Origin of the sequence: Lederbergia citrea, from assembly GCF_018343525.1 — a bacterium.
Classification (GTDB): domain Bacteria; phylum Bacillota; class Bacilli; order Bacillales; family Bacillaceae_C; genus Lederbergia; species Lederbergia citrea.
In genome coordinates, this window is record NZ_JAGYPH010000002.1 from 807,401 (window position 1) to 865,071 (window position 57,671).

The following is a 57,671-nucleotide window of genomic DNA, read 5'->3' on the forward strand; positions in this document are numbered from 1 at the left end:
AGCATTAAATGCCTATAGAAACTTATCCCAAACGATGGCAAGCACGTCTAAAAGCCTTGAAAAACTATCATCAGGCCTACGCATCAACCGTGCGGCTGACGACGCTGCGGGACTCGCAATCTCAGAAAAAATGCGTTCGCAAATCCGTGGGCTAGGGATGGCAGAGCGTAATGCGCTTGATGCCGTCTCTTTGATCCAAACGGCGGAGGGAGCATTGAACGAGACTCACTCCATCTTACAGCGAATGAGGGAGCTGAGCGTTCAAGCAGCGAATGGGACGTTGGAGGATACAGATCGGAAATCCGTCCAACTGGAGATTGACGAGCTGATTAAAGAAGTTGATAGAATTGCTAAAGAGACACAGTTTAATAAGAAAATCTTACTAGATAGTACAAATACCACAGGATTTAAGTTTCAAATAGGAGCAAATAATGGTGAAACATTAGACGTAATAATTGCAGATATGACGGCAAGTACTCTAGGTATTAAACCATTGGATGTATCCACAAATCAAACGGCAGCGGGAAATGCTATAGTTACTCTTGACAAGGCGATTGCTAAAGTTTCCGACCAACGTGCTATACTAGGTGCCTACCAAAACCGCCTTGAGCACACAGTCACAAACCTCCAGACAGCGAACGAGAACCTAACTGCAGCAGAATCACGGATCAGAGATCTAGACATGGCGTTAGAAATGACAAACTTTACGAGAAATAACATCTTGAATCAAGCTGGACAAGCGATGCTTGCACAAGCGAATCAATTACCGCAAGGAATCTTGCAATTGCTACAATAATGGTCTGGCGCTTTTGGGGGCGCCGGACATTTTTTCATGGTGGTATTTAGATGATCGGTAGTAATCGCTCCGTAATCGGTAGTAAAAGACCTATAATCGGTAGTAAATCATAAAACATCGGTAGTAACGATGGCATAATCGGTAGTAAAATATAAACAATCGGTAGTAATATGCGGGAGTGATCTTCATGGATGTGCGCAGAATCGAAAAAACGGGAGTCCATAGTGTTAATAAGAAAGTGCAACAAGCAGCAGGGTCCGTCCAATTTTCCGAAGTGATGGGGAAACGTCGTGAAGAAGTTGTGTTTGAGCGGATGGCACAGCTAAGGGATGATATCGAACAGCAAGGACAGAAACTTGCCAAATCGCAGACGATTGAGGATTTTAAAAAATATAAGCAGCTTGTGAAATCCTTTATGGAAGATGCGGTGAACAATGGCTTAAAACTAGAAGAACAGCGGGGGCTTGATTGGCGCGGTCGTACGAAGGTGTACAAAATCGTCAAAGAAGTCGACAGAAAGCTGATAGATTTGGCAAATACTGTCCTTGACAAGGAAGAAAAAGGCTTGGAAATACTCGGTCTTGTTGGAGAAATCCAAGGAATGCTCATTAATATTTACACTTAATCTATAAAAGTAAACGGCTATGCCGATATAAAAGTGGAGGGAGGGCCCGAACCAATGTCGGCCCAATCACTCATTGAATCAATGGAAAAATTACTGGCTTTACATAATCAGCTGCACGAAACGGCAGTAGAAAAAACGAAAGCCATTCACAATAACGATGTACAGGAGCTCAACAGGATATTCCGTGAAGAACAAAAATATGTCGCGGCCATTCAAGTTGCTGATAAAAAGCGGCAACAGGCAGTGGCACTTTTATCGAATGGAAATGTGGAAGTAACTATTTCCGATATTATTGACATGCTTGAAGGCTCGGATCGTGAACAACTAACGGAATTACAGGTGAAATTGTTAGGGGTTTTGACTGAATTGAAAGAAGTAAATGCGCTGAATCAGCAGTTGCTCACCTATTCATTACAATTCGTCAACATGAATCTTGATTTGCTTGCGCCTGAACCTGAACTTCCGAACTATTCAAAAACACAAAGCGAAAATAACGATCACCCAAATACAGGCAGATCGATTTTCGATTCGAAAGCATAATTAGGAGGAAAAACGATGCGTTCCACTTTTATGGGGCTGGAAACGGCCAAGCGTGGTATGTACACACAACAGAGTGCCATTTACGTGACTGGTCATAATATCGCCAATGCAAATACACCTGGCTATACTCGCCAACGTGTAAATTTTGAACAAACAACGCCTTATCCAGCTGCATCGATGAATCGTCCACAAATTCCCGGGCAACTGGGAACAGGTGTGAAAGACGGTACAATCCAGCGAATTCGCGATACATTCGTCGATGAACAGTTCCGTGGCGAAAACAATAAATTTGGCTATTATGAATCACTTGCCGAATCGATCAGTAAGATGGAAGACATTATGAACGAACCGAGCGATTTCGGGTTATCAAAAGCAATGGCCCAATTTTGGCAGTCGTTACAGGATTTAAGCACAAATCCGGAAAATGAAGGTGCGCGGAGAGTTGTGCTCCAACGTGGAACATCTGTTGCTGAAACTTTTCAATACTTGCATTCGTCATTGACAACCGTTCGTAATGACATCAAAAAAGAAATCGACGCAACAGTGATCGAAATCAATTCACTCGCCAAACAAATCTCCTCAATCAACCAACAAATTAGCGAAGTGGAACCTCATGGCTATTTGCCGAATGATTTGTATGACGAGCGCGATCGGCTTGTCGATCGATTATCTAAACTCGTCCCTATTGAAACCAATACTGTAAACTACGGTGGAAATTCCCTTTCAGTAGCAGAGGGTGGTAGGACCATTTCCATCATTATGGCAGACGGAACAAAAAGGCCATTAATTGAAGCCGACAACAGAGACCGGCCTATAGCAGCTGGCGAAATGCTCAATCTCGCAGAAGGAAAAGGAAGATTGGCCGCTCTCATTTATGCATATGGTGATGATGCCGATGGTTCTGGATTATATCCAGGAATTTTAGATAGCCTTGATAAATTTGCCTTTACATATGCGCAAGTTTTTAACGAAATCCATAATGGCGGTTATGATTTAAATGGCCAACCGGGAAAGCCATTTTTTGACGGTATGGGCGCTGACTATAAAGGCGCGGCAGGCAAAATAAAAGTAGCCAACCTGGCTCCATCTGAAGTCGCTGCTTCCTTAATTCCAAATGAAAATGGAAACGGACAAAATGCACTAAGACTTGGAAACATTAAAGACTTAGTCATTACAAATTCTACATTGACGATTGGTAACAAAGTACTGAATCTTGAGATTGAATCAGGTACACTTCAATCTTTTTATGAAGGCGTGATCGGAGAAATGGCGGTAAAAGGCCAGCAGGCAAACCGTCTTCGCCATAATACGGAAGTGCTGCTCAATTCTGTGGACAATAACCGAAGATCAATCAGCGAGGTATCGCTCGACGAGGAATTTTCCAATTTAATTCAATTCCAGCATGCCTACTCTGCATCCGCTAGAATGATTAACGTCGTTGATGAAATGCTTGATAAAATAATTAACGGCATGGGACATGTCGGTAGATAAGAGGTGTAATAAATGCGCGTGACAAATGGCATGATTTCAAGCAGCGTGATGTTTAACATCAATCAAAGCTATTCACGGCTTGATAAATTATTTGAACAAGCCCAGACACAGAAAAAAATCTCACGTCCATCCGATGATCCCGTCATCGCGATGAAGGGAATGTTTTACCGGACGAATGTTATTGAAGTGGAACAGTTCAAACGGAACTTTTCTGAAGCCCGCAACTGGGTGGAAACGACGGATTCCGCGATTGGTGAAGCAAGTAAAGTGATGGAGCGGATTCGCGAGCTGACTGTCCAAGCAAGCAATGAAACCTATGATGAAGGGCAATTACAGGCGGTTGCTGAAGAAATTGGCCAGTTAAAAGAACATATTAAGTCCATTGCGAACGCACGAGTAGGAGACAAGTATATTTTTAATGGCACAGATACACAGACAGCTCCTGTAGCAACTAATGGAAATATTAATTTTACTGGTGGCAATGTCAATTTTGAACTAGCTAAAGGTATCTTTGTACCCGTGAATATGAACGGTTCGAATGTTTTTGAAGCTAACGGTGAGAGCGTATTTAGCATGCTAGCTGACCTCGAAACTGAACTGCGTAGTGGAAACACACAAGCGGTCGGTGGCTTTTTAGATAAAATTGATGCAAGTGCAGGTAAAATGCTGTCAGCACGAGCGGAACTAGGTGCCAGAACAAACCGCCTTGATTTCATGGAAGAGCGGATCGACAACCAGGAAATCATTGCAAAACGGATCATGTCTGACAACGAAGACATCGATTTCGAGAAAGTTATCATGGAATTCAAAGCACAAGAAGCTGTGCATAATGCCGCGATGGCTGTCGGTGCTCGGATCATTCAGCCGACTTTGATGGATTTTTTGAGATAAGAAAATAAAAAAGCTATTCCGCGAGAATAGCTTTTTTTGTAGAGTTTTTAGGGAAGGAGCGAAATCTGGTGCAAATTCCACAAATTAGAATGCAGTCTCAATCAGCTCAAATTGCGATGGAAACAAGGCAAGCAAGGCAGTCGATTCAGCAGCCGAATGCTGATCTTCGCATCGAACAACCCCAAGCGGTGATGAAAATCCGTACGACTCCCAGCCGTTTGACGATTGACCAATCGCAAGCATGGGAAGACATGAATATAAAGAGTGTTTTTAGAAGTATTGAAGAAAACACGCAAAGAGCGAGTCAGGATTTACTGGACGGAATTGCCCGGGTATCGAGGGAAGGCGACGAAATGATAGAAATTCATAGCGGAAGAAATGTCATCGTCGAGCAGGCAAAGCGAAAGGCAAATCCGCCTCCCGCTGATGTTAATATTACATGGGTACCGTCACCTTTTTCGGTGAAAATTCATTACACACCAGGGAAAACGGATATTCAGTTCGATATGAATAAACCGGTAATCAACGCGAATACACAAAAGCCAATCATTTCTTACCAGCCGGGTGATGTACAAATTTCTTTAAAACAACACAACAGCCTTAACATTGATTTTGTAAAATAAAACGGAGTGTGAACACATGAACATACAAACGAAGTACCACGGAGAAGTCGAAATTGCAGAGGATATGATTTTAACTTTTGAAAAAGGCATCCCAGGTTTTCCCGATGAAAAGAAATTTACATTGCTGCCGTTGCCAGACCAGACCTTCATTTCAGTCTTGCAGTCCGTCGAAACATCAGCTTTGGCATTCGTCGTTGCCGATCCGTATAGTTTTTATGAAAAATATGATTTTAAATTGGATGGAAATACGGTGGAACTACTAGATATTAAGGGTGCGGAAGATGTCAGTGCCTTCGTAATTTTAACAGTGCAGGATCCGTTCGAAGCAAGCACAGCAAACCTACAGGCGCCAGTCATCGTCAACGTCAAAACGAACAACGCCAAACAAGTCATCCTAAACGAAGAAAACTACAAAACCAAGCACCCGCTCTTCGGGCAGCCGGCAAAGGGGTGACGAGATGCTCGTACTAACAAGAAAAAAAGGCGAATCCATCCAAATCGGTGAGGACATTGAAATCACTATAACATCTATTAAGGGTGACCAGGTTAAGATTGGTATTAATGCACCCAAGAATGTGGAAATACATCGGAAAGAAGTTTGGCTGGATATTCAAAGTGAGAATGCGGCAGCGTCTGAAGAGGTCACAGACCTATTCACAATCCTGGCAAAAGCAAAAAAAGATTAAACATTTTATCGAAAACTATTAAACAATCCCGAACCATGACGATATAACTAGTGTAAGCGAAGGCAAGGGGCGGCCGACCTCAGCATCCGCTAAAAAATCACCAACCATTCACAAGGAAGTGGATGACATATTCAAGGAGGAAAAATAAATGATTATCAATCATAACATTGCGGCGCTTAATACGCACCGTCAACTAGGTGCTGCTTCTGGAGCACAAGCTAAATCTATGGAGAAATTGGCTTCAGGACTTCGTATTAACCGTGCTGGTGATGATGCAGCTGGACTTGCAATTTCTGAGAAAATGCGTGGGCAAGTACGTGGCCTAGACATGGCTTCTAAAAATTCACAAGATGCGATTTCAATGATTCAAACTGGTGAAGGTGCGTTAAATGAAACTCACAGCATCCTTCAACGTATGCGCGAATTAGCTGTACAAGCTGGTAATGACACAAATACAGCAGATGACCGTGCTCAACTTCAAAAAGAAGTGGCAGATCTAATTGATGAAATTGACCGTATTGCAACCACCACTCAATTCAATACACAAAATCTTTTGGATAAAACTGCTAATACTAACACAGGTAAATTCACTTTTCAAATTGGTGCTAATAAAGATCAGAAGTTGGCGGTTACATTTGCTGATATGCAATCTACTGCACTAGGCGTTAAGACTCTAACTGTGGCTACAGATCATGCTACTGCCTCAGGTGCTATTGACACAATTGATAAAGCAATAGGAAAAGTATCTGATGAGCGTGCCCAACTTGGTGCAAAACAAAATCGATTAGAACACACTATTAATAACTTGAACACATCTTCTGAAAACTTAACTGCGGCAGAATCACGTATTCGTGACGTGGATATGGCGAAAGAAATGATGGAACAAACAAAGAATTCAATTCTTGCACAAGCGTCACAAGCTATGCTTGCTCAAGCAAATCAAGCTCCTCAAGGTGTATTACAGCTGTTACGTTAATTTAAAAAATGTTTTATGCAGAGATTTCTTGGTTTGTGGGGTTTCAATTTAAAATTTTTCTAATGATATTAAAAACACCTAGCACTTCCCAATTATTATGAGGAAGTTAGGAAGTCGATTCTTTCATTCGTTAACAAATCAACAACTATCCACAAGGAAGTGGATAGTACATTCAAGGAGGAAAAACAAATGATTATTAATCACAACATTGCGGCACTTAATACTCACCGTCAACTAGGTGCTGCTTCTGCAGGACAAGCGAAATCAATGGAGAAATTGGCTTCAGGTCTTCGAATCAACCGTGCAGGTGACGATGCAGCAGGTCTTGCAATTTCTGAAAAAATGCGTGGGCAAGTTCGTGGTTTAGATATGGCTTCTAAAAACTCTCAAGATGCGATCTCTTTGATTCAAACTGGTGAAGGAGCCCTAAATGAAACTCATGCAATCCTTCAACGTATGCGTGAATTGGCTGTACAAGCTGGTAACGATACAAATACAGCAGATGACCGTGGGCAACTTCAAAAAGAAGTAAAAGATTTAATCGACGAAATTGACCGGATTGCTACTACGACGCAGTTTAATACACAAAACCTTTTAGATCAAACGGGTGGAGCAACAGGTAAGTTTACATTCCAAATTGGTGCTAATAAAGACCAAAAATTAGAAGTTGAATTTGCTGACATGCAAGCAGCTGCTCTAAAAGTGGATGATGTAGATATTTCTGCTGATCACACGGATGCTACAACTGCAATTAAAACAATTGATGATGCTATAGCTTTAGTTTCCGATGAACGTGCCCAGTTAGGTGCAAAACAAAACCGCTTAGAGCATACAATTAACAACTTGAATACATCCTCTGAGAACTTAACGGCGGCAGAATCACGTATCAGAGATGTTGATATGGCGAAAGAAATGATGAACCAAACTAAAAATTCAATTCTTTCTCAAGCAGCTCAAGCTATGCTTGCACAAGCTAACCAAGCTCCTCAAGGAGTATTACAATTACTACGCTAACGAAGAAAAAATAACAGCTCCGGAATTTTCCGGGGCTGTTATTTTGCACGTAGTTCAGAAAAGGTCTCTCAGAGTATTTTAGATATAACTTCCGTATTATATATTAAATAGAGAACTATGGAAATGGTAGTATATTTCTATTCATCCCGGTAAGTATCTACACAAGGTTGTTTATACAATGCAAACTATTAATAAATCAATAAGCCGTTATGTCGGTTTATAAAGGAGATTCCTCTATGAAAGAAAAAATCCAGAGTGTGTTAGTTCCCCAATATTATAAAGTATTTTCATGCATTGGTTCGGCTTGTGAGGATACGTGCTGTGCAGGTTGGAGAGTCGATATCGATAAAGCCACGTATAAAAAGTATAAAAATGCGAAAAATCAAGTTATTAAACCCGCAATACAAGCAAATGTAAAGCGTAATAAAAATGCGGATAATGATCGACAATATGCATTGATGAGGATGGATGAATCTGGTGCTTGCACATTTCTTGATGAACAAAAGCTTTGCTCTATTCAGAGGATTTTAGGAGAAGAGTTTTTATCACATACATGTTCAGTATATCCACGCAAGGTAAATGCGGTCAACGATATCATAGAAAAGTCAGCTGTTATGTCTTGTCCTGAAATAGCTCGCCTTGTTTTATTAAACCCAAATCCAATGGAATTTGATGAAATAGAAGAGCCAGCAAAGCTTCGAAATCGCATACAGATAAATATCGATACAAAACAGCCAAACGCTCAAAATGAACCTACTAAATTTTTTTGGGAACTGAGAATATTTACAATAGGGCTACTTCAAAATCGAAAGTATTCCTTTTCAGAGAGATTAATATTTTTAGGATTATTTTTTCAAAAAATACAGAATCAAATCGATAACAAAAAAATCGATGCTATACCTACCATTATTGCGGAATACACCAAAATATTAAACGGAAGTGATATGAAAGATATAATAAATAATTTGCCTAAGAAGCTTCAAATACAGTTTGATTTTTGCAAAGCTTTAGTAGAAGCTCGTGTCAAAACCTCAGAAAACCTAAATAAAAGATATCTCGAGTGTGTGAATGAAATGATGGAAGGGTTTAATTTTTCTGATTTATCATCATTACGTGAGATGACTGAGAAATATGAATATGCATATGTAAAGCATTATGCGCCATTTTTTGAAAAGCACGAATATATGTTGGAGAATTATTTAGTAAACTATGTATTTATAAATTTGTTTCCAATCGGAGACAAATCTATATTTGATGAATATGTAATGATGATAGTTCACTATTCACTTATTAAACTTCATTTAATTGGTTTGGCAGGTTATCACAAAGGGTTAAATGAAGAATTAGTTGTAAAGCTTATTCAATCATTTGCTAAAACAGTAGAACATAACCGAACTTATCTAGAAGGTATCTATAAGTTACTGGAAGAAAATAAATATAATTCGATGGGGTATATGTCAGTATTAATAATGAACTAAGATACATAGATCAGGAATACTAAACGAAAAAAACTAATCTCCCACAAAAATCTATAAACTTTGTATACCACATTCTTCGTAGCTGGGGGAAAGATGATAAACGGAAATTAAAGGTATTGGATTTAGTAAATTGGAAGAGAAACTGAGTAGAGTTGGTATTGATATATTAAAGAATGGTGAGAAGTTTCAAGTTTTAAAATTATTTAATATCAAAATGCGGGTGTCCAGCTTAATCGCTACCCGTATTTGTCCCCTAAAAGCAAAAGTTTCTTCGAATAAATATAAATTCTCCTTTTACATCTACAAAAGGCTCATCTTTTCTAAAACTGCTATTTCTTGCCTAATCCCCAATTGACTCGAATACTATTACAATATCTATAAAATACAATGAGAGTTTTTAAGAATGATAAAAAAGCCAGAAATACCTAAAATGATGACACCTACATATGATCCTTGGGAAACCTATTTAGACATAGACGAGCATGGGAAATTGACATTATCTAATATTGAGTTTACAACAACATACTTGTGCAATATGCGCTGCGAACATTGTGCTGTAGGATATACGCTTCATCATAAAGATCCTGATACATTGCCGATTGAACTATTGATCCGTCGACTTGAAGAAATTCCTCATATACGCAGCTTAAGTATCACGGGCGGGGAGCCGATGTTTTCGAAAAAGTCGGTGGATCAATATGTATTGCCATTACTCCAATATGCACATGAACGCGGTGTTCGAACGCAAATGAATTCAAATTTGACGATGCCTTTGGAGCGATATTTATTAATTCTCCTTATTTGGATGTACTTCATATTTCGCATAACTAGGGTACAGTGGATGATTTTATTGATGGCGATTTTGCGAATATGGAGAGGAAGCGGTCAAGAGAGCGGCGTGCTCAGCAATTTGAACGTATGATTGAGAATAGTCGAGCGTTGGCTGAAGCAGGGGTCATGGTTTCTGCAGAAACGATGCTAAATAAACGCACTCTACCACATTTAGAACATATTCATCAGCAAATTATTGAAGAGATTAAATGTGCTAGACATGAAATTCATCCGATGTATCCAAGTGATTTTGCATCAACATTAGAAGTCCTTTCCCTTGATGAAACGAGAGAGGCGATTCACCGTATACTAGACATTCGAAATGAAGATATTTGGATGCTATTTGGGACTCTACCATTTTATTCATGAAGTGCTAAGCAAGAAGATTTAGAGCTACTTCAACGAATTTATAAAAGTAAAAATGTCTCGGTGCGAAATGATCCGGATGGACGCTCGCGTTTAAACGTCAACATTTTTTCAGGTGAAGTAATCGTGACTGATTTTGGTGATACACCGCCGCTTGGAAATATTCAAACGGAATCACTTCAGCCGATGTTTGACCGTTGGCTAGACCAACCTTTAGCCAAATCTCTAAATTGTCACTGCCCAGCAGTCCGATGCCTTGGGGCCAATATTTTAGTGAAAAATGCTTATTATCCTGAACAGGATTTTCAACAGGGGAAAACAAATATTGTTTTGTAGCAAGCCGAAGTAAAAAACCTCATTTACTTAACCTCCTTACCTTCTAACCGATAATATAAATAGATATTAAAAGATAATTTGAAGGTGACTTACGTGCGAATTAATCATAACATCATGGCCCTTAATGCATATAATCAACTTAGTAAAAATGTGACTCGCTCCTCTAAGACTATGGAAAAACTAGTTTCTGGCCTACGGATTAACAGAGCTGCTGATGATGCGGCAGGTTTAACTATCTCTCAAAAGATGGAATCTCAAGTCCGAGGATTAGACCAAGCTGATCGAAATATATTAGATGGAGTTTCTTTAGTTCAAACAGCAGAGGGAGGGTTAAGTAGTATTCAAGAAATGCTCCAACGAGCTAGGGAACTTACGGTACAAGCAGCAAATGGCACGTTGACACAGCAAGACAGAGTGGCAATCCAAAACGAGATAGAACAGATCAAGCAAGAAGTCAACGAAGTTGCTAATCAGACGAAATTTAATGGAATATATTTATTGAATGTCGATGATAAACCAAAAACAATTACTAAAACAGAGACAATTACTAAAACGGAAACTATTATTGAATCGAATCCATCAACAACAAAGATTATAAGTGTCGATCCGCAAGATAGGGTCACCGCTGGATATATAGAAGTGCCAAATCCTCCTCCCGCTACACTTGAAATCACTGCGTTTTTTGGTACGGTGTCAGGTGCGGAATGGCCAGATATGAATATCAAAAGTCCAAATGGAGAGCAATTTGGATATAATACGCCTATTATGCCTGGAAGTAGTTATCAAGAAAATACAACTAATACATCGTCAACAAAAGCTACGTACTCGGGGTTTGCAGCTAGTAATGAAAAAATGACATTTGAGAATCCTATAAGTGGTAAATGGTATATCGAAATTAGGCACGACGGTGGCTCCTCAGCATCTACCTTTAATTTAACGTCAAATTATTTAATCCATGATTCAGCGACAACTGAAGAAACAGTCACTAAAACGATCACTAAAACAGAAGTAATTACTGTGACAGAAGAGGTTTATCCCGAACCAATCATTTTGCAAGTAGGTCCTAATTCAAATGATTTATTTCATATTAACCAAACAGACGCAAGAACAACTGCATTAGGAATTGACAACACTGAGGTTGATCCAATTGACAAGGCATCTGAAGCAATTGATAAATTCGATAAAGCGATAAAAATAGTATCGGCAGAACGCTCAAAGTGGGGTTCCTACCAAAATGCTCTCGAACATATTTATAGTAATGTGACGAATACAAACGAAAATCTTACATCAGCTCTCTCACGAATTTCAGATGCCGATATGGCGTTAGAAATGACCGAGTATACGAAAAGGAATATTTTAATTCAATCAGCCCAAGCGATGGTGGCTCAGTCAAATCAATTGCCGCAAGGGATTTTGCAGTTGTTGAAAGATTAGTTGGTCATGCCGTTCTTCCTCGATTCGGAAAGGAAGAACGGCTTTTTTATGTATAACTGAAGTTCTGTTCGATAAGAAGCAGTGACGGAGGAACGGTCAAACGCCATTCTATTATCAGTTTTCTGAATAGGAATTTCGCAAGTTTGCCTTTCCAATGATACGATAAAAACAATCAACTTTTATCAAGGAGGACAATTAAAATGTCCAATCCATTTTTAGAAAAAATCGAACCCCATCTTATCTCAGAAGAATTAATTATCCAGGAATTTGTTCTTCATGCTTTGAATGAGTATCCCAATACCCCAGCCGAATGGACAAATCGGGTGCTTGAAAAAGCCATTCAATCAGAGAAAGATCGTTCCTCTCTGTTAATATGGGCAAAAAAAGATGCACTAAATGAGGATTCGGTGCCTCTTTTATTGAAATTGCTTGAGGTTATTGAGCCGGCTAGAAAGCATTTAGTCATGCATCTTATAAATGAGTTAAAACCCGAAATTATAGTAGCGTTTGAAAAAGAACTCTCTCCTTATTTGGAAAAAGAGTTTTTTACGTTCAATTGTTTTTTACTTGAGGGAGAGGAAGAGAATTTATGGGAGGAATACGGTTCTGTACTGGCTTCTCTTGAGGAAAAGCAATTTTTTGATCAAGATTTATTTTTACGGGCAAAAAAAATTCTACATATACTCGTACTGCAAGGATCTTATGATGAAGTAGAAATCGACGCCATCATGCAAGAAGAATTGAAAGCGCCATGGTTTTCGTTTAATGGAATTCTTGCGGTACGTGCCATTGGGCTTTTGAAATTAGAAAAATATATTCCTGTTTTGGCCGGTTTGCTTGAAAGAGATGAAGATACTTTGTTGGAAGAGGTGGCTGACGCCTTATATCAATTTCAATCAGATAAAGTGGTTGATGCGGTTGCACCTTATGCCATTAAGGATAACTCCGAAATTTTTGCGATTTCCGTTTTAGCAAATACGAAAACAGACAGCGCTGTTGATGCTCTTTTTAAAAGCTATTCAGTAATAGATGAGGACGGAAAAGGGTTAGTCATTGAAGCTTTATCTCATCAATTCTCTAATAAAACATTTTCATTAATTGATGATTATTTGAAACATGAATATGATGATAACGGCTTGATCGATATGGAGCAAATTTTTTACAGCTTTTATAAAATATTTGGCAAGGAACATCCAGACATGCATTTATGGAAAAGTGAATTTGATGAAAGGGAAAGACTCATTGAAGAATCAGAAAACTTATCCCAACCTATTAGTAATGATACAAAAGTGGGAAGAAATGAAAAGTGTCCGTGCGGAAGTGGAAAAAAGTATAAAAAATGTTGTGGGAATTGATGTTAGAAATGCCTATTAAAAATAAATCCCTGTTGAAAAAAACAGGGATTTTTGTCGTTTAATGATTGTGATATCTTGTCTTACAAAATCAATATTCATCTTCAAAACGGGAAAAATGAAGTTCTAATGTCCTATATTTCATCACTTTTCAACAATAACTGGATAACAATTCCAAAATTATCTGGTACAATTTAACTATAAGTATTTTAATCTTGAGGTGAAATGAATAGGAGGACACACAATGAAGAAAAGGAAAAATGTTTATGAAGAAATTATTCTACCGTCATTTATTTTGTTAGCAATTTGGAGATTCTTAAAGACTGGGAGTATTAAGCAGGGGTTAGTTACCTTATTTGGACTACTTTTTTTGTATATTATTATTAGTATAATTAAGTCGCTGATGTATAAAAGAAAAATGTTGAAATCAGGAATTGATAAGATTGATCAAATGTCTGGCCAACAATTTGAGTATTACTTATCGCAAATGTTAGGAAAACAGGGATATAAAGTGAGATTGACTAAGGTTACTGGAGATTTTGGTGCTGATTTGGTTTTGACATCTCCCTCAGGAAAAATCATCGTCGTTCAGGCTAAAAGGTATAAAAAGAATGTAGGTATTAAAGCTGTCCAGGAAGTTGGGACCTCCATGTCTCACTACAATGCAATGGAAGCATGGGTGATAACAAATAGTTATTATACGAAAGCGGCCCAAACTTTGGCAAAATCAAATGGAATCCATTTGTACAACCGTGATGATTTGATCAACTGGATTATTAAAGCCAAACAACCTAAAGTAAGTTAATTGAATATTAGGTAAGCTAGGAGGCAATGGTCACTATCTATGAAAGTTGCACAGATAATGTTAACTAAAACGCCTTCATCCACCTTTAATTGTGATTTCTATCACAGAAAATTTCCTCCCTATAGTTTATAATAATAGTGTAGAAGCCATCAAGGGGAATGAATAGTGACTAAGCCTCGTTTACAAACGTTATTTGACCAAATTGGCGCAAATACGATAGATGAGCTAGTGAAAGCATTTTATCCTAAAGTATATGCTGATCAGAGTTTAAGTCCACTTTTCGAAGAGAATATGAACGAAATTATGCGGAAACAAAGAATGTTTTTGACGCAGTTTCTTGGTGGTCCGCCAGCAATGAGACATCGTCATCTTCCGTTTGAAATTACACCGGATCGTGCGCACAGTTGGCTTCGTTGTATGAAAGAGGCCTTTGAAGAAGTCGGATTAAACGACCATCCAGCAGAGGACATGTTTTTTAGCAGATTAACACAAGTCGCTGCAAACATGGTCAATACTGAAAAAAATGATTAACTTTGTAATAGTTGAACGGAGGACAGTAGTTGGTAATATTTTATAAAATTCTTGTTTTTATCCATATCTTTTCTGCTATCCTTGGCATGGGCCCAGGATTTATTTTAGGTGAAGTTGCAAAAAAGGCAAAAACGATGACAGAATTGAGGCATGCCTATGCGATCAAGCATCGTTTACATATATTTGTCATGATTGGTGGAACGCTTCTTCTCGTCACTGGTTTGTTAATGGGGGCAATCAATCCAAGATTATTTCAGATGGGTTGGTATGTCACGAGCCTCATTTTATTTTTAATCGCGCTTGCAATGGGGCCATTTGTTTTTAAACCTTTAGCAAAGCCAATCAATGATTTAATAAAGTCCCATCAAGGGGATGAGATTCCAAATGAGTATTATCGTTTATCTAAAATTCTTGTGCGCTATGAGCATGTAGGTAGTTTGATTTTTTTAGTCATTATTGCCTTAATGATTTTAAAACCTTTATAAAAAATAAGGAGAGCTATCGGCATTTTATCCGAAGCTCTCCTTTTCCCTTTTATCATTATAGTTGTTCCAAATAATCTTCAATTGCTTTTCGATGACTTCCAACCATATTTTCAGGGAGTTGATTAAAAGGATAATATTGTAGTTTCAGTGATTCTTCATCGTGATCTTTAACCTGGCCACCCAAAATATCTTTGGTTGCATACACAATCGTCACAACGTAAAACTCATCGCCATTTTGTGCTTTTACAAAGTTTTGAGGTCCCGAGGATACGTTGATCAATTGCAATTTTCCAATCTTTAATCCAGTTTCCTCAAAGACTTCCCTCCTGGCACAATCTTCAGTGGATTCGGCTAGTTCCATTAATCCTCCTGGTAATCCCCATACACCGTAAGGAAATACGCGCTGTTGCAACAACACTTCGTTTTCTTCATTCATCACAATCACTACCGAACCTACAAGGATTAACGCTCTATGCCCGACAATCTTACGTAACTCTTCCACATAACCCAAAAATATGTTTCATTCCTTCCCGCTCAACTTATCTACCTACAAGTATGCACCTTTATAAGTGACGTGTCAGGCAATTTCATTCGACAAGTGACAGGCACCACCAGGACCGGATAATTTTGTTTTTCATTGTAAGTATTTATCAATAAATAGTCATTCGGTCTCTTTCTGATAGAAGGCCAATTGGGCTATGATGGTGGGAAATGAAGCGATGAGAGTCGTATAACATGGAGGAGAATCCAGCTGTGAAAAAGGTTTTGTACGGAATTGTCATCTTGTCATTATTATTATTATTAACGGCTTGTTCGTCCAAAGAAAACAAACAGGCTGAATCCAAACCAGTTGAATCGCAACCTGTTGAATCCGAACAAGCTGATGAAACTGAGGATGCAACAGAAGATAAATACATACCAAAAGAAATAAAGTATTATGAAATTGAAAATCCTGGTCGCGAGCTGACTTCACTAGAAAAAGAAATGTTGCGGTACCCAGGTATTTATAGCGGCGATCAATACGATGAAGCTAAGGTGAATGAGGCGCTCGATCAATTACCTGATAACTTAACAAAGGAACAATATATGGATGAACTGCTTTATTTGCTTAATGAGGATTACCATGAAGACATGGAAACATTAGTAAACTTTGATTCTACAGTTGAGGTAGATATTGCCAGGCCTGACGAAACAGTGAATGAGCCAACATTAAAAACCGCGCACTATGCTATTTTAATCGACGCAAGTGGTAGCATGAACGCGAGTGTAGGCAATAAAACGAGAATGGAAGCAGCGAAAGCAGCTGTTATGGAATTTGCTAAACAGGTGCCAGAAAATGCAACCATTTCAATGCGCGTTTATGGTCATAAAGGGTCAGGTAGCGATGCAGATAAAAAATTGTCGTGCAGCAGTACAGAGAATTTTTATAATGGGAATTTTGATGATCAAAAATTTCAAAAATCGCTGGATAAAGTAAAGCCAGCTGGTTGGACTCCGATCGGTCTGGCTTTGGAAAGTGTAAAAGAAGATATACCGGAAAATACCGATGATGTCATCGTATATGTTGTAAGTGATGGGATTGAAACGTGCGGTGGGGATCCAGTGAAGGCAGCGGAAGATTTAGTTGCTGCCGACATTGAAACGGTTGTTAATATTATTGGATTTGATGTCGATGATAATGAAGGACAAAAACTGTTAAAAGAGGTTGCTACTGCAGGTAAGGGAGAATTTACATATGTAAATTCTGAGCGTGACATGAAAAGATATATGAGAGCACAGTACGAAGAAATACAAAGAAAATGGCGCGAATGGAAAGAAGAAGGAAAGTCGAAAGCGCGGGAAATGAAAGAAGAAAAGAAAGCATTGGCAAGGAATACGAAGGAAAGCATGAAAGAAAAGAGCAGGCAGGAGAAAGAACGACTGAAAAGCGCTCAAAACTACTTAAAGGAAAGATTTAAGGATTATGGCCACCCCGTATATGAAATGTTCTCCATGATTGTAGATTATTCGAATGCAAAGTGGACTTACGCTGTAGATGTTGGTAATCAGGCGTGGAGTGACAGTGTAGACAATGGCAACAAAGAGTGGTCAAACTATGTTGATGAAGGAAACAAGAAAATTAACGAAACAATCGAGAAGAAGAACAAATAGGGCCAGAGACAGAAGATTTTCATTCGACAAGTGACAGGCACCACTCGGATTTTGTCGAATGCACCTCAAAGGCAAAAGGTCAGTTTCTATGTAAATAGAAGCTGGCCTTTTCAATGCTTTGATGATTAAAGTAATTACATAATCCTACGCACAATTGAGAAAAATAAGCGCAACACCAAAGCGGGAGATGACGAAATGCAAAGAAATATTATATTGATCATGCTTATTGCACTTTTTTCTCTTTTTCCCAATTCTGTTTTAGGAGCTGGAACCGCTGAAACGCTACTGGAATACCATAATGATGTGACAGGTGATGGCAAACCGGAAAAAATAACTTTGTTTGGTATTCCGTTTGAGAGTAACACTGCTTTTTATAAAGATGTGTGGGTGGTAATTGAAATGAAAGGAGGCAAAGCAATTAGGATTAATTATGAAGGCGGCTATGAACCCAAACTTGATTTTGCCGACCTAAATCATGATGGAGTAGATGATATCCTTTATTCTAGCGCTACAGGCGGAAGCGGTGGATTGTATAACTATGCTTTGCATACCGTGAAAAATTCAAAGTTGCTTGAAATCCCACTGCCAACTCCGCTGCAAATCGAAGGCGTATTTCAAAATGGTTTTAAAGCTGTCATTGATATCCCGGGGATAAATAAGCCGATAACACTGGATCTTAGCGGCCGAAAAGCAGACTATCTTCGATTAGGATTATATCAAAAAAATGGTATATTGAACGAGCCTACAGAGCTAATGATCGATCCCATTGCCTTCTTCGAAATCGTTAAAATGAAAAATAATAAAGGCTTTGGACTAAAGGGCTATCGGCAAATTAGCGGAGCCTACCATGCGGACGGGCTTGGAACCGTTGAAGTACTCTGGTACTACCAAAACGGAAAATGGAATCCTGTGAATGTCCAATGGAAAATCGGGCGGTGACAGGCACCGCCCGAATTTTGTCGAATAGAAAAACCCGTTGGGAAAGAATTTCTCAACGGGTGCTTCCGCTTTTCTTATTTTGTGCGAAGGTCAAGCCATTTGATTTCTTCTTCAGATAGGACGATGTTTGCAGCTTCTCGGCAAGATACCATTTCTTTATGGTTTTGTGGTCCGATGATTGCTGCAGCTGGGAATGATTGGTTTAGCACGTAGGCTAAGCTGATTTGGATTGTTTCAACGCCTTTTTCTTTTGCCAATTGCTCAGCTCTGCGGTAGCGCTCCCAGTTATCGTCATTATAGAATACGCGTACCAAGTCCTCGTTAGAGCGGTCTTCAGGAGTGAAACGACCTGTGAAGAATCCGCGAGCTTGTGAAGACCATGAGAATAGCGGCATATTATTTTTTTCATGCCAAGCTAGCATCGGGTCGTCTACTGATACACATCCTGCCCAGTAAGGCTCTTGTGCTTTTGCCAAGCTTAAGTTCGGGCTGCTGAAAGAAAATCCGATTAAGCCGTTTTTCGCAGCATAATCATTGGCTTCTTGAAGTCGCTCAATTGACCAGTTAGAACCTCCAAATGCACCGATGCGTCCTGCTTCTACATGTGCATTTAAGATTTCCAGGATTTCTCCTACTGGAACATTTGGATCGTCACGGTGAAGCGCGTACAATTCAACATAGTCTGTACGAAGTCTTTCTAAGCTGATATTCAGCTCTTCATCGATCGCAGCTTTGCTTACGCGTGACCCGTGCTGATTAGGATGCGCTCCTTTTGTTAAAAGAATAACGTCGTCGCGGCGGTTGTTTTCTTCCATCCAGATGCCGATCGCCTCTTCACTTTTTCCACCAGCATAGATGAATGCGGTGTCAATTGTATTACCGCCAATTTCGATAAAATTGTTTAGCACATCTGTTACTTTATCGATTATTTCTGGTGTAAAGTAATCGGATCCCATGACTAGGCTTGAAATGGATTTTTCTACGTTATTAACGCGAATGCTTTTCATATTTCCCCAACTCCCTTAATTAATAGTAACTCTTTCTCTTTTCTCAGCAGAATCAAGTGTTGCTTTTACCGCTTTCATATTTTTAATGATGTCTTCAAACGGGAATCTAATCGGCTTGCCGTCGAGAACGCTTTCTGCAAAACTATCAGCTTGTAATGCGTATTGATTAATATTTTCCTCTTTAATTGTTTCCGTTTGTCCGCCTTTAATGATGTCGTAGGATTGATCGCCAAGGAATGCGTTTTCCAAAACAATTCTACCGTCTGAACCGAGAACCTCTAGTGTATTGCGGAATTCAGCCCACATCGCACAGTCAAACGTTAATGCTACACCATTTGAAAATTCCATCAGTCCAGAAGCCATCATATCAACATCACCATGCTCTGGAGAGAAGAAGGCATGAGCTGTAACGGCAGTCGGCTCTTCATCTAGTAATAATCTTGCCGCGCTGATCGGATAAACACCTACATCATATATGGAACCGCCGCCCCATTCCTTTGTATAGCGGATGTTACCGTGATTGGCAGCACCATTGAAAGTAAATACGCTGTGAATCCCGCGCACTTCGCCAATTTCCCCATTTTTAATGCGATTTCTAATATCTTCATATCTTTGTTGATGGCGATACATGAAAGCCTCAGCAAGAACTACGCCTGCTTTATCGCATGCATCTACCATTTCTTTTGCTTCTTCTTCATCAAGTGCGATTGGTTTTTCACATAAAATATGCTTTCCTGCTTCAGCAGCTTTAATTGTCCATTCCTTATGTAAGTGGTTCGGAAGGGGAATGTAAACGGCGTCAATTTCAGGGTCGTTTAATAACTCTTCATAGCTTCCATATGCCTTTGGAATCCCTAATTCATCTGCAAATTTCTGTGCATTTTCTAAAGAACGGCTTGCTACAGCAGCAACGACATTGCGCTTCGACTCCTGAATTCCAGGAATAGTAGAGCGCTTACCAATGCTTGCTGTACTCATAATCCCCCAGCGAACTTTTTTCTCTGTCATCTTTAATCTCCTCCTCATACTAAAATAGTATAGCATCAGACTCGAAAAAAAACAGTTTATAATATTCAGGATTAATACACTAATTTTGTCGAAAAATCTGCTGACTATTTTCCAAAAGTATGCGCAAAACCCAAATTGTGGCAGTTTGGTGAAACAACGGAAAAGCGGTTGCACTTGGATGATAATCGTAGTATATTAATAGTGAAAAGAGAATGTGAAATGATTCACAACCGATACAGCAAATTGACTAAGAAATTATCAATTAAATTTTTTTACAAAATCATGTGAATAATTTCACAAACTCCCAAAAATAAAGGAGTGAGAAAGATGAGACAGTTATTTGAAGGAAAAATCGCAGCAGGCATTTGGGCAGTGTTAAGGATATGGCTGGGGGTACAGTGGCTACAGGCGGGTTGGCATAAAGTTATAGGGGAATTTGATGCAACCGGATTTTTACACGGAGCAATTGCAAAAGCTGGTGGAGAAGCACCAATGGTCCAAGGATGGTATGCCGCATTTCTAGAAAACGTTGCATTGCCAAATGCAAAACTCTTTAACATTTTGATTCCATGGGGTGAGTTACTCGTTGGAATTGGCTTGATCGTTGGAGCACTCACAATTCCTGCACTCATTGCAGGTGGAGTAATGAATCTAAACTTCCTCTGGGCAGGAACAATCAGCACTAACCCAACACTTCTACTAGCAGCAGTTGTCTTATTATTCGCTTGGAAAGGTGCAACGTACTGGGGAGCTGATCGCTTCTTAACACCTGCAATAAAAAGAATGTACATCAATCGCAAAAACAATAAAAAAATAGGACCTACAGCAGTAGAACAGCACGCATAAGTTTAAAGTATAAGAAGGAGCCATCCTCAGCGCATTTCAAGTGCGGGGATGGTGTTTTTGATGTTGCGAACTGTATTTTAAAAAGGCACTAAAAATACCGATGTTTTTGTCGATAAAAAGAGTAATACGACACAAGGATGTGGGTAAATGGAACAGGGGCATGCATCATGTATATTGCTCTATAACAAGGATAATCAGGCATTTGCTCCGATCAGTGATCGCTGCGGAATGCTCAAAACGCACCAGCATGCTATAGCCGCTCACTTGAAAAATAGACAACTTGAAAGTGAAGAGGCATTTCAAATAATGATTGATGATAGCCGTTTTAATGTAACAGTGGCTCCTTTTCGAAGTGGGGAAATTCTATGTGTCATTTTTCCTGCCCTAATTGAACAGCTTGATCGTATCGAGGTTGAAGAGAAAATTCGACAGCTTGCCTATGTTGACACCTTAACAGGGCTCTCTAATCAGCATTCTTTTCTTGAACAGGTAAACAAGAAGATGACAGAAATGAAATCTGGGGAAAAGAGCTTAATGGTCTATTTAAAGCTCGATCAATTTAATAGTATTCAAGATGTTCTTGGATACTGCAGTGGGGATGAAGTGATCGCGATTACGGCTAAACGCCTAAATAAATTATTTCTAGATAGCGGTATTGTAGCGCGGATTGGCTTTGATCATTTTGCGTTTTTCCTACCAGCAAACTCGGATGGTAAGCCTTCATTCGTGAATATGGATGAAATATCCAGAAGTCTCCATTCCCCTATGATTATTCAAGACCAAGATGTATATATCACATGCAGCTATGGTGTAAGTGTGTATCCCGACCATGCTAATGATGCGAAGAAATGCATCCAGATGGCACAAATTGCTTTAAATGCCGGCAGGAAACATAATGCAAGGAATGTAAAAGCCTACTTTACAAAAGATATGTTTCATGTAATGGAAGATGACTTACTTGGCGAAATGAATTTGCGCAAAGGACTGGATTTAAAAGAATTCGAGCTGTATTATCAGCCAAAAGTAGACTGTTCTTCTGGAAAAATTATCGGTTTTGAAGCGTTAATTAGATGGAATCATCCGGAACGGGGCATAATTCCTCCGATAGAATTTATTAATTTGGCCGAATCAACAGGGCTGATTTTGCCGATTGGAGAATGGGTAATTCAGCAAGCGTTTATATTGCTGGAAAAATGGCGGCGTATTGAAGAGAGCGATTTAACACTTTCAATTAATATTTCACCTAGACATTTTCTGCATCCAAAGTTAATAAAATATTTAAAGGAATGTTTGGCGAAATATGAGATCAATCCAAACCAACTCGTTATTGAAATTACCGAAAATGTAGCAATGGAAGATTTTGATTCTGTAAAGAAGCGAATTTTCGAATTGAAGGAGCTTGGATTTTCTGTAAGTATTGACGATTTTGGAACTGGCTTTTCTGCTTTTCTTTATTTGCAGCATTTTCCTATCCAGGAAATTAAAATCGACCGCAGATTTATCCGTGATATCACAAATAACGATAAAAGCTTTGGCATTGCAAAAACGATTATCGACCTTGCGAAAATGCTCAAGCTAAATGTTGTTAGTGAAGGTGTTGAAACAGCTGAGCAGTGGGAAGTATTGAAAAAACTTGGGTGTCCTCAGTTGCAAGGCTTTTATTTTTCCAAGCCGATGCCGCGTGGAAATATTCAAGGTTGGCTTAGTAAATATCAGGAAGAAATCGAGTCTTAACGATAAACTGCTGAAAAAAGTGGCGTACATAAGAAAAACCGCCTATCACGAAATTACCGTGTAAGGCGGTTTTATTTTTATTTATTTCTTTTCGAGCCCAACTCTTTAAATTGATCCATGAGCTTATTTCGAGATTTTTCGTTTCTTAGAAGGTAAGCTGCGCCAAGGGCAAGGGACGTTAATAAAGCTTTATTTTTCATGTTGGTACTCTCCTTTTTGATTGAATTTCTTCTATCTACTTATTCCCTAATTACAAATAGAATAAACGGAGGGGAATTTATGTAAGCTTTTAAATCGTTCTGGTTTTGTTGTAGGAAGGTCTGAAACCTGCATTCGACAACCTGAGGAATTTCCCGGGAAATTTCGATAAAAATAGACCAGACAAAAAACTCTGTCTGGTCTATTTTTATTAATAATACGGATAATACGGGTAATACGGATATGGAGGATACGGGTACGGATAACCATATCCATATCCAAAGCCAGGCCCTGCGAGCAGAGCACCTGCAGCAAGCCCACCTAAGAATGGTAGACCAAAGCCGAATCCGAATGGTCTTCCAAATCCAAACCCGAATGGTCTTCCAAATCCAAATCCAAACGGTCTCCCAAACCCAAACGGCCGGCCAAACCCAAACGGTCTTCCAAATCCAAACGGGCGCCCGAATATTCTTTCGTCTTGCTGTTCCATTGGAACATGCTGGCCAAAGTCATGCATTGTATATTGATCCACGTGACATCCCCCTCATATATTTCTTGCTGTGCTTCACTCCATCATATGCACTATATATGGGATTTGAGCGCTTGGGACAGCTATTTGGGCGGATGTCCAATGCATAGAAAAGAGACTGGCTTAACATTCCTTAAGTCAGTCTCATTAGTACTCCACAAACACCACTTCGTCCTATGAGCAAACCACTTCTCGATGATTAAGTGTTTAATGGAGTTATAATATTCCTATACCCGTTTTAACAATTGGTAAACATATTGACGAATGAGAGGAATTGTATGAAAAGAACTTTTATTATTTCACTTATTATCGCAATACCACTGATGATCTTATTATCAAAGTTAAATATTCCTATGCCAGCTGTATTGGGGATCAGCTTTATTTGCATTTTTTTTCTCATAATTACTCCACAGCTTTATTTTATGTATTTCTCAAATAATGTGGAAAATATTGAGCGTTTTATGAAGCGCAATCTAAATCAACCGCTCATTGCCTTATATTATGCGATGGCAAATAAAAATGATGAACTCATAGATAAAACAATGGAGAAAATATTGAAGAAATATCGAAAAGCGAATCATCAAGCCATTTTTAAGACGATTTTTGCTCTTTATTATGGCGATGTTCAGGAAATGAAAAAATTCTTACACGAGATCAAGCCTATTCAGTATCAATATTATTATAAGGCAATCGTTTCGATTAACGAGGGCTATATAAAAGAAGCAGAAGAATATATTGAAAAAACTAAAATTGAATGGATGAAGTCAGCGCTTAAGGCCGAACTTTATCTAAAAAGCGGAATGCTAGATGAAGCTGAAAATTTTTCGCAGAAGGCAGTGAGCCAAGCGAAGGGATTGCAAAAATATATACTTGCTAAAAATTATGAGCAGGAATTTTCTGTGAAATAACGGATGTCATCCTCATTATACTGTTAAACAATTGGAAATGGTTGCCGATATTAGGATTAAGCATATACATACTTTTGGGCGAAGGGGAGAAAGAGTATGGTTAGTCAGGTTGGTGGAAGCTTTTCTACTGCTTCCGTAATGATAGGAACGACTGCAGGGAACATAGAGGGAAATAGTATCCCAAACATGCAAGGTCAGGAAGAAAAAAAACAAGTAATCACTCAAGCTTATCCAAAAGAACAAGTTGAAAAAATTGTCAGTAGTATGAATGACTTTTTAAAAGCATCTCCGAACACCAATTTGAAATTTGAATTTCATGACAAGTTGAATGAATATTACGTCACGATTATAGATGAAGTAACGAAAGAAATTGTGAGAGAGATCCCACCGAAAAAGATGTTGGACATGTTTGCGGCGATGACTGAATTTCTCGGCTTAATGGTGGATAAAAAGATTTAAAGTGGTAAAGGAGTGAGAAACGATGAGAATAGCCGGTTTGGCAAGCGGCATGGATATTGATTCGATAGTGAAAAATTTGATGATGGCTGAACGCATGCCATTAGAAAAACTCAAGCAAAAAAAGCAAATACTCGAATGGCAGCGCGATGATTTTCGTGCATTGAATACGCAATTGCTCACTTTTCGCGATAAACTTGCACAATTAAAATTGACACCAAATTATCGGGCAAGAACTGTAGTTTCTTCTAATGATGCGAGAGTATCAGCAACCGTAACGAGCGGGGCTTCACAGGCTTCGTATTCAATTTCGGAAGTGACACAGTTAGCGAGCGCGGCCGTGCGGAAGAATGCTGGTAAAATCTCAAAGATTGGGTCAGATAAAATTGATCCAAATACAAGCCTTTTTAACCAAAAAGGAGCTTTTGACGGAACCATCAAACCAAATCAAACTTGGGACGAAGCTTGGGGAGAAACTTGGCAGCAGGGTGTTGTTGAAACTAAGACGTTTAATTATAAAAAAGGGGATCCAGCCATTAAACTTGATCTTTCGACAGGGGCTTTGAAAGATGGAGTAAATCCGACTATTAAAGTGAACGGACAAACAATTAAGGTAGTCACCGGTACCCCGAATTCGGGCGAAGTATCAATTGAAGTTGATGGCACGCTTAAATTTGGAACTGAATTGACCAAAGATAGTGTTGTCAAAGTGGATTATATCCTTGCAAATAAAACACAATCGATTACGACTGAGAAAGATGTTCCACTGAAATCGTGGAATCTTGGAAAAGGATCTATTGCTGACTTGAAGGTTACAATTGGTGGAACAGTATACGAGATGGATAGTGAATCTGATAATTTGATAGGTGTTAATGGCGAACCTAGTATCGGTAAAGTAGATACAACTACGGGAATCATCACTTTTAATGGAGATGGAATTCCAGGAGAGACGACTGTCGATGTCAATTTCCAACAAAATTACTCTTCCTTTGGCATCACTACACATACATCAAAAGGAGTAATAGAGGAACAATTTTTTATTACTGGCAATGACTCGTTAAATAGCGTCATCCGTAAAGTAAATGAATCTAATGCGGGCGTCACGATGTTTTATGATTCATTCTCCGACCAAATGACTCTTACTAGAAAAGAAACTGGTGATTTTAACAAGGATAGTGGGACAGCCGATGCACCACTTCGAAATGGGGAGATTCAGGTTTCAGGCAACTTTATGACGAGCATTTTAAAATTTGATAATGATATTAAATATGAAACTGGTGGTCAAAACGCCAAATTTACCATCAATGGCCTCGTTACGGAACGTAATTCCAATACATTTGACATGAACGGGGTTACTTTTACATTGAAACAAGTGTTTAAGGATATACCTGGTGAATCCGAACCTGTTTCGATTTCCATTGGAAACGACACAAATCAAGTCTTTCAAAATATAAAAAACTTCGTTGACCAATACAATGAATTAATTGCAGAAATTGGTAAAAAGCTCAATGAAGAGCGCCATCGGAGTTATAAGCCACTTACGGATGACGAACGTGAGGAGCTATCAGAAAAGCAGCAAGAAAAATGGGAAGAAATGGCGAGAAGCGGTCTTTTAAAGGGAGATCCGATATTATCTAGCGTACTATCAGCCATGCGTTTTGATATGTCCAGCACTGTTGAAACAAATGGTCTTTTTAAGCAGCTGGCCAGCATAGGTATTAAAACAACCGCCAATTATATGGAAGGTGGGAAGCTGGAAATAGATGAAACGAAGTTAAAAGCAGCGCTTGAACAGGATCCGGAAGCGGTAGAAAATTTATTCCGTGGAAGTGGCACTGGAAGTGACCGGGGGATTATCCACAAGCTGTACGATACGGTTGATGCTTCTATGAAGAAGCTTCAGGAAAAGGCTGGTAGGGCTACGTCGACGAATCAGCAATTTGCACTTGGACGTGAGTTATTAAGTGTAGGCAAAGGGATAGACCGCTTTGAAGACAAAATGAAAATAGTGGAAAATCGCTACTGGCGCCAGTTTACGGCAATGGAAAAAGCTATCCAGCGAGCAAACGAACAGTCGATGTTCTTAATGCAACAATTTAGCAATTTTTAATTCACATAGCTTATGCCCTTGGAACTAAACCTTGAGTTTTTAAAAATGGAGTGAAAAAAATGGCAAGTTCAAATCCATATCAAGCATATCGGACAAATGCTGTGACTACGGCATCTCCAGGTGAGTTGACACTAATGCTTTATAATGGCTGTTTAAAGTTTATCAATCTAGCAAAAAATGCAATTGAAACTAAGAATATAGAAGCGAAAAATACGAATATCCAAAAAGCCCAAAACATCGTTTCCGAATTGATGGTGACACTAAATATGGATATGGAAATTTCCAAAAATATGATGACTTTATATGATTACGCGAATCGACGATTGATCGAAGCGAATATTCGCGGGGACATCACCATTCTTGAAGAAGTAGAAGAGCTGATAACTGAATTTCGTGATACGTGGAAGCAAGCGATCCAAATGAATCGGCAGCTGCAACATGCAGCTGGAAACGGCGGGGCTTAATGAGTGCAGTTGAAAAATGCATTCAAGTAACCGAAAGTTTGCTTGAACTGGCAAGAATTTCCCATAAAAATGATCGTGATGAAACCATTGAAAAAATAAATGATTTGTTGAATCAGCGGGAAACTTTGCTTCCGTTAATAAAAGGTCCATTTTCAACTGAAGAGAAGTCAGCGGGTAAAAGGCTCATTCAATTAAACGAGGAATTGAATCTTCATCTCGGAAAAATGCGTATGCATATTCAAAGAGATATCAATGAGCTTGAACATAAAAAGACAACAGCGGAAAGATATTCAAATCCGTATGCAGCAGCTGAGCAACTTGATGGTATGTTTTACGATAAGCGGAAATGATTGTATAGAAGGCTTGAACGTCCTGTTTGCAAAATCTTCATCAATTCGACAAAAAATTTATCATGATTAGGCAGGATTCCTACGTGGTATGTAGAAGTATATATACATAGCCTTTATTATAAGGAGGAGTTAATATGCTAAATTACCAAATCCGTGGAGAAAATATCGAGGTTACAGAGGCCATTCGTGACCATGTCGAGAAAAAAGTGGATAAACTAGAGCGTTATTTTAATGAAACTCCTGAAGCGAATGTTCACGTAAACCTGAAAGTAAATCCTAATAAAAAAGCAAAAGTTGAAATAACCATCCCTCTTCCTCAGCTTGTGTTAAGGGCTGAAGAAGAGAATGATGATATGTACGCAGCAGTTGATTTGATTGTCGATAAGCTGGAACGACAAATTAGAAAACATAAAACAAAAGTAAACCGTAAGTTCCGTGAACAAGGTAGCGCAAAAGAGTTTTTCAATACGAGTACGAATGGGGTCGCAGCTGCAGTTGAAGAAGACGATGATGAATTAAACATTGTTCGTACAAAACGATTTGATTTGAAACCGATGGACAGCGAAGAAGCGGTTCTCCAAATGAATATGCTAGGACATAGCTTCTTTATCTATACAGATGCCGAAACAGATGGCACACACATCGTCTATCGCAGAAGAGACGGTAAATACGGATTAATTGAGACAAACTAATTTTAAAGAAGATGCACGCAGCTTACATGGCTGCGTGTTTTTTTATAATGGTAGAAAAAATGACAATATTTAAAGAATGTATAGATATAAGTGATCTCCTCATTTAAAATCATTAAGTAAGCGCCTACATATGAAAGTATATTTATTAAGAGGGGATTAAAAAATATGAAAACAGATCATCTTTATTATCCATACGCCTCCCAACGTATGACGGTCCATGCCCAGAAGGGAATGGTCTCTACTACTCAACCGTTAGCGGCACAAGCGGGCTTGCGCATTATGCAAAAAGGTGGAAATGCCATTGATGCAGCAATTGCCGCTTCTGCATGTTTAACGGTTGTTGAACCGAATTCTACCAGTATCGGTGGAGATTCCTTTGCATTAGTTTGGGTAAAAGGGGAATTGCATGGATTAAATGCAAGCGGGCCAGCACCACAAAGTATTTCAATAGATAAGGTGAAAGAGTTGGGACATGATCATATGCCGTCTCAAGGTGTACTTCCGATTACCGTTCCTGGGACACCGGCATCTTGGGCTGCCTTATCAAAGCGTTTCGGTAAACTTCCATTAACAGAAGTACTACAACCAGCGATTGAATATGCTCGTGACGGCTTTCCAGTATCACCGGAAATCGGCCGGTTTTGGGATATTCGGTATCATGAAAATAAAAACCAGTTTAAAGGCGAAGAATTCAAGGAATGGTTTAATATATATGCACCAAATGGAAGAGCTCCTAAAATAGGTGAGATGTGGCGTTCACCAGATCATGCCCGTACTTTACAAGCCATTGCCGAAACAGATGGAGAGTCTTTTTACCGTGGGGAAATTGCTGAAAAGATTGCTGCATGTGTAGGAAAATATAATGGCTTTTTATCGAAGGAAGATTTAGCGGCTTATCAACCGGAGTGGGTTCAACCAATTAGTGTCAATTATAAAGGATATGATATATGGGAGATCCCTCCAAATGGACAAGGAATTGTTGCGTTAATGGCCTTACAAATGTTGAAAGCTTTTGATTTCACTGATAAAGAGGCTGTCGATACATACCATAAACAAATTGAAGCGGTAAAATTAGCTTATGTGGATGGATTAAAGTACATTACGGATCCGAAAAATATGAAAGTCACTGAAAAAGAACTGCTGTCTGAAAAGTATGCTGATCTTAGACGGGAACTTATTACAGATGAAGCAATTCTTCCTGATCCGGGTGAGCCAATCCCAGGTGGTACGGCGTATTTGGCTACAGCTGATCAAGAGGGTAACATGGTTTCCTTTATCCAAAGCCATGCTGGAGACTTTGGTTCAGGTGTTGTTGTTCCAGGTACGGGCGTCTGTTTACTTAATAGAGGAAGTGGTTTTTCTTTGGACCCGGATCATCATAATGCATTAGCAGGAGGAAAGAAAACATTACATACAATCATTCCCGGTTTTATCACAAAAGATAATGAAGCAGTTGGTCCTTTTGGTGTCATGTGTGGAATGATTCAACCACAAGCACATGTGCAAGTTGTAATGAATATGGTTGATTTCATGTTGAATCCCCAAGCGACCTTGGATGCACCGAGGTGGAGATGGATAAAAGAAAAATTAATCGAAGTAGAACCGCAATTTCCTGATCATATTGCGAAAGCTTTGGTGAGAAAAGGACATATCGTGCAAAGAGCGGTGGAATCCGGAATGTTTGGTAGAGGACAAATTATTGTTCGAGATCCCAAAACAGGAATCCTTTCTGGTGGAACAGAACCAAGAGCGGACGGTAGTATTGCAGTATGGTAGGATAATAATAACAAGGACATTTTGAAAAAGGCAGTTGAAATCAATGAAACAAAAAGATATTTTCATCGCTTTTTTCCGTTCGGGAATGCTCGGATTTGGCGGCGGACCGTCAGCGATTCCTCTTGTACACAGGGAAGTGGTGCAAACCTTTAAATGGATGAATGATGAAGAATTTGCCGACGTACTTGCACTCGCAAATGCTCTTCCAGGACCAATTAATACGAAAATGGCGGGATATGTAGGCTGGCGTGTTGGCGGCTTCTGGGGAATGCTCAATGCGTTGTTTGCAACTGCGATTCCGACCGTTGTACTAATGATTTTATTTCTTACGCTTCTCGCAGCCCATAAGGATAAACCATGGGTGGCTGGCATGTCACAAGCCGTGATGCCTGTTGCCGGTGTATTGCTTGGTGTTTTAACATGGGATTTTATCGTAAAATCGAGGAAATCACTCGGGTGGATATGGACCATTTTCCTAGTAGTGTCGAGCGTGATCGTTCTCCAGCTGCTGGGCATCCATCCCGGTATTTTGATCGCGGCTCTCCTTGGAGCTGCACTGCTTTCAGGCCATAATATGAGGAAAAAGCAAGAGAAAGGAGCTCAATCATGATTTACTGGCAAATTTTTCTTGCATTTTTCATTCCGGGTATACTTGGATATGGGGGAGGGCCATCCTCTATCCCGCTTATTGAAAATGAAGTCGTGGACACATATGGCTGGCTGACGGTTCATCAATTTAGTGAAATGCTGGCACTAGGGAATGCTCTTCCAGGCCCAATTGCAACAAAAATGGCCGGATATATCGGTTATGAGCAGGCAGGGATTCCCGGGGCACTTGTCGCCTTGTTTGCGACCATCGCCCCTTCCATGATATTGATGATAGCTTTACTCGGCCTTTTACTTAAATATAAACATTCGCCTCAAGTGAAAAAAATGACTCAGCTCGTAAGACCAGCGATTGCAGTTTTACTTGGCATCATGACCGTCAATTTTTTTGTCAATTCCATCTCTATGGAAGGTGCGGGCTATTTCCATACGATTGTGATCGGTGTTGCAAGCTTATTATTGCTTCAAAAGTGGAAAATTCATCCTGCTTACGTCATTGGTGGTGCACTTTTATATGGGGCAGTCTTTTTATAGAGTTGCCGAGGGGACAGGTTCATGGAACTTGTCCCCTGTTGTCATGAAAAGCCGATAATGTTAAGATTAGATGATAGGGTAGTAGCTTTTAGTAAATATTTATTATAGTTAATGTTTTTGAAATATACTTGCTGTCTTACTTTTTTTATTCTCATATCTTTTGCCCATTTTATATATAGAGGGAGCGTTATAAATGGTTGCATTTTTAAATAAAATATTTGATCCAAATAATCGAGAACTAAAACGCCTGGAAAAAGTGGCGGACAATATAAATAAATTGGCATCAGAAATCGAAAGGATGTCTGATGGCGAACTACGTGGAAAAACAGCTGAATTTCAAGAAAGATATCAAAATGGCGAATCGCTCGACAGTCTTTTAGTCGAAGCATTTGCAGTCGTGCGTGAAGGTGCACGCCGTGTTCTTGGGTTGTACCCATACCCAGTCCAACTAATGGGTGGCGCAGCTTTGCACGAAGGTAATATTGCTGAAATGAAAACCGGGGAAGGGAAAACGCTGACCGCGACAATGCCCGTTTATTTAAATGCGCTGACGGGAAAAGGCGTCCATGTCGTGACAGTGAACGAATATTTGGCAAGTCGTGATGCGAGCGAAATGGGAGAGCTTTATCAGTTTCTTGGATTGACTGTTGGCCTCAATTTGAACAGTATGTCAAAGGAAGAAAAGCAAGAAGCATATGCAGCTGACATCACTTACGGAACGAATAACGAATTTGGTTTTGATTACCTCCGTGACAATATGGTGCTTTATGCGGAGCAAAGGGTTCAGCGCCCGCTTCATTTTGCAGTAATTGATGAAGTTGACTCAATCTTAATCGATGAAGCCCGTACACCTTTGATTATTTCAGGACAAGCGCAAAAATCTACTCAGCTTTATTTGCAAGCTAATCATTTCGTCAATATGTTAAAGAAAGATGAAGATTATACGTATGATGAAAAAACGAAAGGTGTTCAGCTGACAGAAGAAGGAATTAATAAGGCTGAGCGTGCTTTTAAAATAGATAATTTATTCGACATTTCTCATGTGACATTAAATCACCATATTAACCAAGCATTGAAGGCACATGCCAGCATGCATTTGGATGTTGATTATGTTGTCCAAGAAGGCGAAATTATTATCGTTGACCAATTTACCGGACGTCTCATGAAAGGACGTCGCTTCAGCGATGGGCTCCACCAAGCCATTGAAGCTAAAGAAGGCGTCGAGATTCAAAATGAATCGATGACGATGGCGACGATTACTTTCCAGAACTATTTCAGAATGTATGAAAAACTTTCAGGTATGACAGGAACTGCTAAAACGGAAGAAGAAGAATTCCGTAACATATACAATATGAGGGTCATTGCGATTCCCACGAATAAAGAAATTGTCAGGGATGATAGAGCGGACTTGATTTACGCATCGATGGAAGGAAAATTCAATGCAGTGGTCGAAGATATTGCCGAGCGTCACAGAAATGGCCAGCCAGTTCTTGTTGGTACGGTTGCGATTGAAACGTCCGAATTAATTTCATCGCTGTTAACTAAAAAAGGCGTTAAACATAATGTCTTGAATGCGAAAAATCATGGACGAGAAGCCGAGATTATTTTGGAAGCTGGCCAGCCAGGCTCTGTTACGATTGCTACTAACATGGCAGGACGCGGTACAGATATTAAACTCGGTGATGGTGTAAAAGAACTAGGCGGACTTGCGGTGATCGGGACGGAGCGCCATGAATCACGCCGAATTGATAACCAGCTAAGAGGGCGGTCAGGTCGTCAAGGTGATCCAGGGATTACCCAATTTTATCTTTCCATGGAAGATGAGCTTATGCGCCGTTTCGGCTCTGATAATATGAAATCGATGATGCAAAGGCTTGGTATGGACGATTCTCAGCCAATTCAAAGCAAAATGGTGTCCAAAGCGGTAGAATCTGCGCAAAAACGCGTAGAGGGCAATAACTTTGATGCGAGGAAACAGTTGCTTAGTTATGACGATGTTCTTCGTCAACAACGCGAAATTATTTATCAGCAGCGAAATGATGTCATGGAATCCGAAAACCTGCGCAGCATCGTAGAAAATATGATTAAAGCTGTAATAGACCGGGCAGTTGCAGCACATACTCCGGCAAATGAGGAAGAAGAGCAATGGAATTTACAAGGGATTATTGATTATGTAAATGCTAATTTGCTTCCTGAAGGAGATCTTACTGTTGCTGATTTGCAGCGTAGAGATCCGGAAGAAATGGTTAACTTGATTTTTGAAAAAGTACTCATTCGTTATGACGAAAAAGAAGAATTACTTACACCTGAGCAAATGCGTGAGTTTGAAAAAGTCATTTTACTAAGATCTGTTGATACGAAATGGATTGACCATATCGATGCGATGGAACAGCTTCGTCAAGGTATTCATTTGCGTGCATACGGGCAAATTGATCCTTTACGTGAGTATCAAAGTGAAGGGTTTGCCATGTTTGAAAGCATGGTAACCGCAATTGAAGAAGATGCAGCTAAATATGTAATGAAAGCTGAAATTCGTAATAATCTAGAACGTGAAGAAGTAGCGAAAGGCCAGGCTGTCAACCCGAAAGAGGAAGGCGGCGAGGTCAAACGGAAACCGGTACGTAAAGAAGAAAGTGTCGGACGTAACGCCCCGTGTCCATGTGGCAGCGGGAAAAAATATAAAAACTGTCACGGACGATTAGTTTAATAAAGAAAAGCGAAAGCCCCCGTAGCAATGTACAGACTTTTAAGGATTCTAAGGTTTGCACATCGCTGGGCGCTGGAGCTATACCCAAAATTAGAGGTGGTTTTATCATGGAATTATTTGAAGTGAGAACGGAACTGGAAAAAACGGCACAGCGATTGGCCGACTTCAGGGGGTCTCTTTGACTTAGAAGAAAAAGAAACAAGAATAGCTGAGCTTGATGAAATCATGCTAGAGCCTGGCTTTTGGGATGACCAGCAAGCTGCTCAAACGACAATCAATGAAGCGAACGGCTTGAAAGATCTTGTGAATGAATATAAAGAATTACTTGAAACACAGGAGAATCTCGAGCTTACTCAAGAGCTCGTTAAAGAAGAAAGCGATGCAGATTTAGAAGCGGAGCTTGAAGCGGAATTAAGCCAACTGATTGGCCGTTTAAACGATTTTGAACTCCAGCTTTTATTAAGCGATCCATATGATAAAAACAACGCTATTCTCGAGCTTCACCCCGGTGCAGGTGGAACCGAATCCCAGGACTGGGGCTCCATCCTCTTACGTATGTACACACGCTGGGCGGAGAAAAAAGGATTTAAAGTAGAGACCATAGATTATCAAGCCGGAGATGAAGCGGGAATAAAAAGTGTGACTTTGTTGATCAAAGGCCATAACGCGTATGGATACTTAAAAGCTGAAAAAGGTGTTCATCGCCTTGTGCGAATTTCACCTTTTGATTCATCAGGACGTCGCCATACTTCATTCGTATCATGTGATGTTGTACCAGAGATCACTGATGATGTTGAAATTGATATCCGTTCAGAAGATCTAAAGATAGACACGTATCGTGCAAGTGGCGCCGGTGGACAGCACGTTAATACGACGGATTCAGCCGTCCGGATTACCCATATCCCAACAGGCACGATCGTCACATGCCAAAACGAACGGTCCCAAATTAAAAACCGGGAACAAGCAATGAACTTGTTGAAAGCAAAATTATATCAGCGTGAGATTGAAGAAAAAGAAAAAGCCCTTGCTGAAATTCGTGGCGAGCAGAAAGAGATTGGCTGGGGCAGCCAAATTCGCTCCTATGTTTACCATCCTTATTCAATGGTGAAGGATCATCGAACAAATACAGAAGTGGGAAATGTCCATGCAGTAGCAGATGGCGACATTGATACTTTTATAAATGCCTTCTTGCGCTCACGTTTATAAGGAAAATGGGATTGTCTAAAAAGTCCCTAAAAACAAATTAAGTAGAGGAAAAACGAATAGTTTTTCCTCTACTTTTGTATTTTTTAGACTTTCCCTGTGATAACGCTCCTTTGGCTGTGGAAAATTGTAGTTCACGGTAAATCAATCATGGTTCAATTGCCCGTAGAGGTGGAAAATTGTTATTCACGGTAAATGGAACGCGGTTCGATTGCCCTTAGAAGTGGTAAATTGCAGTTCACGGTAAATGGAACGTGGTTCGATTGCCCTTAGAGGTGAAAAATTGCAGTTCACCGTAAATGGAACGCGGTTCGATTGCCCTTAGAAGTGGTAAATTGCAGTTCACGGTAAATGGAACGTGGTTCGATTGCCCTTAGAAGTGGAAAATTGCGGTTCACGGTAAATGGAACACGGTTCGATTGCCCTTAGAAATGGGAAAATGCAGTTCACGGTAAATCGATCGTGTTTCGTGGAAAATTGTCGATTGCCTTAGATGTAAAAATGTGTGTAGCCCGATACTATGTCCACCGTCTCTGCACCTTTCGCATTTCCAATGTTTCACACATTAGAAACAAATCCACAAACCTATGCCGCAACTGAAGTTGACCATACTTTCCACTTTTTCCTCCCTTAATTCTGCTAGTCTGTTTTGTTTTAAAATATCGGAATGTTGGTATACTAAAATAGCGCATAAAATTGCAAGGGAGATGTGTTTTTTGAAGAAAAAATTTTTCACTTTGTTAATGGGTGCTGCGCTAACGCTTGGCCTTGCCGCTTGTGGTGGCGGAAACAACGCAGACAACAACAACAATGCTGGTAAAACAACGGCAAATGATCCTGAAGCGATCGTGAAGCAAAACTGTACTAGCTGTCATGGAGACAATCTTGAAGGCCGAAATGGCCCAGCATTAGCTCATATTGGTGCTGAATTAAGCAAAGATGAAATCCTAGATGCTATTGAAAATGGAAGAGCTGGAATGCCAGCTGGAATTATTAAAGGCGATGACGCTGATAAAGTTGCAGCATGGCTAGCTGAAAAAAAATAATGTACAAAATAAAAGGATGCGAACTGCTAATAACAGTCGCATCCTTTTATTTAATTCGGGCGGTGACAGGCACCGCCCGAATTTTGTCGAATTAAACTGCGCTTACTTTTACGGAGTTTGTATCTGTTAGGTCAGAGTCATTTAGTAAGATTAATGGTACGTTGGCAAAGCTGAAATCTCCATTCTCCTCTCCGAATCCTTGATTTTGTTTATTAGACATAAACGTGTCAATATGCTGGTTCGGTCCAAGACTCATTGTCGCTCCACGATCCATCGTATTTACCTTAAACACAAGCAAATTAACTACTACGGGACCAAAAAACACCAATTTTCCACCTCCTGCTTCATGGTAGGGGAATTTTTTGAAAAGAAGACGGACTGTCAATCAAGTCTCGATCATCAACAGCGCTTTTTATGCCAACAAAGTCGCAATCATCCCCTAAATTTTGCCCGAAACCCTGTGTTTTCTTGTCATAATTATTCCAATCGGCTAACAGGTTTTGTCCGATATTTACGGCAGAAGCATTTTCAAAGGAATTAATTTTTAATACAAAAATATTAATGTTAATAGCACTAGGCAATGGAGTCCACCTCCTCTACCGAACTATATTCAAAATGAATGTTTTTATGACGCTTAAAAGGAGGGAAAACCCATGGATTTCGATAAATTAAGGCAATGGATGGAGCTCGCACAAAAGTACCAATCAGGCGATTTTTGGAATGGGATGCTTGATCAATCCTCCTTTACCCAATTTATGAAAGATAATATGGACATGGGTCAACAATCTGAACCTAAAACTCAACCGTCAACCTCAACTAGCACGCAGTTTCCGAAGGTTGATATATATATGACAGAATCAGAGGTCGTTGTCATAGCCGAATTAGCTGGTTATGAAAAAGAAAATCTTCACATATCTGTCTCTGGAAACAAGTTATTACTAAAAGGGACGTCAACACCAATTATTATCGGGCAGCCAGTTCTGCAAGAAAGAAATGAGGGGCAATTTCAGCGGATCATTGAATTACCGGAACCTACATATTCAAATCAAATCAAAGCAAGGTTTCAGAACGGACTTTTAACATTAACCTACAGCCGAAAGTACTTTCAAGAAGAAAGAGTAGCCATTGATTAAGTTTTTTCTGAATTGGAATCCTCCATATCAGAATCATCGATGACAAACTCCGGAAACTGAAATGCGCCCCTATCGCCACTGTGTTCACCAAAACCCTCAACCCGATGATTTCTAACGTGGTTTCCAATTTGCATCGTAGAACTGACCGATATTTTAGCCAGCCTGTCGGCACTAGTCATACGAATTGTATGAATGGAGATATTAGTCGGTAACACCATTTAGCTGCTCCTCCTTTCTTTTTAATAAAAATCATAAAAAAATGTGGGGATTTCATATGCCTATAAAAGGATTATTCAATCAAAAACAAAATCATGAAATTTTATTAGAAAAAATAGCCGAACTGGAAAAAAAACAACGAAGATTAAACGAAATTGAAGTCCAAATTAAACGGTTGTTGAAAATGGAAGAAGATGTAGCCTCGCTTTTAAAAGTAAAAGGTGAATTAAAAAATACCTCTATCCCCAAAAAGCCAATACAGGAAGCAAAAAATAAGCGCAAAGGTCGTGAAGAGCCCTATTTAGCAGAAGCTTCCATCATAAAAAAAATTACACCCTTTATAAAAGCAGTCGGACTAATGGATAAACAAATTACCGAACTTGAAAAACATATTGCGCGGATTCATCAATCTCAAGCAAATATTTATCATCGCCTTGACGAAATTGAGGCTAAGCTTTCCGGATTTCAGACTGATATGGAGGAGAAAGATAAAAAAACTAGTATAAATAAGCCGACTGAACAAGCTGTTGTTATTAAAGAAATTCGTATTGATAAATTTTATTTAGATAAATACGAGCAAAATAATAATTTCGGGCAGTTGGGGATTAAGGAATTGAGTGGTGCCTTGAACATTGGAGCGACATTCGGCAGGGAAGTGATTCCAAAGGAAATTTCTGACCAAATTAAAGAAGATATGGAGGGATTTGCAGATTTGAAAAAAGATTTTGCCAAGGGAGAAGCGGAAGAAGAGTCATCTAGTGTGGATGAATCTGTTTCAGAAGAAAGTGAAACTTTTACAGAAATCCCGATTGAAGTCATTTCCGATGACGAATAAAAAACAAAACGTGAAACCTATGGTTCATGTTTTGTTTTTTTTGATTTAATAAACGTGATAAAAGTCCTGATTTCCAGACCCTACTTAATATTCAGAAGAATATCAAAAAGGAGATTTAATTTGAAATGAAACTGTAATATATAAAACCCTTAACATATCAAAATCTGATGTTATAATTAGTTTGGGTTAAAGTTTCGTCAACAAGCGACGAAAAACATCAGTTTTTTTCGCGTATACATAAAAGAGTGAAAAAACAGGGATAAATTAGCATCATCGATTTTTTGCTCTAAGGATTAAATATGCCGGGACAAAATCTCTATGGTGGAGCAAAATCAATAGGGGCCGGGTGATTATATGATCGAAATGCAGGATGTCATAAAAAAATACCCAAACGGTATTACTGCTGCAAACGGACTGAACATCCACATTAAGCAAGGGGAATTTTTATATGTCGTAGGTCCGAGCGGTGCTGGGAAATCTACTTTCATAAAAATGATATATAGAGAAGAAAAGGCTAATTCAGGTAAAATTATTGTTGATGGATTAGACTTAGCCAAGCTAAAAAATAAAAAAGTTCCTTATTTACGAAGAAACATTGGAGTTGTCTTTCAAGACTTCAAGCTTCTGCCTACATTAACAGTGTTTGAAAATGTAGCTTTTGCGCTTGAAGTAATTGAAGAACGTCCTAAAGAAATAAAAAAAAGAGTCATGGAAGTACTTGCTTTGGTTGGATTGAAGCATAAAGTTAGAATGTTGCCAACAGAGCTATCTGGTGGAGAACAACAGCGGGTTTCAATTGCTAGATCTATTGTTAACAATCCAAAACTTGTAATTGCGGACGAGCCTACAGGAAACTTGGATCCTGATACGTCTTGGGAAATTATGAGTCTATTGGAAGAGATCAACCTTCAAGGTACTACTATCATTATGGCTACTCATAATAAAGAGATTGTTAATACGATCAAGCATCGAGTAGTAGCTATAGAAAATGGTAGAATTATCCGTGATGAGCTGAGGGGTGAATACGGATATGAAAGCTAGAACCTTCCGCCGTCATTTAAAGGAAAGTTTTAAGAGTTTACGCCGTAACGGCTGGATGACGTTTGCCTCAGTCAGTGCTGTAACCGTCACATTACTTTTAGTCGGAGTATTCTTCGTCATTATGATGAATATGAATAAATTTGCGAATGATATCGAAAACGATGTGGAAATTAGAGCACATATTGAACTGAAAACTTCGGCCGAAGACCAAGCTGATCTCAAACAAAAGATTGAAAAGCTCAATCTAGTTGAATCAGTAACGTTTTCATCTAAAGAAAGTGAGTTGGAGCATTTAATTCAAACAATGGGTGATGATTGGGAGCTTTATGAACAGGAAAACCCACTGCATGACGTATTTATCGTAAAAACGAAGAATCCAGTCGACACACCAATTGTCGCAAAAGAGATTCAGAAATTTGAATTTGTGCATTCAGCAGTATATGGTGAAACGAAAGTTGAAAATCTGTTTAATATTTTAAAGACAAGCCGTAACGTAGGTTTGGTATTAATTATCGGCTTATTGTTTACTGCAATGTTTTTAATCTCTAATACTATTAAAATTACGATTTTTGCAAGGCGTCGAGAAATTGAGATTATGAAACTTGTCGGGGCGACGAACTGGTTTATCCGTTGGCCATTCCTTTTCGAAGGGATTTGGCTAGGGATTCTCGGAGCAGCTCTTCCAATTGGCATTGTGGCTTCAGGCTATTACTACGCTTATGATTTTATGGCTGCTCGAATACCAGGACAATTGATTACACCGCTTCAATATACTCCGTTTGTTTACCAAGTGAGCTTAGTCTTACTCATAATGGGTGTATTAATAGGCGGCTGGGGCAGTTTCATCTCGGTTAGACGCTTTTTGAAAGTATAAACTATTTATTTTGTATGATGACTCTACGAAAATTAAGTAAAGCGTTACTTTCTTATAGAGTAGGATGCAAGAGGGAGAAAGGGGAACTATTTTTTGAAAAGACGTTCGGTACTCTCGTTAACATTGGCTATAGCTTTAGGATTTGGGGGAATATTTACACATAGTGGCGCTGCATTCGCCGCTACATTATCAGACCTGGAAAATGAGCAATCAAACATACTGAATAAGCGCTCAAATGTGAATCAATCGATCGGGGAAAAGGATGGTCAAATCTCTGAAATCATCGATAAGCAAAGTTTGCTAGAAGATGAGATGAAGCGACTTGAACTGCAAATTGCGAATACGGATAATAAAATAAGTAAAAAGCAGAAACAAATTAAGGATACTAAAGCAGAAATTGAAAGACTTAAAGCAGAAATTGAAGAATTAAAGATAAGAATTGAAAAAAGAAACGAAATGCTTCGAGAAAGAGCACGTAATATTCAAATGAATGGCGGCTCGGTGAAATATATTGATGTATTACTTGGAGCAGAAAGCTTTGGAGATTTTGTCGATCGCGTATCTGCAGTAACGACGCTTGTTAATGCAGATAAAGAAATTATCGAAGAACAAAAGGCTGATAAAGAGAAGCTTGAAAGCAACCAAGCAGAAGTTGAGAAGAAGCTTGCTTCTTTAAATGATATGTTGAAAGAACTTGAAGGCTTAAAGGCAGATTTAAAAGCACAAAATGCTCGTAAAAAACAAGTGATGAAAGAACTTTCAGCTCAGAAAAAACATATTGAAAGTGAAAAAATGGCTTTAGAAGAAGAATCGGAAGTGCTTAAAGCACAAGAAGCTGCTATCTCAAAGGCGATTATTCAAGAAAAAGAGCGAATTGCTGAAGAAGAGCGAAAAGCTCGTGAAGAGGCTGCAAGATTAGAACGTGAAGAAGCAGCGCGCAAGGCAGCGGAAGAAGCTGAGAGAGCAAGAGCTGCAAAAGAGAATCAAGTATCAATTCCACCAACACCGGCATCAAAACCAAAGCAACCGGAAAGCAGTAATAGCACTCCTCCTGCACGTTCAGGTGGAGGTGGTGGAAGCTCAGTCGGTGCTCCACCAGTAACATCTGGAATGTTCATGAGACCAGCCAACGGATACATCTCTTCTGGATTCGGTCCTCGTCCTAGTCTTGGTGGATTTCATTATGGTATAGATATTGCCGCATCAGGTACTGTTCCTGTTGTAGCAGCAGCTGGTGGCGTTGTAAGCATGTCTTATTTTTCACCGAGCTATGGTAATGTCGTCTTTGTTACCCATCATTTAAATGGACAGACCTATACTACAGTTTATGCTCATTTGAGAAGCCGTAGTGTGTCAGCTGGTGCATCTGTTTCGAAAGGACAACTCCTTGGTTATATGGGTAATACCGGTCAATCATACGGACAGCATTTGCATTTTGAATTCCATGTCGGTGCATGGAATGGTGCAAAATCGAACGCAGTAGATCCACGCAGATATGTTAACTTTTAATATGATGATTTAGACGAGCCGCATCCTTAAGGGGTGCGGCTTTTCGTTATTCTTGGGAATAAGGTAAGAAAGTATTTGCATATACATAAATATGCTAAAATATAAGTCATAGAACAGAAAATATTTAAGAATTCAAAGTTACCTGGATGCGAGGGACCATTCATGACCTTTACTTCGATCATCGCTATATTGCTAAGTTTATTTCTTATTTTAAACATTGTGCTTGCAGGCTTCGTCGTATTTCTTGAAAGAAGAGATGCCGGTGCTACATGGGCTTGGTTGCTCGTCCTGTTTTTTATCCCCGTTGTCGGATTTATTCTTTATTTAATTTTTGGGCAGAATTTAAGTAGGAAAAAAATTTTCGAATGGAAAGATAAAAATAAAATCGGCATTATGGAGATTACAAAATATCAAATAGAATTGCTGCAAAAACGGGAATTTCCGTTTCATGATAATCGAACGGCCCATTATAAAGATTTAATCTATATGTTGCTTGTTAATGACCGGGCAGTACTCACCCAAGATAATAAAGTGGAGATCTTCACCGATGGCTACGATAAATTTAAATCACTTTTGACTGACATACATGGCGCAAAAGACCATATACATCTTCTGTATTATATTATGCGTAATGACAAATTAGGCAATGAGCTTCTGGAGGCACTTATTAAAAAGGCAAAAGAAGGAGTCGAAGTCCGGGTTTTATATGATGCAATGGGATCGAGACGGCTTCCGCGAAAATTTTTCCAGCCTTTGATAGATGCAGGCGGAAAAGTGAGCGCTTTTTTTCCTGCTATTCTTCCCCATCTCAATATGCAAGTAAATTATCGCAACCACCGTAAGCTTGCGATAATTGATGGTGAGGTCGGCTATATTGGCGGCTTCAATATCGGAGATGAGTATCTTGGTTTAAATAAAAGATTTGGTTATTGGCGTGATACACATTTAAAAATTATCGGGAAAGCTGTTTATGCGATGCAAACGCGGTTCATTCTTGATTGGAACCAAGCTTCTTCAAACCAAATTAGCTACGCGGACAGGCTTTTTCCTGAAATTGAGTCAGTCGGTGAAACAGATGTGCAAATTGTTTCGAGTGGTCCCGATTCTGAATGGGAACAGATTAAATATGGAGTTTTGAAGCTAATTAGCTCGGCGAAAAAATTCGTTTATATTCAGACACCGTATTTTATTCCTGATACAAGTGTCCTAGATGCAATTAAAATTGCCGCCTTATCGGGTGTCGATGTGAGATTGATGATTCCGAATAAGCCTGATCACCCTTTTGTTTATTGGGCAACATTTTCCAATGTAGGGGAATTATTAAAAACGGGGGCAAAAGTTTATATATACGACAACGGATTTATTCATGCAAAAACAATGGTCGCAGATGGGAAAATTGCCACTGTTGGAACAGCAAATATTGATGTGCGCAGCTTTAGGCTGAATTTTGAAGTAAATGCATTTTTGTATGATCAGGTATTAGTGGAGAAGCTCGTCGATATATTTGGGAAAGACATAAAGATGTCGCGTGAATTAACTTATGAAGAATACCAAAAGCGGTCCCTTTACATCCGTTTTAAAGAATCCCTTTCGCGTCTCCTCTCGCCAATCCTTTGATTGGTGTCTTGTTTGAACATAGGAAAGGGAGTTGAAAAAAATGGATTGGGTATCGATCGGTTCTTTAACTATTCCTGCCTCTTGGGCAGCCATGGTTTTAGCCTTTTTACTAACATTTATCTTTCTATATATCCGCAGGGATAAAGTGGTCGCTGATTGGTATGGAAATGCAATTTTTATCTTTATTTTTACTTGGAAGCTAAGTGTCGTTCTCTTTCAACTCAAACTCACGATATCGAATCCGCTCAACATTCTTTATTTTAATGGCGGGATAAAAGGTTATTGGCTTGGACTAGCAGTAGCTATTATATATACGGTATTTAAAAGAAAAAGTGATTTAGAACGATCGGGATATGCACTATCATGGCTGCTGACAGTTGTCTTTTATGAAGCAATTTATGGATTTTTCATTGGAGACAGCTTGACACTGATTGTCATCCAATTGATTGTGGGAATAGGGTTTTTAGTAGCTGTCATTTATAAGAGTAATCAAATCCAATTATTGATTTTATTTATAGGGGTCCAAGGTCTAGCATATTCTATAAAAAATGAATTGCTGTCAACAACCATGGCTACATATTTTATAATGACTGTTTTTATTATTATGATTGTAAAAGCGGAGGTTCGAAATGACTAAAAAAATCTTTGGAATAGCTCTCATTGGCATTCTTGCGAGTATCCTCATCGTCAATATCATCCAAGACGCACGTGAGAAAAAAAATAATGCTGCTGTGAACGAGGAATTTTTAATAGAAAATGCGGGTGACGATGAATATATTGATGCGATTAGTGAAGGCCTCGCAGAAGGGGATATTCCACCAGATTTTGAATTGACGACCTTTGATAAAGAAAAAGTACGGCTATCTGATTATAAAGGCAAAAAAGTAATATTGAACTTCTGGGCTAGCTGGTGTGGTCCGTGTAAGGCGGAAATGCCACATATGGAAAAATTTTATCAGGAAAAAGCGAAGGACTTAAATGTTGAAATCATTGCTGTCAACTTGACCAATTCGGAGCATGGTTTGAATAAACTCGATAAAGTGCAAAAATTTATTCATGATTACGGACTAACTTTTCCCATTCCTTTAGATGAAACTGGCGAGGTAGGGGATACGTATCGAACGATTACAATACCAACGAGCTATATTATTGACACCAAAGGGCTGATTTCGAAGAAAATTATGGGGCCAATGGATGAGGAAATGATGGAGAAATTAGTAAAAGACATAGATTAACAACCAATTATTTAAAAAGTGTTGACTTTTTCAAATTGGTTATATATACTTATTTTCAAGAGTTCATTGAAATATCTAAATTTAATAATATTGTTTTACTCTTATCTAGAGCGGCGGAGGGAATAGGCCCTGCGATGCCCGGCAACCTTCAGATAGTAATATCTGAAAAGGTGCTAATTCCTACAGATCAATGATTTGATCTGGAAGATAAGGGGAGGAAATGTAATCACGCCCTCTTCTTATCCAGAAGAGGGCTTTTTGTATAAAAATCCTCTCTTTAACAGCATCAAAGAAGTAGGACGAAGCTATATTCAACCTATTAACCAAGTTTTCCAATCAAATTAATTATATTACTCAGGAGGATGGACAAAATGACACAACCAAATTACAAACCAGAAACTTTATTACTACACGGGGGACAAGAGCCTGACGAAACAGGTGCACGAGCAGTTCCGGTTCATAGAACTACATCTTATGTCTTTGAAAATACAGAGCATGCACAAAAACTATTCGGCTTAGAAGTTGCCGGTAATATTTATTCAAGAATCATGAACCCGACAGTAGATGTTTTTGAAAAGCGTGTTGCTTTACTCGAAGGAGGAACTGCAGCAGTTGCACTATCTTCCGGAATGGCTGCTATCGCATTTTCAATTCTGAATATTGCGAGCGCAGGCGATGAAATATTGGCTGCAACAGATCTTTATGGAGGAACTTACAACTTATTTGCAGTAACACTTCCTAAATATGGAATTAACGTAAAATTTGTTGACGCAACAGATCCGGAGAACTTCCGTAAAGAAATCACTCCGAAAACAAAAGCTATTTTTGGCGAAGTAATTGGAAACCCAAGTCTTCATATTCTAGATGTTGAAGCAGTAGCAAATATTGCACATGAAAATGGCATCCCATTGATTGTAGACAGCACGTTTGCAACTCCATACTTAAGCAGACCCATTGATTTCGGAGCAGACATCGTTGTCCATTCTGCTACAAAATGGATCGGCGGTCATGGAACAGCCATTGGCGGAGTTGTTGTAGACAGCGGAAAATTCGACTGGAACAACGAGAAATTCCCTGGATTTACTGAACCGGATCACACATACCACGGAATCCGCTTTGGCATTGACGTACCAGAAGCTGCATTTGCAACAAAGCTTCGTGTTCAATTGCTACGTGACTTTGGACCATGCTTAAGTCCAGACAATGCGTTCCTATTCTTGCAAGGTTTGGAAACACTGCACCTTCGTATTACGAAACATGTTGAAAATGCAAAAGCAGTAGCTGAATATTTACAAAATCATGATGCGGTAGAGTGGGTAGCATATCCAGGTCTTGAAAATCACCCATCATACGAGCTTGCACAAAAATACTTCCCTAAAGGTGCTGGAGCAATCGTAGTCTTTGGAATCAAAGGCGGGCGTGAAGCAGGCAGAAACATCATTGATAATGTAAAGCTATTCTCACATGTGGCAAACGTTGGAGATGCAAAATCATTGATCATCCATCCGGCATCCACTACACATCAACAACTAAGTGCAGAAGAATTAAAATTGGCAGGCGTAACCGAAGAATTAATCCGCTTAGCTGTCGGTCTAGAGGCCATTGAAGATATCACTGCAGACCTTGAACAAGCAATTGAAAAAGCAGTCGCAGCTACAGCTTCTGCACAATAATCGGCGTGACATCAAACTATAATCGGGGCTGAGCGCAAAGCGTTTCAGCCCTTTGGTTTTCATAATTAGGTAATTAGCTAGAGTTCAGTTCTAACAAGGAATAAAGGAAAAATAGCGAGTGGCTTGAATGTGCGTCTGAGTGGCTCGAATATGATCCCGAGTGGCTCGCATCTGGTTCTGAGTGGCTTGAATCCGGGTCCGAGTGGCTTGAATGGGGTCTCGAGTGGCTCGCATCAGCCATAAGCAGCCCAAATCTAGCCCTATTTATTTAGGCGCTTCCGCTTTTCAAAACAAATTAGGAGGAGAAACGAATGACAGTCATCAAGGTGGCACTACTCGGTTTCGGAACTGTCGGAGAGGGATTGTACGAATCAATAAATAGTCATCAGCAGCAATTGCAAGCTCTATTAGGAGCAGAGGTGCATATTGCTGGGGTGCTTATACAAGATTCAGAGAAACAACGAAGATTAGCAGAAGATGTGCTGGTAACAACAAATTTTGATGCTATTTTGAACATACCTGACTTACAAGTGGTATTTGAAGCAATCGTCGGCGAGGATCCGAGTTATGAATATTTGTCCAAAGCGATTGAGCGCGGTTGTGATATCATCACTGCCAATAAAGTAATGTTTGCCAAACACGGTGAAGAACTTTTGAGAAAAGCACGCGAATATAATGTGAGCATAGGGTACGAAGCAACCGTTGCTGGAGGTGTTCCTGTTATTCGAACGATTGCCCAGCTACTCCAAGTGAATAGGGTAGAGAAAATTCAAGCAATATTGAACGGAACCTCGAACTTTATTTTAACTGAGATGAGAAAAAATGAATTACCTTTCGAAACGGTTTTGAAATCGGCGCAAGACCTTGGCTATGCGGAAGCCGATCCATCCAATGACGTCGAGGGCTTCGATGCCTTCTATAAACTGATGATATTAAGTAACCTTTTATTTGGCAAACAGCCTGATTGGCATGAGGTAAAAGTAGAAGGAATCTCGGAGATTTCTAATCATCAAATTCAATCCGCTCATCAAAAAAATGAAAGATATAAACATATTGCTGAAATTAAGAAGGATGGAGATCAAATTATTGCCTCTGTCGGACCGGCCCTCACAAATGAAGACCATCCACTTTATAACATCGAAGGCGTGGATAATGCAATTGTCATCAAGGCGAGCCTGGCCGGAACGATTGCAATCCAAGGCCCTGGAGCAGGAAGCTATCCGACCGCAAGCGCAATGATAGAAGACTTCGCTCATATTTTTCAAAATAAAAAGGCTGCATATGCATTAACATGAAACTCTCCATCTCATCAACCGCATTCCATTCCTAACTACTTCCCATCATAACTTGTCCATGCCGAGCATAGAATGTATGGAAAACGCGCTGACTGCTAACACATTCTTGCAAGAGTAGGTGGGGGGATAAGATGAAAAGGAAATGGCTTGCGGTTATTTCTGTCTGCTCTTTTTTACTGGGTGCGGGCGGTACATATGCCGGAGTGGAATGGGTTCTGCCTAAGTGGCAAGAGAAGGAAATTGATCATGCTCAGGTCGGGGATACGCACGAGTTAAATAGTTCGTCTGGGCTCGGAAAAGTGGCGCAGGCATATGAGTTGATTCAAAAATCATACGTTAAAAAAGTCGATGACAACCAATTAATACAAGGAGCCATCCAGGGAATGATTGGGACATTGCAAGATCCATATTCCGTATATATGGACGCGGCAACGGCTGAACGATTTAATGACAGCATGGATTCCTCTTTCGATGGAATTGGTGCTCAAATTGCGATTGACGAAGGAAAGTTAATCATTATATCCCCGATAAAAAATTCTCCCGCGGAAAAGGCCGGTCTAAAAGCAAAAGATCAAATCATTAAAATCGATGGCAAAGGTGTCGAGGGTCTTGATTTATATGAAGCATCAATGAAAATACGCGGTGAAAAAGGAACGGTTGTCAAGCTGGACATTGTCCGAAGCGGTTTAGCAAAACCGATCTCCATCGCAATTACAAGGGATGAGGTTCCAGTTCTAACAGTTTTTTCCGAACTGAAAAAAAGCTCGGACAAGAATGTTGGTTATATTGAAATCACTTCTTTTGCAGAAGGAACCTCAAGGGATTTTGCAATGGAGTTAAGAAATCTCGAAGAGCAAAATATAGCTGGACTCATCATCGATGTCCGCGGGAATCCAGGTGGCAGGTTATCGAGTGTGGAAGCTATTTTGCAGCAGCTTGTAACTAGTAAGAAACCTTATGTACAAATAGAAGAACGGAATGGAAAGAAAATAGAGTATTCTTCAGAGTTAAAAGAAAAAAAACCATACCCAATTACGGTCCTAATTGATGAAGGCAGCGCATCTGCTTCAGAAATATTAGCAGCGGCATTAAAAGAAGTAGAAGGATATTCCCTTGTTGGTGATAAAACATTTGGAAAAGGTACTGTTCAACAACCTATTCCTTTGGATGATGGCAGCAATATTAAATTGACGATGTTCAAATGGCTGACGCCAGATGGCACGTGGATTCACGGAAAAGGAATCGAACCTACGATAAATGTGAAACAGCCTTCATTTTTTAAAGCACATTCATTAAAAATTGAAGAAACATTAGTCCCCGATATGAATAATGAGAATATCACCATTGCTCAGGAAATGCTTTTGGGGCTAGGATACGGTCCAGGGCGAACGGATGGCTACTTTGATGAACAGACTGAGCGGGCAGTACGGGCTTTCCAGGCCATTGAAAAAATCCCAGTGACAGGTAAAATTGATCCGAAAACGGCAACAAAACTAGAAGAAGCAATAATTAAAGCGATTCAAGATGAAAAGAACGATCTACAGTTACAAGTTGCTCTTAAAACATTCAATAAATGAGGATTGAGTTTATATAAAAATGACCAACAAATTATAGATTGATTTGTTGGTCATTTTTTAGGTTGAAATTTGTAAAGTGAAGTTCACAGTGTTTTTTCCCTTCTATTAAGTGTAGAATTTGATTCAATAGGGAGTGAATTCTAATGGAAGTGTATCAAGCTACGATTGAAGATTTAGACGGAGTATCACATCTATTTAATTTGTATCGTGTGTTTTATCAACAAACATCAGATTTAGAAGGCGCTAAGACTTACATAAAAGAACGTTTGGAAAAACAGGATTCTGTGATATTTGTTGTAAAAGAAAAACAAAAGTATGTAGGATTTACCCAACTATATCCTACATTTTCATCTATATCTATGAAAAGGGCATGGATATTAAATGACTTGTATGTTGATGTAGAAGCAAGAAAACAAGGAATAGGAGAAATGCTCTTACATAAGGCAAAAGATTATGCAATTGAATTAGGTGCTAAAAGCATTAGTTTGAGTACGGCACCGGATAATTATTATGCTCAAAGACTATATGAAAAAAGTGGATACATACGTGATTCACAATTTTATCATTATGAATTAGGTTTAAGTTAATCTCGTCTGACCCATTAAGCAACTAATGGGTGGAATACTTCAAGTAAGGTTCAGTATAGTTGAGTCAATTCTTGTGAAAAGCAGTACAATTTAGGCGAAGGGTGAGAATGATTATAGAAAATGAATATTTAAAATCGTTTGGAATTCCTGGTGGTTTTTTCTTGTTAGGTATTTTATTTTTAATAATAGGAGCTAATGGGGAACAAAATGCAATAAATTTTTCAAGACCTACAAATGCTACATCGTGGTCAACTTCAGATAGTTTAATAACCGCATTTATATCTGTTCCAATGATTATAGGTATTAGTTTCTTAATTTTATCTATCAGCACTTTTTCTATATCATTTTATTTTTGGCAAAAAAAGCGGTAGATTAATCTAACTAATGGTGTGCATTCCTTAAAAAAGCCGGGATTGGACTTTTTCTTGGGCAGGCTAATGAAGAATGTATCACTAGAAATATTAATCCTTATAAGAGCTTATCTTGTTTTGATCATTTTTGCGTAGATAATCGAACCCATTAGTCAATTTGGCCTCTATTTTTTTGCCCATTTTCCGGAAATTTCTGATAGAATAGTAGTTAACGTTACTTTTTCGGGAAGGGATATGACAGTATGACCGAAATTTGGTTACTTGAATTAGCAAAAGGAATAGGAAGAATATTTCTCCATCCGCTTTTATATTTTTCGATGATTTTAGCGGTTATTGCGGGTGTATTGAGAGTAAAAAGGGAACGTGGAGATTTTAATGTAAGAGTCCACTCTTTTTTATATGAATTAAAAAATCTATTTCCTGCAGGAATTGTAGCAGGTTTGATCCTTTCTATTATTTCCGTTTCAATTGGGCTCACCATTCCATTGATTTTTATTGCAGCCATAGCTGTGATTTCTATAATACTTGGTTCGATCGGTAATGCGCGTCTACTATCTCCTGCTCTAATAGTGGGCTTGGCTTTGCTGGTTGCTTTTACCGCCAACTATTTCGAATTAAGAATGCCATACTTTGAAAATACGATTGAATCTAATTATTTTATTGGTGTTGCCATATTGCTAGGTATTCTAATCCTTACAGAAGGAATACTCATGTTGAAGAATGGGCTGAAAGATATTTCGCCCAAACTGCGAACAAGCAGCAGGGGTTTGACTGTGGGGGCTCTGCAAACAAAGCGCTTGTGGATGTTGCCAATTTTTGTTTTCTTACCTGCAGGTCCGCTTACTGTTCCGTTTGATTGGTGGCCTGTCATTGACTGGGGGACGAAAAGCTATTCCTTGATGCTCGTCCCATTCATCATTGGTTTTCAACAACAAATTCAAAGTTCTCTTCCTGAAAAGGCAGTCACAAGATTAGCGAGACAGACAATCGGACTTGGTGTCATCGTTATCTTCCTATCAGGCTTAAGCTTCTTAGATTTCCCTTTTTCGGAATTTTTACCTGCTGCTGTAGGTTTGATCGCCATACTAGGCCGGCTCTGGATTTCTTACCGCCATCGCGTGCGAGAAGGGAACACGCTTTATTACTTTACACCGCAAAATAATGGAATCATGATTTTGGATGTCCTGCCGGGTTCACCTGCAGATAAAATGGGATTGAAAACAGGCGAGATTATCCAAATATGCAATAATATTAATGTCAGAAACAAACAGGATTTATTCGAATCTCTCTTGAAAAACCGTGCCTATTGCAAGCTTGAAGTTCTGGATACAAACGGTGAAAAACGCTTTGTACAGAGGGCTCTTTATGAAGGAGATCACCATGAACTCGGAATTCTTTTTGTTGAAAAAAGAATGAAGCATGGGGCAGATCGAGCGGTGTGACCGGTATTATAAAAATATAACTCTTCAAAGATAACCACTTAGACTATTGTTAGGCTAGGTGGTTCTTTTTTTAGGAATACATCTGCTAAAATTGGAGTGATATCGTTGAAGAAAATATATATTATTCGGCATTGTGAAGCTGAGGGACAGGCAGCTGAAGCTAAACTGACAGATCGAGGACGGAACCAAGCTGCAGACTTATCTAAGTTTTTTGCAAATAAAAAAGTCGATCGAATCATTTCAAGCCCATATAAGCGTGCCATTCATTCTATACAACCTCTAGCAAACCAATTAAACATTGAAATAGAGATTGATGGACAATTGACGGAACGTGTACTAAGCACTAAAAATTTTCCCGATTGGTTTGAAAAACTAAAAACCACATATGATGATCTTGAACTGAAATATGAGGGTGGCGAATCTAGCCAAGAGGCAATGAAAAGAATTATAGAAGTTGTAGAAAAAGTTTTTAATAGCGAAAATGAAAATACGGTTATAGTGACACATGGGAATATAATGTCACTACTATTAACGTACTATGTTAAAGACTTTGGATTTGAAGGTTGGCGAAATCTTAGTAATCCAGATGTATTTCTTTTACGAAATGTTGATAAAAAAGTAACTTATGAACGAGTATGGGGATGAAAATTATGTAGTTATAGACTTAATAAAATTACATTAAATTATGGGGGGCCTTATGATTAGTAAATGATGTAACAAAAAGCTAGATTCTAGTTCAATAACTGATCTTAAAGAAATAGAAGGAAGCGTAAAAAAGGTGGGAACCATTTTACGCTAATGATGTTCTGCTAAATGCTCGATAAATGAGCGGGAACATCTCTAATGTTAGAGTGTCAAAAATACACAGAATTAATTTGGGAGGTATAAATGTACACATATGACTCATTTGAAAGCTTAGGAGCTTTTACTTTATTGAGACCTGTTTTTGTTACTTTTATGATAATTTCCCTGCTTTTATTTTTAGTAATGTTAATACCCAGGTTTAAAAATAAATTTATTAACGGCACCGCAGTAATTAGTTTATCAGCCATCTCTATTTTGGTGTCTAGTCAGCTTTTATTTTATAGCGGAATCATTGTTGACGAGGTTGGCTTAGGAGGAGATGCCGTTTCTACTTATATTTATTTGGCAATTGTAGGTCTTAGTATAATTAATCCTTATTTATTCTTTACACAAAGGAAGGAAAAGAATAAACGCCAAGATTTATTTTTTTAGAAAGCCCCTCCCTATTGAAAAAACACCACTTTATTAAATCATTCGCATTTTTATTATTTTAGTAACGTAAGGATGTTGAACAAGACAAAATCAAATTATATACATATAAAAAAGTGGGAGAGGACATATAAATGGGAGTAATTATAGGAGTAGTTGTAATAATAACGATTTTCTCGATAGAATTTCAGTTGAGGCAATTAAATAAAACAAATAAAAAGATAGTGGAATTGCTAAAGGAAATAAAAAATATTGATGCCTCGAAAGAAATGTAAAAATGGCTGGCCAGGTTATGGAGGGAAAAATATACTAGGATGTAAAAAAGCCTTTAAAAATTTTTTGGGGAGAATTCATAATATTTGAATTAATGGGAGGAGTGTCGGCTTGTCCAATTATACTATGGCATTTAGAAATATTAAGGGTTCGGAAAGATTTAAACAAATGTATGATGCAAATCTTTCGTTATGGGGAGTGGATTACGAAAGTTTTTACGTTACAACACGTTTCGGTGAAACGCATCTTCTTGCAGCTGGCCAGAAGGATGCTCCTCCATTAATTCTATTGCACGGTTTTGGATTCGGAGCGACTATGTGGTATGCCAATATCTATGAGCTTAGCCAGCATTACCGTACATATGCGATTGACATATTGGCTGATTTTAACTTAAGTGTAGTAACAAAACCTTATAAGGAAAAAAAGGACTGCGCTGATTGGCTATCGGATGTTCTCCACGCTTTGGGAATTGAACAAACAGCAGTGTGCGGGCACTCGGCTGGCGGATGGCAGGCCATTAATTTTTCGATTCTTTATCCTGAAAAAGTAAATAAGCTCATCCTTTTAGCGCCAGCTGCTTCTTTTATTCCATTTCATAAGCAATTCTTTTTAAGGCTATTTAGTATTATGATTTTTCCTAAAAAATCTTTTGTCATTAAGTCATTCTGCAGCTGGTTTGTTGCCAAAGGGAATAAGGTCGAGCCAGGTTTATTTGAGCAGTTTTATTTAGGGTTAAAACACTATAAATATACTAAAACGATCGTTCCTTCCGTTTTTAGTGATGAAGAATTTAAGAGAATAAATATGCCGACATTGCTTATGGTTGGGGATAAGGAAGTCATTTATAATTATGATGAAATGTTAACAAAAGCACAGCAGCTGATCCCACATATTAAAAATAAAGTCATTCAAAACGCGGGGCACGCACTTTCAATTGAGCAAGCAGATGAAGTAAATGAATATATCATTAAGTTTTTAAATAAGTAAAGAATCAATTGTAGTAAATCGACATTTTGAGGAAGTATACTCAAAAATACTTCTGACGAAAGTGAACTGTTTATTTCTGAAATAAAGAAACGCTGCCCACTCGTAAAGGTAACAAATATCTTAACTTGAATTATTGAGAAAGGAGGCTCACCCGCCGCCTACTGAAACTTTATAGATTTTAAGGATTAATCGTCTATTACAGCTTTTCCTTGTTCACGTAACTTTTTTAAAAATGTAATCATATGATTTATTTCTTCATCGGAATGTCTTTCCCATGAACTTAATTCAGCTATTATTTTCAAAGGAGACTTAGACCTATAGGAACGTGTTGGGTTTCCAGAAAATCTTTTGTCAGTTAAGTTCGGATCATTTTCAAATTCACCTAATGGTTCTACGATATAAATCCTTTCTTTTGATTTAGATGTTGCTAATTCAGCACCCCATTTAGCAGCATCTAATGTTGCGGTAAAATATATATAGTTAGATTTTTTATCTTGGTAATTTGATATGTGCTGTGGTTCTAATAAATCTCCAATTTTTAGTTCCGCTTTAGTACCATGAAAAAAAGGACCATTATCTAAGACATCTTTTTTGTCATTCATACTGATACACCTCATATATTTTTAGATTTGTGTATAACATTGTATTATAGGAATTACAAAAAGAGTACCCTATAAATAATAGTATAATGTAAGTAGAGAGAATATCCACGACAATTACCTATTCGAATGTTTTGATTAATGGGAGTTTTATGGACTGACATCTGGCTTTGTATTTAAAAAGTGATATTAAACAAACAAGCGCATTTCAGGAGCTAGAAGTGCGCTCTTTTTTAGTAAGGAAATTGTATACGTTTTTCTTGATTTTCTATAAGAGGAAATAATGAATTAGGTATCAATTAGAGGTGAAATTAATGTGATTGATTTAAAGCAGAGAAAATATTATTTTTTCTTTATGATTTTAGGATTTATTTTGTTGGATATATATTTAAATGTTTTTATTGCAAAAACAAATAATATTGTCACTCAACTGTTGTTTGTTATTTTATTTTTCCCATTATTAAAAATAATCTTAAAGGCAACTAAGTTAAATTCTTTTAAAAGCATTGGTATCGCGTTCCATCCTAAATGGAAGAGGAACTTAATAATCGGATTTAGCATTGGTTTTACCTTTTGGTTAATAAAGTATGCTCTTGTTTATATTCTTAATGGGTTTGAAATTGTCGGAGTAAAAAGTTTATCCGAATCATTAATTACCTTCTTCTTTGTTTTTTTTTGCATTTTTTATCAGTTCTTTTTTAAATGACATAATCATTAGAGGATATATTTTTGGGCATTTGAAGGATAAAATAAATGGAAAATGGATTTTTATTATATCCATTCTTATCTATGCATTTGATGATAGTTGGAATGAAGGGTTTAGTTTATCGAATACATTGTTTTCCATTGCCTTGGGATTGTCGTTAACTTATTCTTTTTATCGAACACGTTCGATCTGGGCTGATACGGGTATTCATTGGGGATTAAATGTTTGTTACGGAATTTTCAATGGAATGTTAGGAAGTTCGGATGGGGGAGTATTTATAATTACCGAGAATGCAAATCCATCAATTTTATTAGAAGCAATAAGTTATATTATACCTCTACTTATGTTTATATTTCTCTATTTGCTACGTGGCAAGCTAGTCATAAATAAGGACGATTGTCCAAAACGAGATAGTGCGATGTCTATATCGGAAGAGTTGATCTAAAGTCCTCCTCTTAAACTACTGAATCTGTTGAAGATAGGCGTAATCGGATCAAGACGACCGATCGCATAGGTTTGATGGGTTTGCCTAAAACTATTTTGGCTGTCTTACTTTACTTTGTACTGCAATAAAATCTTTTAAGGGCTCTCTTAATAGTTGTAAGAGGTGATGTTAATTGAAAAAAATGGAAAATGAAATTATTACATTAATACCGATGGAATTGGAGCATGTTGATGGCATTCATGCTGCAGCGCAGGACATTAGCATTTGGGAACATATGTCTGTTGATTTAACATCTAAAGAAGCATGTGTAAATTATGTTGAGGATGCGGTGAAGAAACGTGAGAATGGTACAGATTTCGCATATGTAATTTTTCATAATGAGACAAAGCAAGTTATTGGATGTACTTGGTTTTTAGACATTCATCCAGCTCATAAACGATTAGAAATTGGCTCCACATGGCTTAATCCAAATTATTGGCGCACAACTGTAAATACAAACTGTAAATGGTTATTGCTACAATGTTGCTTTGAAGAACTTGAATACAATCGCGTGCAAATTAAAACAGGGCATCGTAATATACGTTCTCAAAAAGCGATCGAACGTATTGGTGGGATAAAGGAAGGTATTTTGCGAAATCATATGATCCAACGAAATGGTGACATTCGTCACACTGTTATGTATAGTATGACGAAAGAGGATTGGGCCGAAATAAAACGACTTTTTTTAGGTCAATTATTATAATAAAATAAGGCACATCTAAGAAATATGTTTGTAATAGATGTGCCAAATATCTATCATAGAAACCCCAAGTTCACCAAATTTTTTTCGCATTTTCTAAACTCTTCAAAGCTATAATGTTTTTTTGCATGGGAGGTGGACAAATTCTATTATGCTTTAGAATTTTTTCATTGATTATTTTTACATCCTGTTCCGTTTTACATAAATGGACGAGTTGGGAAATTTCTTTTTGCAGCTTTAACCAAGGAGGTAAAAAGCCTGCATCCTTTGCTATCTTTTGAAAATGCTGATAAGTGTCCATTTGTAGATACTCTTTTGAGATTGGTTTACCTTTTCCTTTAAAATTATCCTTTTCTCCAGCTCCTTCTAAAATATCTCCTATTAAATCATTATACTTTCTATCCATAAGGTCACCCCATTTATTTCGTTAGTTCTACCGCAAATCCCGATTAAATTAATATGGAATATAAAGTGTGATTAATAACTCCAAGTTCCTAAATACGATAAATCCCTATTCCTGCAATGCATAGGATAGGCCCTTCCAGGTGGTCAAATTGCTCACTCATTTCGGTCCATTTGTTTAATAATACCATTTAATATAATTGAAAAATGTTAAATGTGAATCTTTTGAAATTTCGTCACAACCCATATTCTTTATGAATTAATTAGATAAGCGGAGTCTATTTATTCAATATCGCTTTTATACTGCATTCACTGCCCAACTTTGATGCTCATGAATCTAACTATTATTAAGTCAGCA

General features: G+C 38.6%; 63 protein-coding genes, 1 pseudogene and 1 riboswitch (1 of these 65 cut by a window edge). Of the genes and pseudogenes, 54 read left to right on the forward strand and 10 right to left on the reverse strand.

What is annotated here, in order from left to right; all coding sequences use genetic code 11:
• The 17 genes and pseudogenes from KHA88_RS12815 to KHA88_RS12895 form a co-directional block, all read left to right on the forward strand.
• Positions 1 to 796 carry the 3' portion of a flagellin N-terminal helical domain-containing protein gene (locus KHA88_RS12815; protein ID WP_213107906.1) on the forward strand. 23 nt of this gene lie to the left of the window's left edge, so 796 of the gene's 819 nt are visible here — the last part of the coding sequence; the start codon falls outside the window, past its left edge; the stop codon is at positions 794 to 796.
• Positions 797 to 983: 187 nt separating this feature from the next.
• Positions 984 to 1,421, forward strand: coding sequence for a YaaR family protein (locus tag KHA88_RS12820; protein ID WP_213122143.1), 438 nt, complete (start codon positions 984 to 986; stop codon positions 1,419 to 1,421).
• Between the two features lie 54 nt (positions 1,422 to 1,475).
• Positions 1,476 to 1,961: a flagellar protein FlgN gene (locus tag KHA88_RS12825; RefSeq protein WP_213107908.1), complete on the forward strand. Its 486-nt coding sequence runs from the start codon at positions 1,476 to 1,478 to the stop codon at positions 1,959 to 1,961.
• Positions 1,962 to 1,976: 15 nt separating this feature from the next.
• The gene (gene flgK / locus KHA88_RS12830; protein ID WP_213122144.1) at positions 1,977 to 3,452 is read left to right on the forward strand and encodes a flagellar hook-associated protein FlgK; all 1,476 of its coding nucleotides are present in this window, start codon (positions 1,977 to 1,979) and stop codon (positions 3,450 to 3,452) included.
• A gap of 12 nt (positions 3,453 to 3,464) precedes the next feature.
• Positions 3,465 to 4,343 carry a flagellar hook-associated protein FlgL gene (gene flgL, locus KHA88_RS12835; RefSeq protein WP_213122145.1) on the forward strand — a complete coding sequence of 293 codons (879 nt, stop codon included), beginning with the start codon at positions 3,465 to 3,467 and terminating at the stop codon, positions 4,341 to 4,343.
• A 68-nt stretch (positions 4,344 to 4,411) separates the two neighbouring features.
• A complete protein-coding gene (locus KHA88_RS12840) occupies positions 4,412 to 4,966 on the forward strand; it encodes a DUF6470 family protein (protein ID WP_213122146.1) in 555 nt (184 codons plus the stop codon).
• A gap of 16 nt (positions 4,967 to 4,982) precedes the next feature.
• A complete protein-coding gene (gene fliW / locus KHA88_RS12845; protein WP_213122147.1) occupies positions 4,983 to 5,420 on the forward strand; it encodes a flagellar assembly protein FliW in 438 nt (145 codons plus the stop codon).
• 4 nt (positions 5,421 to 5,424) lie between these two features.
• Complete coding sequence (gene csrA / locus KHA88_RS12850; protein WP_213122148.1) at positions 5,425 to 5,652, forward strand: carbon storage regulator CsrA; 228 nt, start codon at positions 5,425 to 5,427, stop codon at positions 5,650 to 5,652.
• Positions 5,653 to 5,800: 148 nt separating this feature from the next.
• A complete protein-coding gene (hag, locus tag KHA88_RS12855; protein WP_213122149.1) occupies positions 5,801 to 6,628 on the forward strand; it encodes a flagellin Hag in 828 nt (275 codons plus the stop codon).
• A gap of 189 nt (positions 6,629 to 6,817) precedes the next feature.
• Positions 6,818 to 7,642 (forward strand): flagellin N-terminal helical domain-containing protein, encoded by an 825-nt coding sequence (locus tag KHA88_RS12860; RefSeq protein ID WP_213122150.1) that lies wholly within the window; start codon positions 6,818 to 6,820, stop codon positions 7,640 to 7,642.
• Positions 7,643 to 7,878: 236 nt separating this feature from the next.
• The gene (gene fliB / locus KHA88_RS12865) at positions 7,879 to 9,120 is read left to right on the forward strand and encodes a flagellin lysine-N-methylase (RefSeq protein WP_213122151.1); all 1,242 of its coding nucleotides are present in this window, start codon (positions 7,879 to 7,881) and stop codon (positions 9,118 to 9,120) included.
• Between the two features lie 403 nt (positions 9,121 to 9,523).
• A pseudogene (gene yfkAB / locus KHA88_RS12870) lies at positions 9,524 to 10,653 on the forward strand (radical SAM/CxCxxxxC motif protein YfkAB).
• A gap of 114 nt (positions 10,654 to 10,767) precedes the next feature.
• The gene (locus tag KHA88_RS12875; protein ID WP_249313100.1) at positions 10,768 to 12,087 is read left to right on the forward strand and encodes a flagellin N-terminal helical domain-containing protein; all 1,320 of its coding nucleotides are present in this window, start codon (positions 10,768 to 10,770) and stop codon (positions 12,085 to 12,087) included.
• 200 nt (positions 12,088 to 12,287) lie between these two features.
• Positions 12,288 to 13,442, forward strand: coding sequence for an SEC-C metal-binding domain-containing protein (locus tag KHA88_RS12880; RefSeq protein ID WP_213122153.1), 1,155 nt, complete (start codon positions 12,288 to 12,290; stop codon positions 13,440 to 13,442).
• Between the two features lie 241 nt (positions 13,443 to 13,683).
• Positions 13,684 to 14,244: a restriction endonuclease gene (locus KHA88_RS12885; RefSeq protein ID WP_249313101.1), complete on the forward strand. Its 561-nt coding sequence runs from the start codon at positions 13,684 to 13,686 to the stop codon at positions 14,242 to 14,244.
• Between the two features lie 165 nt (positions 14,245 to 14,409).
• Positions 14,410 to 14,775, forward strand: a complete 366-nt coding sequence (locus tag KHA88_RS12890; RefSeq protein ID WP_213122154.1) for a globin domain-containing protein — start codon at positions 14,410 to 14,412, stop codon at positions 14,773 to 14,775.
• A gap of 29 nt (positions 14,776 to 14,804) precedes the next feature.
• Positions 14,805 to 15,260, forward strand: a complete 456-nt coding sequence (locus tag KHA88_RS12895) for a DUF2269 family protein (RefSeq protein ID WP_213122155.1) — start codon at positions 14,805 to 14,807, stop codon at positions 15,258 to 15,260.
• 55 nt (positions 15,261 to 15,315) lie between these two features.
• Here KHA88_RS12895 and KHA88_RS12900 read toward each other — a convergent pair whose 3' ends face one another.
• Entirely contained in the window at positions 15,316 to 15,762 is a 447-nt protein-coding gene (locus KHA88_RS12900; protein WP_346729186.1) for an NUDIX hydrolase, read from the reverse strand.
• Positions 15,763 to 16,013: 251 nt separating this feature from the next.
• Here KHA88_RS12900 and KHA88_RS12905 point away from each other — a divergent pair, with 251 nt between their 5' ends.
• Together KHA88_RS12905 and KHA88_RS12910 are read left to right on the forward strand one after the other, a co-directional pair.
• Positions 16,014 to 17,411 (forward strand): VWA domain-containing protein, encoded by a 1,398-nt coding sequence (locus KHA88_RS12905; protein WP_213122157.1) that lies wholly within the window; start codon positions 16,014 to 16,016, stop codon positions 17,409 to 17,411.
• 195 nt (positions 17,412 to 17,606) lie between these two features.
• On the forward strand, positions 17,607 to 18,350 hold the full coding sequence (locus KHA88_RS12910) for a hypothetical protein (RefSeq protein WP_213122158.1): 744 nt from the start codon (positions 17,607 to 17,609) through the stop codon (positions 18,348 to 18,350).
• A gap of 74 nt (positions 18,351 to 18,424) precedes the next feature.
• Here KHA88_RS12910 and KHA88_RS12915 read toward each other — a convergent pair whose 3' ends face one another.
• Together KHA88_RS12915 and KHA88_RS12920 are read right to left on the reverse strand one after the other, a co-directional pair.
• Positions 18,425 to 19,357 (reverse strand): aldo/keto reductase, encoded by a 933-nt coding sequence (locus KHA88_RS12915; RefSeq protein WP_213122159.1) that lies wholly within the window; start codon positions 19,355 to 19,357, stop codon positions 18,425 to 18,427.
• Between the two features lie 15 nt (positions 19,358 to 19,372).
• Positions 19,373 to 20,365: a Gfo/Idh/MocA family protein gene (locus KHA88_RS12920; RefSeq protein WP_213122160.1), complete on the reverse strand. Its 993-nt coding sequence runs from the start codon at positions 20,363 to 20,365 to the stop codon at positions 19,373 to 19,375.
• A gap of 327 nt (positions 20,366 to 20,692) precedes the next feature.
• On the opposite strand from KHA88_RS12920, the gene KHA88_RS12925 reads away from it, so the two are divergent.
• A complete protein-coding gene (locus tag KHA88_RS12925) occupies positions 20,693 to 21,211 on the forward strand; it encodes a DoxX family protein (protein ID WP_213122161.1) in 519 nt (172 codons plus the stop codon).
• Positions 21,212 to 21,358: 147 nt separating this feature from the next.
• Positions 21,359 to 22,945, forward strand: coding sequence for a putative bifunctional diguanylate cyclase/phosphodiesterase (locus tag KHA88_RS12930; RefSeq protein ID WP_213122162.1), 1,587 nt, complete (start codon positions 21,359 to 21,361; stop codon positions 22,943 to 22,945).
• Positions 22,946 to 23,022: 77 nt separating this feature from the next.
• Here KHA88_RS12930 and KHA88_RS21210 read toward each other — a convergent pair whose 3' ends face one another.
• Entirely contained in the window at positions 23,023 to 23,145 is a 123-nt protein-coding gene (locus KHA88_RS21210; protein ID WP_283247433.1) for a hypothetical protein, read from the reverse strand.
• Positions 23,146 to 23,354: 209 nt separating this feature from the next.
• Positions 23,355 to 23,675, reverse strand: a complete 321-nt coding sequence (locus KHA88_RS12935; protein WP_213098205.1) for a hypothetical protein — start codon at positions 23,673 to 23,675, stop codon at positions 23,355 to 23,357.
• Positions 23,676 to 23,950: 275 nt separating this feature from the next.
• Between KHA88_RS12935 and KHA88_RS12940 the strand changes: the two genes are divergently transcribed.
• From KHA88_RS12940 to cccB, 12 genes are all read left to right on the forward strand, one after another.
• A complete protein-coding gene (locus KHA88_RS12940) occupies positions 23,951 to 24,580 on the forward strand; it encodes a hypothetical protein (protein ID WP_213122163.1) in 630 nt (209 codons plus the stop codon).
• A 96-nt stretch (positions 24,581 to 24,676) separates the two neighbouring features.
• The gene (gene flaG / locus KHA88_RS12945) at positions 24,677 to 25,039 is read left to right on the forward strand and encodes a flagellar protein FlaG (RefSeq protein ID WP_213098203.1); all 363 of its coding nucleotides are present in this window, start codon (positions 24,677 to 24,679) and stop codon (positions 25,037 to 25,039) included.
• A gap of 22 nt (positions 25,040 to 25,061) precedes the next feature.
• Entirely contained in the window at positions 25,062 to 27,146 is a 2,085-nt protein-coding gene (fliD, locus tag KHA88_RS12950) for a flagellar filament capping protein FliD (RefSeq protein WP_213122164.1), read from the forward strand.
• Between the two features lie 59 nt (positions 27,147 to 27,205).
• Complete coding sequence (gene fliS / locus KHA88_RS12955) at positions 27,206 to 27,610, forward strand: flagellar export chaperone FliS (protein ID WP_213098201.1); 405 nt, start codon at positions 27,206 to 27,208, stop codon at positions 27,608 to 27,610.
• The gene (gene fliT, locus KHA88_RS12960; RefSeq protein ID WP_213122165.1) at positions 27,547 to 27,960 is read left to right on the forward strand and encodes a flagellar protein FliT; all 414 of its coding nucleotides are present in this window, start codon (positions 27,547 to 27,549) and stop codon (positions 27,958 to 27,960) included. Before fliS ends, fliT begins: the two co-directional genes overlap by 64 nt.
• A gap of 134 nt (positions 27,961 to 28,094) precedes the next feature.
• A complete protein-coding gene (hpf, locus tag KHA88_RS12965; protein ID WP_213098199.1) occupies positions 28,095 to 28,652 on the forward strand; it encodes a ribosome hibernation-promoting factor, HPF/YfiA family in 558 nt (185 codons plus the stop codon).
• Positions 28,653 to 28,817: 165 nt separating this feature from the next.
• Positions 28,818 to 30,428, forward strand: a complete 1,611-nt coding sequence (locus KHA88_RS12970) for a gamma-glutamyltransferase family protein (protein WP_213122166.1) — start codon at positions 28,818 to 28,820, stop codon at positions 30,426 to 30,428.
• Positions 30,429 to 30,471: 43 nt separating this feature from the next.
• Positions 30,472 to 31,038: a chromate transporter gene (locus KHA88_RS12975; RefSeq protein WP_213107932.1), complete on the forward strand. Its 567-nt coding sequence runs from the start codon at positions 30,472 to 30,474 to the stop codon at positions 31,036 to 31,038.
• A complete protein-coding gene (locus tag KHA88_RS12980) occupies positions 31,035 to 31,568 on the forward strand; it encodes a chromate transporter (RefSeq protein WP_213122167.1) in 534 nt (177 codons plus the stop codon). Before KHA88_RS12975 ends, KHA88_RS12980 begins: the two co-directional genes overlap by 4 nt.
• A 193-nt stretch (positions 31,569 to 31,761) precedes the next feature.
• Positions 31,762 to 34,275 carry a preprotein translocase subunit SecA gene (gene secA, locus KHA88_RS12985; RefSeq protein WP_213107934.1) on the forward strand — a complete coding sequence of 838 codons (2,514 nt, stop codon included), beginning with the start codon at positions 31,762 to 31,764 and terminating at the stop codon, positions 34,273 to 34,275.
• Positions 34,276 to 34,382: 107 nt separating this feature from the next.
• Positions 34,383 to 35,481 (forward strand): peptide chain release factor 2 gene (gene prfB / locus KHA88_RS12990; RefSeq protein ID WP_213098194.1). Its coding sequence is split into 2 segments (ribosomal slippage): positions 34,383 to 34,454 and positions 34,456 to 35,481, totalling 1,098 coding nucleotides; the frame shifts between segments, so codons are not numbered across the junction.
• Between the two features lie 704 nt (positions 35,482 to 36,185).
• Positions 36,186 to 36,524 (forward strand): cytochrome c551, encoded by a 339-nt coding sequence (cccB, locus tag KHA88_RS12995; RefSeq protein ID WP_430413703.1) that lies wholly within the window; start codon positions 36,186 to 36,188, stop codon positions 36,522 to 36,524.
• Positions 36,525 to 36,615: 91 nt separating this feature from the next.
• Here the strand turns inward: cccB and KHA88_RS13000 are convergent, their stop codons facing one another.
• Positions 36,616 to 36,849, reverse strand: coding sequence for a hypothetical protein (locus tag KHA88_RS13000; RefSeq protein ID WP_213098902.1), 234 nt, complete (start codon positions 36,847 to 36,849; stop codon positions 36,616 to 36,618).
• A 19-nt stretch (positions 36,850 to 36,868) separates the two neighbouring features.
• The gene (locus KHA88_RS13005; protein ID WP_213098192.1) at positions 36,869 to 37,105 is read right to left on the reverse strand and encodes a hypothetical protein; all 237 of its coding nucleotides are present in this window, start codon (positions 37,103 to 37,105) and stop codon (positions 36,869 to 36,871) included.
• A 72-nt stretch (positions 37,106 to 37,177) separates the two neighbouring features.
• On the opposite strand from KHA88_RS13005, the gene KHA88_RS13010 reads away from it, so the two are divergent.
• Complete coding sequence (locus tag KHA88_RS13010) at positions 37,178 to 37,657, forward strand: Hsp20/alpha crystallin family protein (RefSeq protein WP_213122169.1); 480 nt, start codon at positions 37,178 to 37,180, stop codon at positions 37,655 to 37,657.
• Here KHA88_RS13010 and KHA88_RS13015 read toward each other — a convergent pair.
• Positions 37,654 to 37,875 carry a hypothetical protein gene (locus KHA88_RS13015; protein ID WP_213098190.1) on the reverse strand — a complete coding sequence of 74 codons (222 nt, stop codon included), beginning with the start codon at positions 37,873 to 37,875 and terminating at the stop codon, positions 37,654 to 37,656. The genes KHA88_RS13010 and KHA88_RS13015 overlap by 4 nt on opposite strands.
• A 56-nt stretch (positions 37,876 to 37,931) precedes the next feature.
• Here KHA88_RS13015 and KHA88_RS13020 point away from each other — a divergent pair, with 56 nt between their 5' ends.
• The 17 genes from KHA88_RS13020 (at position 37,932) to KHA88_RS13100 (ending at position 54,422) form a co-directional block, all read left to right on the forward strand.
• Positions 37,932 to 38,708, forward strand: coding sequence for a hypothetical protein (locus tag KHA88_RS13020; protein WP_213098189.1), 777 nt, complete (start codon positions 37,932 to 37,934; stop codon positions 38,706 to 38,708).
• Positions 38,709 to 39,062: 354 nt separating this feature from the next.
• Positions 39,063 to 39,749 (forward strand): cell division ATP-binding protein FtsE, encoded by a 687-nt coding sequence (ftsE, locus tag KHA88_RS13025; protein ID WP_213098188.1) that lies wholly within the window; start codon positions 39,063 to 39,065, stop codon positions 39,747 to 39,749.
• The gene (gene ftsX / locus KHA88_RS13030) at positions 39,739 to 40,623 is read left to right on the forward strand and encodes a permease-like cell division protein FtsX (protein WP_213098187.1); all 885 of its coding nucleotides are present in this window, start codon (positions 39,739 to 39,741) and stop codon (positions 40,621 to 40,623) included. The genes ftsE and ftsX overlap by 11 nt, the downstream gene beginning before the upstream one ends.
• Before the next feature lie 93 nt (positions 40,624 to 40,716).
• A complete protein-coding gene (locus KHA88_RS13035) occupies positions 40,717 to 42,132 on the forward strand; it encodes a murein hydrolase activator EnvC family protein (protein WP_213098186.1) in 1,416 nt (471 codons plus the stop codon).
• Positions 42,133 to 42,294: 162 nt separating this feature from the next.
• Positions 42,295 to 43,749: a cardiolipin synthase gene (gene cls, locus KHA88_RS13040; RefSeq protein WP_213098185.1), complete on the forward strand. Its 1,455-nt coding sequence runs from the start codon at positions 42,295 to 42,297 to the stop codon at positions 43,747 to 43,749.
• 40 nt (positions 43,750 to 43,789) lie between these two features.
• Positions 43,790 to 44,386, forward strand: a complete 597-nt coding sequence (locus KHA88_RS13045) for a hypothetical protein (protein WP_213122170.1) — start codon at positions 43,790 to 43,792, stop codon at positions 44,384 to 44,386.
• Positions 44,379 to 44,984 carry a redoxin domain-containing protein gene (locus KHA88_RS13050; RefSeq protein WP_213098183.1) on the forward strand — a complete coding sequence of 202 codons (606 nt, stop codon included), beginning with the start codon at positions 44,379 to 44,381 and terminating at the stop codon, positions 44,982 to 44,984. Before KHA88_RS13045 ends, KHA88_RS13050 begins: the two co-directional genes overlap by 8 nt.
• Positions 44,985 to 45,082: 98 nt before the next feature.
• Positions 45,083 to 45,198, forward strand: a riboswitch (SAM riboswitch).
• A 157-nt stretch (positions 45,199 to 45,355) separates the two neighbouring features.
• A complete protein-coding gene (locus KHA88_RS13055) occupies positions 45,356 to 46,657 on the forward strand; it encodes an O-acetylhomoserine aminocarboxypropyltransferase/cysteine synthase family protein (protein ID WP_213098182.1) in 1,302 nt (433 codons plus the stop codon).
• 311 nt (positions 46,658 to 46,968) lie between these two features.
• Positions 46,969 to 47,952: a homoserine dehydrogenase gene (locus tag KHA88_RS13060; protein WP_213122171.1), complete on the forward strand. Its 984-nt coding sequence runs from the start codon at positions 46,969 to 46,971 to the stop codon at positions 47,950 to 47,952.
• Between the two features lie 131 nt (positions 47,953 to 48,083).
• A complete protein-coding gene (locus tag KHA88_RS13065; protein WP_213122172.1) occupies positions 48,084 to 49,529 on the forward strand; it encodes a S41 family peptidase in 1,446 nt (481 codons plus the stop codon).
• A gap of 143 nt (positions 49,530 to 49,672) precedes the next feature.
• Positions 49,673 to 50,116 carry a GNAT family N-acetyltransferase gene (locus KHA88_RS13070; RefSeq protein ID WP_213122173.1) on the forward strand — a complete coding sequence of 148 codons (444 nt, stop codon included), beginning with the start codon at positions 49,673 to 49,675 and terminating at the stop codon, positions 50,114 to 50,116.
• Between the two features lie 107 nt (positions 50,117 to 50,223).
• Positions 50,224 to 50,487 (forward strand): hypothetical protein, encoded by a 264-nt coding sequence (locus KHA88_RS13075; RefSeq protein ID WP_213122174.1) that lies wholly within the window; start codon positions 50,224 to 50,226, stop codon positions 50,485 to 50,487.
• Positions 50,488 to 50,729: 242 nt separating this feature from the next.
• Complete coding sequence (locus KHA88_RS13080) at positions 50,730 to 51,929, forward strand: PDZ domain-containing protein (RefSeq protein WP_213122175.1); 1,200 nt, start codon at positions 50,730 to 50,732, stop codon at positions 51,927 to 51,929.
• A 105-nt stretch (positions 51,930 to 52,034) separates the two neighbouring features.
• Positions 52,035 to 52,574 carry a histidine phosphatase family protein gene (locus KHA88_RS13085; protein ID WP_213122176.1) on the forward strand — a complete coding sequence of 180 codons (540 nt, stop codon included), beginning with the start codon at positions 52,035 to 52,037 and terminating at the stop codon, positions 52,572 to 52,574.
• Positions 52,575 to 52,817: 243 nt separating this feature from the next.
• The gene (locus KHA88_RS13090) at positions 52,818 to 53,165 is read left to right on the forward strand and encodes a hypothetical protein (protein WP_213107947.1); all 348 of its coding nucleotides are present in this window, start codon (positions 52,818 to 52,820) and stop codon (positions 53,163 to 53,165) included.
• 131 nt (positions 53,166 to 53,296) lie between these two features.
• The gene (locus KHA88_RS13095; RefSeq protein WP_213098175.1) at positions 53,297 to 53,437 is read left to right on the forward strand and encodes a hypothetical protein; all 141 of its coding nucleotides are present in this window, start codon (positions 53,297 to 53,299) and stop codon (positions 53,435 to 53,437) included.
• Between the two features lie 109 nt (positions 53,438 to 53,546).
• Positions 53,547 to 54,422: an alpha/beta fold hydrolase gene (locus tag KHA88_RS13100; RefSeq protein ID WP_213122177.1), complete on the forward strand. Its 876-nt coding sequence runs from the start codon at positions 53,547 to 53,549 to the stop codon at positions 54,420 to 54,422.
• Between the two features lie 185 nt (positions 54,423 to 54,607).
• On the opposite strand, the gene arr is transcribed toward KHA88_RS13100, so the two are convergent.
• The gene (gene arr, locus KHA88_RS13105) at positions 54,608 to 55,024 is read right to left on the reverse strand and encodes an NAD(+)--rifampin ADP-ribosyltransferase (protein WP_213098173.1); all 417 of its coding nucleotides are present in this window, start codon (positions 55,022 to 55,024) and stop codon (positions 54,608 to 54,610) included.
• A gap of 313 nt (positions 55,025 to 55,337) precedes the next feature.
• Here arr and KHA88_RS13110 point away from each other — a divergent pair, with 313 nt between their 5' ends.
• The 3 genes from KHA88_RS13110 to KHA88_RS13120 all read left to right on the forward strand — a co-directional run bounded on the left by KHA88_RS13110 (position 55,338) and on the right by KHA88_RS13120 (position 56,914).
• Complete coding sequence (locus tag KHA88_RS13110; protein WP_213122178.1) at positions 55,338 to 55,727, forward strand: hypothetical protein; 390 nt, start codon at positions 55,338 to 55,340, stop codon at positions 55,725 to 55,727.
• Positions 55,687 to 56,172: a CPBP family intramembrane glutamic endopeptidase gene (locus tag KHA88_RS13115; RefSeq protein ID WP_213122179.1), complete on the forward strand. Its 486-nt coding sequence runs from the start codon at positions 55,687 to 55,689 to the stop codon at positions 56,170 to 56,172. The genes KHA88_RS13110 and KHA88_RS13115 overlap by 41 nt, the downstream gene beginning before the upstream one ends.
• A 181-nt stretch (positions 56,173 to 56,353) precedes the next feature.
• Positions 56,354 to 56,914, forward strand: coding sequence for a GNAT family N-acetyltransferase (locus KHA88_RS13120; RefSeq protein ID WP_430413715.1), 561 nt, complete (start codon positions 56,354 to 56,356; stop codon positions 56,912 to 56,914).
• A 70-nt stretch (positions 56,915 to 56,984) separates the two neighbouring features.
• On the opposite strand, the gene KHA88_RS13125 is transcribed toward KHA88_RS13120, so the two are convergent.
• Positions 56,985 to 57,317, reverse strand: a complete 333-nt coding sequence (locus KHA88_RS13125) for a DnaJ family domain-containing protein (RefSeq protein ID WP_213122181.1) — start codon at positions 57,315 to 57,317, stop codon at positions 56,985 to 56,987.
• Between the last annotated feature and the right edge of the window lie 354 nt (positions 57,318 to 57,671).

Excerpts from the sequence above, each read along its gene's own strand:
- KHA88_RS12925 (WP_213122161.1), top strand. The coding sequence starts at position 20,693 with ATGAGACAGTTATTTGAAGGAAAAATCGCAGCAGGCATTTGGGCAGTG.
- flgK (WP_213122144.1), top strand. The coding sequence starts at position 1,977 with ATGCGTTCCACTTTTATGGGGCTGGAAACGGCCAAGCGTGGTATGTAC.
- fliB (WP_213122151.1), top strand. The coding sequence starts at position 7,879 with ATGAAAGAAAAAATCCAGAGTGTGTTAGTTCCCCAATATTATAAAGTA.
- KHA88_RS13080 (WP_213122175.1), top strand. The coding sequence starts at position 50,730 with ATGACCGAAATTTGGTTACTTGAATTAGCAAAAGGAATAGGAAGAATA.
- ftsE (WP_213098188.1), top strand. The coding sequence starts at position 39,063 with ATGATCGAAATGCAGGATGTCATAAAAAAATACCCAAACGGTATTACT.
- KHA88_RS13120 (WP_430413715.1), top strand. The coding sequence starts at position 56,354 with ATGGAAAATGAAATTATTACATTAATACCGATGGAATTGGAGCATGTT.
- KHA88_RS12860 (WP_213122150.1), top strand. The coding sequence starts at position 6,818 with ATGATTATTAATCACAACATTGCGGCACTTAATACTCACCGTCAACTA.
- csrA (WP_213122148.1), top strand. The coding sequence starts at position 5,425 with ATGCTCGTACTAACAAGAAAAAAAGGCGAATCCATCCAAATCGGTGAG.
- KHA88_RS13045 (WP_213122170.1), top strand. The coding sequence starts at position 43,790 with ATGGATTGGGTATCGATCGGTTCTTTAACTATTCCTGCCTCTTGGGCA.
- KHA88_RS13020 (WP_213098189.1), top strand. The coding sequence starts at position 37,932 with ATGCCTATAAAAGGATTATTCAATCAAAAACAAAATCATGAAATTTTA.
- flgL (WP_213122145.1), top strand. The coding sequence starts at position 3,465 with ATGCGCGTGACAAATGGCATGATTTCAAGCAGCGTGATGTTTAACATC.
- KHA88_RS12875 (WP_249313100.1), top strand. The coding sequence starts at position 10,768 with ATGGCCCTTAATGCATATAATCAACTTAGTAAAAATGTGACTCGCTCC.
- KHA88_RS13015 (WP_213098190.1), bottom strand. The coding sequence starts at position 37,875 with ATGGTGTTACCGACTAATATCTCCATTCATACAATTCGTATGACTAGT.
- KHA88_RS12940 (WP_213122163.1), top strand. The coding sequence starts at position 23,951 with ATGAAAAGAACTTTTATTATTTCACTTATTATCGCAATACCACTGATG.
- KHA88_RS13075 (WP_213122174.1), top strand. The coding sequence starts at position 50,224 with ATGATTATAGAAAATGAATATTTAAAATCGTTTGGAATTCCTGGTGGT.
- KHA88_RS13070 (WP_213122173.1), top strand. The coding sequence starts at position 49,673 with ATGGAAGTGTATCAAGCTACGATTGAAGATTTAGACGGAGTATCACAT.
- KHA88_RS12880 (WP_213122153.1), top strand. The coding sequence starts at position 12,288 with ATGTCCAATCCATTTTTAGAAAAAATCGAACCCCATCTTATCTCAGAA.
- secA (WP_213107934.1), top strand. The coding sequence starts at position 31,762 with ATGGTTGCATTTTTAAATAAAATATTTGATCCAAATAATCGAGAACTA.
- fliS (WP_213098201.1), top strand. The coding sequence starts at position 27,206 with ATGGCAAGTTCAAATCCATATCAAGCATATCGGACAAATGCTGTGACT.
- flaG (WP_213098203.1), top strand. The coding sequence starts at position 24,677 with ATGGTTAGTCAGGTTGGTGGAAGCTTTTCTACTGCTTCCGTAATGATA.
- cccB (WP_430413703.1), top strand. The coding sequence starts at position 36,186 with ATGTGTTTTTTGAAGAAAAAATTTTTCACTTTGTTAATGGGTGCTGCG.
- arr (WP_213098173.1), bottom strand. The coding sequence starts at position 55,024 with ATGAATGACAAAAAAGATGTCTTAGATAATGGTCCTTTTTTTCATGGT.
- KHA88_RS12920 (WP_213122160.1), bottom strand. The coding sequence starts at position 20,365 with ATGACAGAGAAAAAAGTTCGCTGGGGGATTATGAGTACAGCAAGCATT.
- KHA88_RS21210 (WP_283247433.1), bottom strand. The coding sequence starts at position 23,145 with ATGAAAAATAAAGCTTTATTAACGTCCCTTGCCCTTGGCGCAGCTTAC.
- KHA88_RS12910 (WP_213122158.1), top strand. The coding sequence starts at position 17,607 with ATGCAAAGAAATATTATATTGATCATGCTTATTGCACTTTTTTCTCTT.
- KHA88_RS12970 (WP_213122166.1), top strand. The coding sequence starts at position 28,818 with ATGAAAACAGATCATCTTTATTATCCATACGCCTCCCAACGTATGACG.
- KHA88_RS13010 (WP_213122169.1), top strand. The coding sequence starts at position 37,178 with ATGGATTTCGATAAATTAAGGCAATGGATGGAGCTCGCACAAAAGTAC.
- KHA88_RS12915 (WP_213122159.1), bottom strand. The coding sequence starts at position 19,357 with ATGAAAAGCATTCGCGTTAATAACGTAGAAAAATCCATTTCAAGCCTA.
- KHA88_RS12930 (WP_213122162.1), top strand. The coding sequence starts at position 21,359 with ATGGAACAGGGGCATGCATCATGTATATTGCTCTATAACAAGGATAAT.
- KHA88_RS13050 (WP_213098183.1), top strand. The coding sequence starts at position 44,379 with ATGACTAAAAAAATCTTTGGAATAGCTCTCATTGGCATTCTTGCGAGT.
- KHA88_RS12885 (WP_249313101.1), top strand. The coding sequence starts at position 13,684 with ATGAAGAAAAGGAAAAATGTTTATGAAGAAATTATTCTACCGTCATTT.
- KHA88_RS13095 (WP_213098175.1), top strand. The coding sequence starts at position 53,297 with ATGGGAGTAATTATAGGAGTAGTTGTAATAATAACGATTTTCTCGATA.
- fliW (WP_213122147.1), top strand. The coding sequence starts at position 4,983 with ATGAACATACAAACGAAGTACCACGGAGAAGTCGAAATTGCAGAGGAT.
- KHA88_RS12975 (WP_213107932.1), top strand. The coding sequence starts at position 30,472 with ATGAAACAAAAAGATATTTTCATCGCTTTTTTCCGTTCGGGAATGCTC.
- KHA88_RS12825 (WP_213107908.1), top strand. The coding sequence starts at position 1,476 with ATGTCGGCCCAATCACTCATTGAATCAATGGAAAAATTACTGGCTTTA.
- KHA88_RS12820 (WP_213122143.1), top strand. The coding sequence starts at position 984 with ATGGATGTGCGCAGAATCGAAAAAACGGGAGTCCATAGTGTTAATAAG.
- hag (WP_213122149.1), top strand. The coding sequence starts at position 5,801 with ATGATTATCAATCATAACATTGCGGCGCTTAATACGCACCGTCAACTA.
- KHA88_RS13125 (WP_213122181.1), bottom strand. The coding sequence starts at position 57,317 with ATGGATAGAAAGTATAATGATTTAATAGGAGATATTTTAGAAGGAGCT.
- hpf (WP_213098199.1), top strand. The coding sequence starts at position 28,095 with ATGCTAAATTACCAAATCCGTGGAGAAAATATCGAGGTTACAGAGGCC.
- KHA88_RS13055 (WP_213098182.1), top strand. The coding sequence starts at position 45,356 with ATGACACAACCAAATTACAAACCAGAAACTTTATTACTACACGGGGGA.
- KHA88_RS13090 (WP_213107947.1), top strand. The coding sequence starts at position 52,818 with ATGTACACATATGACTCATTTGAAAGCTTAGGAGCTTTTACTTTATTG.
- KHA88_RS13065 (WP_213122172.1), top strand. The coding sequence starts at position 48,084 with ATGAAAAGGAAATGGCTTGCGGTTATTTCTGTCTGCTCTTTTTTACTG.
- ftsX (WP_213098187.1), top strand. The coding sequence starts at position 39,739 with ATGAAAGCTAGAACCTTCCGCCGTCATTTAAAGGAAAGTTTTAAGAGT.
- fliD (WP_213122164.1), top strand. The coding sequence starts at position 25,062 with ATGAGAATAGCCGGTTTGGCAAGCGGCATGGATATTGATTCGATAGTG.
- KHA88_RS12980 (WP_213122167.1), top strand. The coding sequence starts at position 31,035 with ATGATTTACTGGCAAATTTTTCTTGCATTTTTCATTCCGGGTATACTT.
- KHA88_RS13060 (WP_213122171.1), top strand. The coding sequence starts at position 46,969 with ATGACAGTCATCAAGGTGGCACTACTCGGTTTCGGAACTGTCGGAGAG.
- cls (WP_213098185.1), top strand. The coding sequence starts at position 42,295 with ATGACCTTTACTTCGATCATCGCTATATTGCTAAGTTTATTTCTTATT.